The sequence below is a fragment of the Herbidospora mongoliensis genome (assembly GCF_001570545.1).
Classification (GTDB): Bacteria; Actinomycetota; Actinomycetes; order Streptosporangiales; family Streptosporangiaceae; genus Herbidospora; species Herbidospora mongoliensis.
This window is the reverse complement of record NZ_BBXD01000008.1, coordinates 504,290-559,452: the sequence shown is the minus strand read 5'-3', so window position 1 is coordinate 559,452 and position 55,163 is coordinate 504,290. Positions and strand designations below refer to the sequence as shown.

The window sequence follows — 55,163 nt, the reverse complement described above, 5'->3', positions numbered from 1 at the left end:
ATGCCGCGGATGTCGTGGCCGCCTTCGACGGAGGCCTCGACCGAGTTGAGCTTGATGCCGCGGTTCTGCGCGACCGAGGCGATGCCCGCGGTCAGGCAGGACGCCAGGCCGACGAGCAGGTATTCGATCGGGGTGATGCCGTTGTCTTCCGCGGCGAAGATGGCGGGGTGGTCGGCTTCGAAGACCGACTCGTGCTTGTGGGTCTGCTCCTGGCCGAGACCGAAGAACTTCTCGATCTTGGTGGTGCTGTGGACGCCGTGCTGCCACTTGGAGCTGGCCCGCCACGTGAACTGGGCCGCCTCGGGCGCACCCTTGAGAACCTCGCGGGCGTCGAGCAGCGCCTGGACGTTCACTCCGTTGGTCATGATCCCCTCATTTCCTACATGTTAACTTGACAATACAATAGATCCCATGGGCTCCATAGGTTTCGTTGAAACTCACTACCTCGACCTGCCTGGTCCGATACGCCTCGACAGCGGGCGGGAGCTGCGCGACGTCCGCGTGGCCTACGAGACCTACGGCACCCTCTCCCCCGAGAGGGACAACGTCATCCTCGTCTGCCACGCCCTGAGCGGCAACGCCCATGCGGCCGGTTCCGCGAAAACCGCTCCCGAGGCGAGCGCCCGCGACGGCTTCGGCGCCGAAGACCGCGACGGCGCGCAGGGGAAAGGGCTGGGTTGGTGGGACGGGATGATCGGGCCCGGAAAGGCTTTCGACACCGACCAATATTTCGTTGTCTGTACGAATCTACTTGGCGGCTGCAGCGGCACGACGGGCCCGTCCACCATTGATCCCGCCACCGGGCGCCCCTATGGCTCCGACTTCCCGGTCGTCACCGTGGCGGATATGGTCCGCACCGAACGCGCCTTCTTGGACGAGCTCGGCATCGAGCGTCTCGCGGTGATCGCGGGAGGTTCGCTGGGCGGGATGCAGGCCCTCGAATGGGCGGTCCAGTATCCCGGTCAGGTGGACGCCATAGTGGTCATCGCCTCCACCCACGCCCTCCACCCCCAGGGTCTGGCGTGGAACGCGATCGCCCGCGAGTCCATCATGCGCGACCCCGACTGGCAGGGCGGCCACTACTACGGCACCGGCCGCAAGCCCGACGCCGGCATGGGCGTGGCCCGCATGGTCGGCCACGTGACCTATCTGTCCGGCCCGGCCCTGACCGACAAGTTCGGCCGGCGGCTCCAGTTCGCCGACGACATCCGCCACACGATCGTCGAGCCGGAGTTCGAGGTCGAGAGCTACCTGCGCCACCAGGCCGACTCCTTCGTGAAGCGGTTCGACGCCAACACCTATCTCTACATCTCCCGCGCGCTGACCTACTTCGACCTGGCCAGGGAGCACGGCGGCGGTTCGCTGGAGAAGGCGCTGGAGAACATCCGGGCGCGGACGCTGCTCATCTCGTTCAGCTCCGACTGGCTCTATCCGCCGGAGGCGTCGGACGAGATCGCCGAGGCGCTGACTAACCTGGGCAAACCGGTGGAGAACCACCTCATCGACGCACCGTATGGTCATGACTGCTTCCTGCTGGAGGAAGCACGGCAGACCCCTCTCATCCGTGAGTTTCTGGCGAGGAAGATAGCTTCGTGAGCGACAGACCATTTCGTACCGAAGAATCCCGGGAGTTCGGGTTCGAGACCCGCCAGCTCCACGCGGGACAGCGGCCCGACCCGAACACCGGCGCCCGCGCGGTGCCCATCTTCCAGACCACCAGTTACGTCTTCGAAGACCCCGAGTCGGCGGCGGCCTACTTCAACCTCCAGGAGTACGGCAACACCTACTCCCGCATCATGAACCCGACCACGGCGGTGTTCGAGGAGCGGATGGCCAACCTCGAGGGCGGCAGCGGCGCGGTGGCCTTCGCCAGCGGCATCGCCGCCCAGGCCGCGGCGCTGTTCACGCTGCTGGAGCCCGGCGACCACGTGGTGTCCTCCTCGGCCCTCTACGGCGGCACGGTCAACCAGCTCAAGCACCTGTTCCGCAAGATGAACGTCGAGCTGAGCTGGGTCGACCCCGACGACCCCGAGGCCTGGCGCGCGGCGGTCCGGCCGAACACCAAGGCCTTCTACGGCGAGACGATCGGCAACCCCGGCGGCAACGTCCTGGACATCGAGACCGTCGCGGCCATCGCCCACGAGCACGGCCTGCCGCTGATCGTCGACAACACGTTCGCGACGCCCTATCTGTGCCGGCCGATCGAGTGGGGCGCCGACATCGTCGTGCACTCCGCGACCAAGTTCATCGGCGGCCACGGCACCAGCATCGGCGGCGTGGTCGTCGAGGCCGGCACGTTCGACTATTCCAACGGCCGCTTCCCGGTGATCGCCGACCCGTCTCCGGCCTACCACGGCCTGAAGTTCCACGAGACCTTCGGCGAATACGGCTACCTGATGAAGCTGCGCGCCGAGACCCTGCGCGACCTGGGCGCGGCGATGTCGCCGTTCAACGCGTTCCTGTTCCTCCAGGGCCTCGAGACGCTGTCGCTGCGCATGGACCGCCACGTCGACAACGCGCTCACGGTCGCGGAGTTCCTCCAGACCCACGAGCTGGCCTCGAAGGTGAGCTACTCGGGGCTGGCCGACAGCAAGTACAAGGCGCTGGTGGAGAAGTACCTGCCGCGCGGCGCGGGCGCGGTGTTCTCCTTCGAGTGCGCCGGCGGCCGCGAGGGCGGCCAGGCCTTCATCCGCGGTACGACGCTCTGGTCCCACCTGGCCAACGTCGGCGACGCCAAGAGCCTGATCATCCACCCGGCCAGCACCACCCACCGTCAGCTCGGCGACGCCGAACTGGCCGCCACCGGGGTCGGCGCCGGCACCATCCGCCTGTCGGTCGGCGTCGAGTCGGTGGCCGACCTGATCTGGGATCTCGAGCAGGGCTTCGCTCACGTGGAGAAGGCATGAAGTATCAAGAGCCGCAGGACATCCAGCGGGTGCTCAACACCGCCAAGACCGTCGCGGTCGTGGGCCTGTCGGGCAACGAGCTGCGGGCCAGCAACTTCGTCGGCTTCTACCTCAAGCGGCACGGCTACCGGATGATCCCGGTCAACCCGCGCGAGAAGGAGATCCTCGGCGAGACCTCCTACCCGAGCCTGTCCGACATCCCCGTCAAGATCGACGTGGTGAACGTCTTCCGCGCGCCCGACGCCGTCCCCGGCATCGCCCGTGAGGCGGTCGAGATCGGCGCCGGGGCGCTGTGGCTCCAGTTCGGCGTCATCAGTGAAGAGGGCGCCCGCATCGCCGAAGAGGGCGGCCTCACGGTGATCATGGACCGCTGCATGAAGATCGAGCACGCCCGTTACATGGGCCGCATGCACTGGCTGGGCTTCAACACCGGGCGGATCACCTCGGTCCGCACCGGCATCCACTAGCCCCTACCGGGTCCGGCCGACGCTGAGGTCGGCCAGCAGCCGCAGCTCCGGGGTGGCCCCCTGGCCGAGCGCCGCGAAAGCGAGCTCGACCTGACGGTCGGCCTCCCGGAGCGCCCATTCTCTGGCGCCCGTCTCCTCGACCAGCTCGGCCTGGACCTCGGGGTCGGCCTGGTCGTGGAGCGCTTCGGCCAGGCGGGCGGCGGCAGGCGTACGGGATTCGAGCGCGGCGACGACCGGCAGCGACTTACGGCGGCAGGCCAGGTCGGCGACCAGTCTCCGCAGGTCGTCGGTGAGCCGGAAGGCCAGCCCGAGGCGGGTGCCGAACTCCCGGAAGCGCTGGACGTCGCCCGTTCCCCCGGCCAGCGCGCCCAGCTCGCAGGCCGCCCCGAGCAGCGCGCCGGTCTTGTTCTCGGCCATCGTCATGCACTCGGCCAGGGTGACCTCGGGCCGGTCGACGAACGCCAGATCGCTGGCCTGGCCGTGGCACAGGTCGAGCAGCGCGTCGGCGAGGGTGCGCACCCCCGCGGGCCCGACCAGCGCCATCGCGACCGCCAGCAGGGCGTCGCCGGTGAGCAGGGCCTCGCTGAGCCCGAAGACCGCCCAGGCGGCCGGGCGCTCCCGCCGGATGTCGTCGCCGTCGATCACGTCGTCGTGCAGCAGCGAGAAGTCGTTGACCAGCTCGGTCGCGACCGCCATCGGCACCGCGTCGGAGGCGTGCCCCCCGGCCGCCCGCGCGCACCCCAGCGCCAGCGCGGGCCGGACGAACCGCCCCTGGCCGCCGATGAGCTCGCGGCCCTCTTCGTCCCACCAGCCGATGTGGTAGCCCGCGACGTGGCGCAGCTCCGGGGAGAGCCGGTCGATCGCGGCCCGGTGGGCGGGTTCGATCAGTTCGCGGGTCGCGTTGAGGACGTCGCGGACGGTCATCGAGTCGGTCACCCGGCTACCGATACACGACTGGCCTCACTCCGCCGCTTCGCCATCGGCCATTGTGGAGAATGCTTGACCCAGAGGATCACGCTCCTGGGCGGTGGCGTCGTCGCGGTCGGTGGAACGGCTCAGTTCCGTGTACGTGGCATCGCGCTCCGCCGTGGTGTGCGCGGCGTACTGGGCGCCGTTGAGCGCGTCGGAGCCGAGCAGCAGCCGGACCGGCGGATTGTCCATCTCGACGATCTGGACGATCACCTGCGCGACCCTCGCGGGGTCGCCGAGCGGCTTGTGGTCGCCCTGCCGCAGGATCCGCACCATCGCCCCGACGCTCTGCTGGTAGGGCTCGGAGATCGGCGGGATCGTCATCGACGAACCGCCCCAGTCGGTGGTCATGCCGCCCGGCTCGATCGTGGTCACCTTGATGCCCAGCGGGGTGAGTTCCTGCGCGATCACCTCGGTGAAGCCGTTCACGGCCCATTTGGAGGCCTGGTAGGCCGCCAGGCCCGGCGTGCCGAGACGGCCGCCGATGGAGGAGACCGAGATCAGCGAGCCGTGCCCCTGCCGCCGCAGGACCGGCACGACCGACTTGGTCACGTTGACGACGCCGAAGAAGTTGGTCTCGACCTGAGCCCGGAAGTTGTCGATCGGGGTGTCCTCGAACGCCGACATGTCGGCCCAGCCGGCGTTGTTGACCACGACGTCGATCGAGCCGAACGCCTCCACCGCCGTGGCCACGGCATCTTCGACCGCTTCCGCGTCGGTGACGTCGAGGGGCAGGGCGAGGATGCGGTCGCCGTACTTCTGGGACATGTCGTCGAGCTGGGCGGGTGTGCGGGCCGTGGCGGCGACGCTGTCGCCGCGTTCGAGCGCGGCCAGGACGATCTCGCGGCCGAGCCCCCGGGAGCTACCGGTGACGAACCAGATCATGGGAACCTCGCGTAATTTTTCGACTAACTGGTTAGTTGAAACAGTAGGTACGGCTTCTCCGAGTTGTCAACTAACCGGTTAGAAAATAGTCTTGGGGCATGCCTGGCAAAGCCGACGCCACCCGACAGCGCCTGCTCGACGCCGCCCTGGAGGAGTTCGCCGAATACGGCATCGCCGGGGCCCGGGTCGACCGCGTCGCGGCGGTGGCCGGCACCAACAAGGCGCAGATCTACCACTACTTCGGCAGCAAGGATCAGCTCTTCGACGCCGTCTTCAACGGGATCGTCGAGCGGATCGTGCGGGAGACCCCGATCGACGCCCACGACCTCCCGGGCTACGCCGCCGCGCTGGCCAGAGGCTATGAGGCCCACCCGCAGGTCGCCCGGCTGGCGACCTGGCAGCGTCTGGAGCGGGCCGGCGATCCGCCGGTGCCGCTGGCCGTGGAGAGCATGCGGCACAAGGTCGAGGTCATCGCCAAGGCCCAGGCCGAGGGGATCCTGACCACCGAGTTCCCGCCCGGCATCCTCATGAACCTGGTGCTCCATCTCTCCTTGGTGTGGACCGCCGTCAACCCCGAATCCGCCGCCGTGGTCGAGACCGTCACGCCCGACGAGCGGGCTCACTACGTCGCGACAGCCGTCCGACGTCTGCTTTCTGGTGGTCCAGGTGATGCGGAAGGCGGGGCATAGGCCACAATGGCTACGATCGCGAATGAAGTTGGGAGGCAGGCATGAGCACCGAAGAAGTCTTGAGCAGGGCCCCCCTCTTCTCCGCGCTCGACCGTGAGAGCGCCGCGGCCCTCCGCACAAGCATCACCGAAGTGACTCTGACCAAGGGTCAGACCCTGTTCAGTGAAAACGAGACCGGGGCCACCCTCTACGTGGTCCTCGAGGGCAAGATCAAGCTGGCCCGCACGGCGTCCGACGGGCGGGAGAACCTCCTGTCGGTCCTGGGGCCGTCCGAGATGTTCGGCGAGCTCTCGCTGTTCGATCCGCGCCCGCGCACGGCCTCGGCCATCGCGCTGACCGATGTGAAGCTGGCCGGTCTGTCCCACGACGACCTGCGGCCCTGGCTCACCGGGCGGCCCGAGGTGGCTCTCCACCTGCTGCGGGCCCTGGCTCAGCGGCTGCGGCGGACCAACGACGTGCTGGCCGACCTGGTGTTCACCGACGTGCCCGGACGGGTCGCGAAGGCGCTCCTCGACCTGGCCGAGCGGTTCGGGCAGAAGGTCGAAGACGGCATCCGGGTCCACCACGACCTGACGCAGGAAGAACTGGCCCAGCTCGTCGGGGCGTCCCGGGAGACCGTGAACAAGGCGCTGGCCGACTTCGCGGGCCGTGGCTGGCTGCGCATCGAGGCCAAGGCCGTTGTGATCATGGACATGGAGCGTCTCTACAACCGCTCGCGCTAGCCGATGAGGCGGAGGATGTCGCGCGCCAGCGTTTCGTCTCTGGTCGCGACGAATTTCCGCCGCGTGCTCATGGCCGCGCCGATGTCGGTGAGAAGGCCGTCGAGGCTGATCGGGGCTCCCGTCAGGTCATAGACGCCGCCCCCGGCGCAATTCAGGATGTACGCGCCGGGAGCCAGGTCCCAGATCGCGAAACCCTTGGCGAATTCGACCACGGCGTCGGTGAAGCCCGCCGCGACGTGGCACAGGCCGATGGAGCCGAAATCGAGGCCTATTCGTCCCCGGCCCTCACTGAGCGCCGCCAGCAGCCGTGTCTGCCGGGCCAGCGGGCCGAAACGGTCGGCCGGCTTCATCAGGAAATTCGTCACCAGCGAATCGCGGAGCGGCACGGACATTCCGTCCACGCGCAAAGGATGCCGGTCTCCGTCTTGGGTCAGGACATGCGCCTCGCCCTCGGCCGCCACATAGACCTGGAAATGGTGGAAGAGGTCGCCGACCGCCGCCGCGAGAGGGCGGCCCAGCGCTCGCGAATAGACCAGGATCTGCGTGTAGCCGTTCAGGCCGCGCACGGCCAGTTCACTCGTGTCGAGCGGGTCGACGAGAACGCAGAGGTCCGGATCCGGGTCGGGGCCGACCACTTCGGGGTCGCCTTCCTCCGACGCGTAGACGAAGGACGCGAAACGCTCGGCGAGGAGTTCCCGGTAGCGCCGGTGCAGCCAGAGATCGTGCGAGGACAGGAAGTTGTCCGCGTGGCGGAGGTTCCGGTGCTCGGAGCGATCACCGGACAGGGCCGCGGCGACCAGCTTCGGGCGGATCTCCCCGATCACCGTCCGCACCACGTCGATGAGGTGGTCTCGCAAGGTCAGCGGGTCTTCAGGTAGTTGAGCTGCGCGGCCACCGACATCCGCGCCGCCGGCCAGAGATCCTTCGGGACGTCCGCGTAGACCATTTCCACGATCTCCCCGGCGTCGCGGGCGCCGTCCCTGATCGCCTGGCGGATCTGGTCGAGGCGCTGCCTGCGGTGGGTCATGTACTCGTCGAGCTTGCCGACGGGGTCGGCCAGGATCGGGCCGTGGCCCGGGAGCAGGGCCTCGGCCTCGGCCAGTTCGGCCATGGCGCGGAGCTTGTCGAGGCTGCGCAGGTAGTCGGCCAGGTCGCCGTCGGGCGCGATGACCGTCGATCCCCGGCCCAGGATGGTGTCGCCGGTCAGCAGGGCGCTGTCGTCCGGGAGCCAGAAGCACAGGGAGTCGAACGAGTGGCCGGGGGTGCCGATCACCCGGATCTCCACGCCGCCGACCGTCAGGGCGTCGCCGTCCTCCAGGCCCTCTTCGCCCAGCACGTGGGTGCGGTCGAGGGCTCGTACCGGAGAATTCACCAGTTCGGCGAACCGCCGGGCTCCGCCGCTGTGATCTTCGTGGCCGTGGGTGAGGAGGATGACCTCCACGTTCCGGTCGCCCAGTCTGGAGACCACCGTCGAAAGGTGGGCCTCGTCGTCGGGACCGGGGTCGACCACCGCGACCGACTCGCCACGGCCGATCACCCAGGTGTTGGTCCCGTCGAGAGTCATCGGGGACGCGTTGGGGGCCAGCACGTTGGTCGCGGTCGGGGTTCCCGAACCGTCGATCGGCAGCGGGAGCCCGCTCATCAGATCTGTCCTTCGGTGGTCAGGACCATCTGGCCGTTCCTCTCGACCGGGGCGGGCATCACTGTGGTGATCTTGGGGTCGGCGGCGAACACGTCCGCGATCGTCTCGGAGGCCGTCAGCATGGTCAACGTGTGCAGCGTGGGCGGCATCAGGAAATATCCGGAGGCGAGGGCCTCGGCGGGGCTGTGCCAGACGACCGTGTCGGCCTCGCCGCCCACATCCCTGGTCCGCTGGCCCGAGGGCAGCGCCGCCACGAAGAAGCGGGTGTCGAACCGGCGGGTCTCGATCTCCGGCGTGATCCAGTGGGCCCACGGTTTCAGCAGGTCAGACCTGAGTACCAGGCCGTTCGTGGCCAGGAAATCGGCGAACGAGAGCTCCCTGCCGATCAGGGCCAGCCGCTCGGCCTCCCACATGGTCGTGTCGTCGACCGGATCTCCGGCCAGCAGGACACCGCTCTCCTCGAAGGTCTCGCGCACCGCCGCGCAGACGAGGCCCCGCGCCGTGTCCTCGTCGGCGTTCAGCGCGGCGGCCCATTCGGCGGGCGAAGGCCCGGCCCAGCCGATGTCGTGGCCGGCGTCCCGGGGATCGACGGAGCCCCCGGGAAAGACGTAGGCGCCGGCCGCGAAGGCCATGGTCGCCGCCCGCCGGAGCAGGTAGACCTCCAGAGGCGGCTCCCGCAGCAGGGCCACCGTGGCGGCGGCCCGGGGCGGGACCGGGACGAGCCGCCCGGCCAGCAGGTCACGCGCCCGTTCACCCAGCTCGCCCGGCAGCGGAATGTCCACGCCCCGAGTGTAGATCTAACGGATCTCGGCGATCAGTTCCACCTCGACCGGGGCATCTCTGGGCAACACGGCCACGCCGACCGCGCTGCGGGCGTGGGCACCCTGGAAGACCTCGCCGAGGAGCTCGCTGGCGCCGTTCACGACCTGCGGCTGGCCGGTGAAGTCAGGAGCCGAGGCGACGAAACCGACGACCTTCACGATCCCGACGACCTGGTCGAGGTCGACGACGGACCTGAGCGCCGCGATGGCGTTCAGGGCGCAGAGCTTCGCCAGCTCGTAGGCCTCCTCGGGGGTGACCTCCGCGCCGACCTTGCCGGTCTTGAGCAGCTCCCCGGCGGCGATGGGCAGCTGGCCCGAGGTGTACACGTGAGCGCCCGAGCGGACCGCCGGGACGTAGGCCGCCAGCGGGGCCACCACGTCGGGCAGCGACAGCCCCAGGGCCGCCAGGCGGTCTTCGGGGGAACTCACGCCTTGGCCCGCTTCATGTAGGCCACGAGCTGCTCGGGGTTCGGGCCGGGGATGACGGCCACGAGCTCCCAGCCGTCCTCACCCCAGTTGTCGAGGATCTGCTTGGTCGCGTGCGTCAGCAGCGGCACGGTCACGTACTCCCACTTCGTCATGGCGGAAGGTTATCGATACCCAGCAGGCCTCGGCGTATCGGGAAAAGCCCTTTGGGTAGCCTCACGGGTGTGAGATCTCGCGACACCGACTGGGACGGAGTGCGTCTCCATGTCGTGACCGGCAAGGGCGGTACCGGCAAGACCACTGTGGCCGCCGCACTCGCCCTGGCACTCGCGGCCGGCGGCCGCAAGGTGCTGCTCGTGGAGGTGGAGGGCCGCCAGGGCATCGCGCAGGTCTTCGACCTTCCACCGCTTCCCTACGAGGAGCGCCGCATCGCGGTGGCTCCGGGAGGCGGTGACGTCCACGCTCTGGCGATCGACCCCGAAGAGGCGATGCTCGAATACCTCGAGATGTTCTACGGGCTCAAGCGCATGGGCAAGGCGCTGACCAAGATGGGAGTGGTCGACTTCGCCACCACGATCGCCCCGGGCCTCCGTGACGTCCTGGTCACGGGCAAGACCAGCGAGGCGGTCCGGCGGCGCGACAGAACCGGCAAGAGGGTGTACGACACCGTCGTCATGGACGCCCCGCCGACCGGCCGGGTCAGCCGTTTCCTCAACGTCACCCAAGAGGTGGCCGGCCTGGCGAGAGTCGGCCCGGTACGCGCCCATGCCGACATGGTGCGGGGAGTGATGGCCTCGCCCGAGACGGCCGTCCACTTCGTCACCCTGCTGGAGGAGATGCCCGTCCAGGAGACCCTCGACGGCGTCACCGAGCTACACGCGGCCAAACTGCCCGTGGGCGGGATCTTCGTCAACATGGTCCGGACCGTCGACCCCGTCCTCGAAGGCCCTTTCGACCTGGCCGAACTGGCCATGGGCGTGAAGGCGGCCGGGCTGGGCGACGACGGCAACGCGGCGGTCATCGCCGAGGCCCTCGGCGGCGAGGTCGTCGAGCAGCAGCGGCGGGCCGAGCTCGAAAGAACCGAGCGCGACGCGCTGGAGACCGTCGGGGTGCCACGATATGAACTGCCCCTGCTGGCGGACGGCGCCGACCTCGCGGGCCTCTACGAACTCGCCGAAGCGATCCGCACGCAAGGAGCCGCATGACCACGCCCGAGCTTGATCTCGACGGCATCATCGACGACCCGGGCACCCGGATCGTGGTGTGCTGCGGGTCGGGCGGCGTCGGCAAGACGACCACGGCGGCGGCCCTGGGGCTGCGGGCGGCCGAACGCGGCCGCAACGTGGTGGTGCTCACGGTCGACCCGGCGAGGCGGCTGGCCCAGTCGATGGGGCTGACCTCGCTCGACAACACCCCGCGCAAGGTGGCGGGGGCCGACGGCGAGCTGTTCGCCATGATGCTCGACATGAAGCGGACCTTCGACGAGATCATCGAGGCCCACGCCGACCCCGAGCGGGCCCGCCAGATCCTGACGAACCCCTTCTACCAGTCGCTCTCGTCGAGTTTCTCCGGCACCCAGGAATACATGGCCATGGAGAAGCTCGGCCAGCTCCGGCGGTCGGGCGAGTGGGATCTGATCATCGTCGACACGCCGCCGTCACGGTCGGCGCTCGACTTCCTCGACGCGCCCGAACGCCTCGGGCGCTTCCTCGACGGAAAACTGATCCGGCTGCTGATGGCGCCCGCCAAGGCGGGCGGACGCAGCGCGTTCAAGATCCTCAACGCCGGGTTCGGCCTCGTGGCCGGAGTGCTGACGAAGGTGCTCGGCGCCCAGGTGCTGAAGGACATCCAGACGTTCGTCTCCGCGCTGGACGCCGTCTTCGGTGGATTCCGTCAGCGGGCGGAGCAGACCTACCAGCTGCTGCAGGCTCCCGGCACCGCGTTCGTCGTGGTGGCCACGCCGGAGCGTGACGCGATGCGGGAAGCCTCCTATTTCGTGGAGCGACTCGCCGAGGAGCGGATGCCGCTGGCCGGCCTGGTGGTCAACCGGGTGCACCGCTCACCGGCTCCCGGTCTGTCCGCGGCGCGGAGCACCGCCGCCGCGGAAGACCTGGAGTCACGTGGTGAACACGAGCTGACCGCCGCCGTGCTGAGACTGCACGCCGGACGGATGCAACTCGCCGCTCGCGAGCACCGGGAGCAGGAACGTTTCGCCTCGGCCCACCCCACTGTGCCGGCCACCCAGGTGCCCGCGATGTCACAGGATGTTCACGATCTCGACGGATTGCGTGAGATCGGGGAACTCCTGGCCAAGCGCTGAGGGTCAGCCGGCGATCAGCTCATTGGTGCGTTCGTATTCTTCCTTCGCCAGCTCCAGCAGGTCGCGCCAGGAGTCGACGTCGGGCCGACGGCGCAGGAGGGCGCGCCTTTCCCGTTCGGTCATTCCGCCCCAAACCCCGAACTCGATGCGATTGTCCAGCGCATCGGCGAGGCATTCGGTACGGACAGGGCATCCTCGACAGATCAACTTCGCCCGGTTTTGTGCGGCGCCCTGAACGAACAGAGCGTCAGGATCCGCACCTCGACAGGCGGCACGGGAGGTCCAATCCGTGATCCACATTTTTCGACCCCACTCCCCTTAGGTGGTCAGTCGTGACTTCTGGGGCCGACGGGCGCGGTCGCCGAGCCTCCTAAATTCAGTTGCCGCAGAGGAGAACGTATGAGACTCCGCATCCGAATGGACAGACCCGCAGGGACCAAATTTGGCGGGGGGCGGTGTCCGGAGATGACTAGTCATCTCAAGCGCGGGTAATGCGACGTGGTGCGTTTGGTACCGAATCTCCCCTTGCTCCGAAGTACGCTTAGCCTCGTGCAAGCTTCAGGCAAAGCCCGTTTCGGGAACGCGATCTTGACCCTCGTCAAGCTCATCGTGGCCGCTGCCATGGCCGGTGTGCTGGCCGCGGCGGTCGGACTGCCGGCCGTGGGCGGAGCCGGGTTCAGCGCCAAGTCAGGCGTCGAGTCGCTGCGCATCGAGGCGGAGGAGCTCAACGAGCCCCCGCTGCCCGAGAAGACCGTGCTGCTCGACTCGGCCGGCAAGCAGATCGCGCAGTTCTACTTCCAGAACCGCGAATCCGTGCCGCTGAGCAAAATCGCGCCGGTCATGCAGCAGGCGATCATCGCGATCGAGGACTTCCGGTTCTACGAGCACGGCGCCCTCGACATCGAGGGAACGGTCCGCGCGCTCACCAAGAACATCTTCGGCGGCGGCGTCGTGCAGGGTGGCTCCTCGATCACCCAGCAGTACGTGAAGCTGGTCATCTTCAACTCGGCCGAGACCGAGGAAGATCAGCTGAAGGCGATCGAGGCGACGTACACGCGGAAATTGAACGAGATCCGCTACGCCATGGCCATCGAGAAGAAGTACTCCAAGGCCGAGATCCTCAATCGTTACCTGAACATCTCCTACTTCGGTGACGGCGCCTACGGCATCGAGGCGGCGTCCAAGCGCTTCTTCGACAAGCACGCCTCCGAGCTCGACCTGCACGAGGCGGCGACGCTCGCCGGCGCGGTGCAGAACCCGAGCCAGACCGACCCGGGCCGGGGCAAGGAGTTCCGCGAGCGGCTGCTGGGCCGCCGCAACACCGTGCTCGACCGGATGGCCGAGCTGGGCAAGATCTCGCTCGCCCAGGCGGCCGAGGCCAAGAAGGAGAAGCTCGGCTACAAGGGCGAGAAGATGCCGGGCGGCTGTGAGGACAGCTCCTACCCCTACTTCTGCCTCTACGTGCAGAACGACATCCTGAACAACACCGACTTCGGCAAGACGCAGAAGGCCCGGCGCGACTTCCTGAACCGCGGTGGCCTGACGATCCGCACCACGCTCGACACGAAGATGCAGAAGGCCGCCGACGCGGCGATCAAGAAGCACGTCTACGCGAGCGACGATCAGGTCGCGGCCCAGGCGCTGGTCGAACCGGGCACGGGTTCGATCAAGGCGCTGGCCGCCAGCCGGAAGTTCGGCGACAACAAGAAGAAGAACGAGATGAGCTACAACCTGGCGGCCAACCGCTCCCACGGCGGCGGTTCCGGCTTCCAGGCGGGCTCCACGTTCAAGGTGATCACCCTGCTGACCGCCCTCGACGAGGGCATGAAGCTGAACGACGGGTTCGCCACCGGCAAGACCTACGACATCCCGACCAACTCGCTGTCGCCGTTCCGCGACTGCGAGGGCAACCGGACCGGCGAGACCCACCAGGTGTTCAACTCCAGTGAGGGCGCCGGCGGGTTCAACACCCTCCAGACCGGCACCTGGGGCTCGGTGAACACGTTCTTCATGAAGCTCGAAGAGCACGTCGGCCTCTGCAAGGTCGTCAAGATGGCCAAGAAGCTGGGCATCCACCGGGCCGACGGCGCCGACCTCCGCGAGGTCCCGACCTTCACCCTCGGCGTCAACGAGATGGACCCGGTGACGGTCGCCAACGCCTACGCCACCATCGGCGCCCGCGGCAAGTACTGCGCGCCGATCGTCATCACCGAGATCGTCGACCGCGAGGGCAAGGCCACCAACTACAAGCCCGACTGCGACCAGGTGCTCGACGAGGAGGTCGCCGACGCGGCCAGCTCGATCCTCAGCGGCGTCTTTACCAAGGGCACCATGACCGGGGTCGGCGGCATCGGCCGCGACGCGGCCGGCAAGACCGGCACCACCGACGGCTACACCGCCGCCTGGTTCGCCGGCTACACCCCCGACCTCGCCTCCGCCGTCAGCATCGGCGACCCGCGCGGCGCCTTCAAGTACGACCTGACCGGCGTCACCATCGGCGGCGACTCCTTCCCGTACGTCTACGGCGCCTCGATCTCGGGCCCGATCTGGAAGGACACGATGCTGAAGGCGCTGAAGGGCGTGCCGGCCACGTCGTTCACGCGGGTCGACATGTCCAAGTTCGGCGGCTGCTCGCCGGGCCTGTGCCAGCCCAAGCCCAAGCCGAAGCCCGACCGCGGCGACAACCGCGGCGGTGACGACCGCGGCGACGACCGGGGCGGCGACAACGACGGCGGCAACGACTTCGAGCCGCCGCCGCCGCCGGACAACGGCGGTGGCGTGATCATCCCGCCCGACAACGGCTGAGAACGGCTGAGGGCCCTTCCCCGAGCGGGGGAGGGCCCTCAGCCGTTCCGTACGGGCTGGATCAGCCCGCCAGCCGCGCCTTCACGGCTGCCGCGACCCGGCCGCCCTCGGCCCGGCCCGCCACCTTCGGGTTGACGACCTTCATGACCTGGCCCATGGCCTGCGGCCCGGCCGCCCCCGTCTCGGCGATCGCCTCGTCGACGAGCGCGGCCAGCTCGGCGTCGGAGAGCTGGGCCGGGAGGTAGGCCTCCAGCACCGACTGCTCCTCCAGCTCGGCCTTCGCCTGCTGCTCACGGCCCGCCCCGGCGAACGCCTCGGCCGCCTCGCGCCGCTTCTTGGCCTCCTTGGTGAGGACCTTGACGACCTCGTCGTCGCTCAGCTCGCGGACCGCCTTGCCCGCGACCTCCTCGACCTGGATGGCGGCCAGCGCCATGCGGATGGTGCGCAGCCGAATGTCGTCACGGGCCTTCAGAGAAGTCGTGAGGTCGGCCTTCAGCCTGTCTTTGAGAGCGCTCATGGCCCCTTATCTTGCCGTGTCCCGCAGTGGGATCTCTCCGGGTTATCCCGGGCTCACCCGGCGTTCGGGCATGATTGGGATGTGCGGAAAGTCGTTGCGGTACCTCTGGGAGTGGTCGGTCTCGGGCTCGCCGGCCTGGGCTACGCGTCGATCGTCGAGCGCAACTGGTTCAGGTTGCGCCGTTTCGACGTGCCCGTCCTCGAACCCGGGCGGCGGCCCGTGAAGATCCTGCAGATCTCCGACCTGCACCTGACCCCCGGCCGGACCCGCCTGATCAACTGGGTGCGGTCACTGGCCTCGCTGGAGCCCGACCTGGTGGTCAACACGGGCGACACGATCTCCCACCCCGACGCGATCCCCGCCTACCTGCGCGCCGTCGAGCCGTTCCTGGGCCTCCCGGGCCTCTTCGTGTACGGCTCCAACGACATGTACTCGCCGCATTTCAAGAACCCGGCCCGCTACCTGTGGCGGACGTCCAAGACCGAGAGCAAGAAGCGGAACATCCCCGACCTGCCGTGGCTGGAGCTCGGCACGGCGATGACGGCGGCCGGTTGGCTCGACATGAACAACACGACGTCCCGCCTCAAGGTCGGCGACCTCGACGTGGCCGTCGGCGGGATCAACGACTCCCACATCGACCTCGACCGCTACGACCGGATCGCGGGGGCGGCCCCGGCCGACGCCGATCTGCGCCTCGGGGTCATGCACTCCCCCGAGCCCAGGAACATGACGCGGTTCGCCTCGGACGGCTACCAGCTCCTCCTGGCGGGGCACACGCACGGGGGGCAGCTCTGCATCCCCTTCTACGGGGCCCTGGTGACCAACTGTGGGATCGATCGGGCCCGAGTGAAGGGTCTGAGCCACCACGAGGCCGCGTGGCTCCACGTGTCCGCTGGGCTCGGCACGTCGCCGTTCGCGCCCGCGCGGTTCGCCTGCCCGCCGGAGGCGACGCTGCTGACCTTGATCCCCCGCGTGGCGCGATGACGCAAGCGCGGCGAAAGTCCGCTAGACTTTGCGAGGCAGAAACCACCGGGGTGTAGCGCAGCTTGGTAGCGCGCTTCGTTCGGGACGAAGAGGCCGTGGGTTCGAATCCCGCCACCCCGACGGTGGAGTAGCAGGTAAAGGGCTTGATCCGCTTAGCGGGTCGGGCCCTTTTCTGTGTCTGAGGGTCTTCGGGAGCCAATCGGGGAGCCATCTCACTCAGACTCAACGCGACGGCTTACCACCAAAGATGATGTTCATCGTGTGAGCGCCTTTGGTGATCACCGGCTTGAGTTGGTGCCGGTAGACCTCTTCCGTGACGCTGGTACCCGCATGCCCGACGAGATCGGCGATGGTCTCGATGGGCACGCCCTGTTCACTCATGATGGAGACGAACGAGTGACGCAGCTCGCGGGGCGTCCAGTCAGTTCCGACCCCTGCGGCATTGGTGACCTTACGGAAGGCCCGCCGTACGCTTCCGGCGTCCAGCGGTGTCCCGTCAGACCGGCAGAACGCCAGATTGTGTTCCTGCCAGGCTCCGCCTGCCGTGAGCTTGTGAGCTGCCTGACGCGCGTGGTGTTGCTTGAGGCTCTGAGCGGCGAGCACTGGCAATTCCAGCGTGCGCCGCGATTTGCGGGTCTTGGTGTCACCTCCTACTCGATCGGCACGCCACACGTAGATGGCGAATCTCTTGTGCTTGAAACCCACCTCGGTAACCGGTCGCCACGTCTTGCTGGCCGGCAGCCAGGCGACGACGTGATCCCAGCGCAGCGCGCGAGCCTCTTCGGTCCGGACTCCGGTGGTGAGGCTGATCACCACGTAGGCATGTAGTTCGGACGACTCGGCGGCCTTGAGCACTGATTCCGCCTGTTTCCGGGTGAGCGCCTTGCTGGGTCGCCCGTCCTTTCCCGTGGGCGTGGTGACCAGCTCGGCGACGTTCCTGACCACCTTGTCCCGCACCTGAGCTTGCCGGATGGCCCGCTTCAAGACGCTGTGGACATCCCGTAGCGTCCGGGTGGCCAGTCCACTTGAGAGCTCGTCTAGCCACTCGTCCACGTGATCGGCGCGTAGGTCCTGAAGCGTGGTCTTGCCCAGCTTCGAGATCACGTGCGTCTCGGCAAGAATGCGCTGTTTGGTGATCGTGGCCTCGGATCGGCCTTTGAGACCCTTGCTGAGCCAGTCGTTGACGGCATCGCGCACGGTGTAGTTCTCCGATGCGGTCACCCCTGCCTCAAGGTCCTTGACGGCCTTGATGAGCTTGTCCTTGACCTGGGTCTTGGTCTTGCCCTTCCGCTTGAGTCGCCGGCGCTTGCCATCGGGGGCGAACCCGAGGGAGACAGCTCCGGTGAAGCCATCCCCCTCGGGATAGATGGTCGCTTCGTACTTGCCGATCAGGATCTTGGCCAAGGGATCATCCCTTCTCGTGACGGTTGAGGTACTCCTCGATCGCCTTCCTGATCACCCACGACACATCCCGCTCCTGCGACTCGGCGTACCTACGGAGCCGTGCTTTCAGCTCCGCATCCACCCGGACGGGTGGCAGGGTCGTTCGGTCGCTCGTCATTAGACGGCTTCCTTTCGGGTGTATGGAGTTATCAAGAGGCACTGTAGAACGTTGTATCACAGCGTTCTACGCCTCGTCGATGGTCTCCAGGGAAGAAACGAAGTCGGCAAGGTGCTGATCGGTGATCCGGCGTAACTTGCCGATCTTGATGCTCTTGAGCTGACCCGTACGGAGCAGGTAGTAGATCTTGTCCCGCCCGACGCTGAGGATCTCGGCTATCTGCTCGACTGTGTATGCCTTCATGCGCGCACCTCCCTCCGTTGCCTCGTCACTCGCTGTGAATGTCTCCGGGTTTGTCTTTGTCTCCGTCTCAGCGCCTATGTGCAGACGCGCGCGAGACGGAGACGTAGACAAACGCCTGAGCCGATTACGTTGAGTTAGTCAGCGGAGGGGATCGCCCGCCATCGACCTCGGGCGACTTGGATCACTCGACCGGCGTCGGCGTGCTCCCGGAGCCGCTTGTAGAGCCATGGCCGGCTCATGCCGGTTGCGTCGATCAGTTCGCCCAGGGTCGCGCCTTGCTCAGGTGCCTCGCGAAGCGCATCCCACAGGACGTCTTCCACGCCTTCATGGTTGCCGTTGCGGGCGTGCCTGCCCTGGGGTTCTGCGGTGGCTTGAGGTCCCTGTTCCAGGGCGACCAGGGATACCGGATCGAGGGACGGCCGCCGGTCGGCGTGGCGTTCGGCCGTGGCCTGAACGGTGGCGTCGTCGAGCAGGTAGGTACGGGCCCGGCGTGGGCTGTCGTGCTCGGGTGCGCTGATCAGGAACTTGCCGGGTGCGTCGAGTCGGTCGGCGTGCCAGCCGGCTTTGTGCATGCCCTGGCCCATGATCAGGTCGGCGTCACGACGTTCCCTCACCCGGAACGAGACGCGCACATCCATCTGTGAGCGCACGGCGCTGTTGCCCATGGCCTTCTGTGATGGGCGTTGAGTTGCTGCCACCAGGGTCACGGCCACGGCGCGTCCGCGTCGGGCGATCGAGTCGGCGCTCAGGATCGCTTCTGGTGCGTCGTCGGCGAGTTCGGCGTACTCGTCGACCACGATAACCAGCGCGGGAGCCTCTGGGGTGGGTTCCCAGACCCGTACACCGTTCATGGCGAGCATTTCGGCGCGGCCGTCGAGGATGGCGACGGCATCGGCCAGTAGCTTGTCTGCTTCCTGGGGGGTGGTGGCGATGCGGTCGAGGCAGGATGCCCATGGGAGTAGTTCCATGCCGCGTTTGAGGTCGACGCCCCACACGATCACGTCGGGGCAGGCCGTCAGGTTGCCCATGATGACGTTCACTCCGCCGCTCTTGCCGGCGCCTGCCACGCCGCCCACCAGGCCGTGACGGCGGTTCAGGGAGACGGTTACCGGGGTGCCGTCTTCGAAGACGCCCAGCTCGACGGGTTCGGTGATCGAGGTGATCGCCGGTCCCGGCCAGACGATGGCGTCGGCGTGCGGGTCGGTTTCGATGATCCGCAGTTCCAGCCGGTTGGCGCGTTCGGGGATCGGCTGGATACGCGCCGCGCCACGACGGGTGCCCAACGCCGATTCCAGCGCGGGGAGTTTGCCCATGGCGTCCTCGACGGTCTGGCCACGGGCCAAAGCGACGCGGGCACGGTAACCCCACAGATCGACCACGGCCGATTGGATGCGCGAGCCGGTCAGGCCGATCGATTGGGCGATCTCTGGCCATGCCGCCAGGGTGCGCTCTACCCGTACACGGGCACGTCGGCGACGATGCGCCCACCACGGCAGAGCCGTCAGAATCCCGCCGACGATCAGCAGGACGGGCAATGGTGCTGAGCTGGGACCCGACGCCGTTGCGGCCGAGAGCCACCCGCCGACCAGCAGCAGGCAGACCACGGCGTAGGCGCGTTCGACGCCCCGCCTCAGGCCGGCCAAGTGGCCGAACAGGGCGACCAGCCACGCCGTGACGGCCGTGGCGACCAGGATCGTTTCCCAGGAATCGGAGTCGCCGATGTGCAGCATCACGGCGGTGAGCTCCACCAGGACGGCCACGGCGATGGGCGCAAGTTCGGAGCGGTAGCGCCACAGCCACGAGCAGATGACCACAATCGCGGCCGATCCGAACGGCGCGTCACCGGTCATCAACATGACCGGCTCGACGCCCACGCGGCGCATGCGCCGTGCGTGACGGCGCATTTGATGGCGGCTGAGTCGTCTGTGCGCGTTCATTGGCGCTCCCCCGCATCTGACGTGTACGGGTGGCGGTAGCGACGTCGCCCGGTAGGCTCTTCGTGCTCAGGGTGGGGGCGTTCCGCGGAAAGCTCATCGCGGAGGTAGTACAGCGGGTCAGGCTCTCCGTCGGCGTGCGCCCCCAGGGTGGCGCGCACGGCGGCCGTCAGGTTCGCGTGGTCCAGTCGCACGCTGTCGACTCGGCGGGAAAGGCGTTCAACTTCGGCGCAGAGAACGGGGATGAGGTTCAGAACGCTCAAGACGGTGCGGCCGTCTTCGGTGAGCAGGAGCATGCCGCGCAGTCGAGGGCGGCGGGCGATCAGATCGAGGACTCGGCGGTGTCGGGCGCGGGTCTCCTGAAGGTCAACGAGTGAGCGGCTCGGCGTGCTGATCGTGAGAAACACCTCCTGTGGTCGTGGGCGTTTGGCCCGTGTAGCTGGTCGTGGGTGACGGGGTGATGCGCATGAGCGATTCCTTCTGTTCGGTGTGGTGCCGGCTGAGCCTGGCCAGGCTGTGAGCTGCGATTACGGGTGGTTCAGCGACGGTTGGCGCGTCGAGTGGCGTCAGGACACTCCGAAGACGGTCGCCATGACGATGGAGATAAAGCGGCGGACTTCGGGAGCGGCGGCCGTCTCGGAGAGGTAGAAGCCGAACAGGACGCACAGGAGCGCGTGGGTGAAGCGCAGGTAGGTGAAGCGCAGGGCGATGAACACCGCCAGGCCGAGCAGGACCACAAGAGAGATTGAGATCATCAAGGTGTAGTCACCTCCTTCCGTAGGTCACGGGGCGCTGGTCGATGTCGTCGATAACGTGCAGTCCCATGGCGCGCTGGGAGATCGCGGCCGTTGCGGTGCGGTGAGTGCGCGACCGGCTTGCGGCTCTGTCCTCTCGCTTCATGACGATCACTGCGTGCATGAAGGCGGTCAGGGTCAGGGCGAACCCGAATGCGGCGATCGAGATGATCACGAACATGGGACGTACTCCTCTCGGCGCTAATGGAGGGTCTGGCGGCGGAGCCAGCGGAAACGTCGGGTGCACTTGCGGCAGCACCCGCCGAACTGGTGGGTGAGAGCACCGCACGGGCACCGGTCCGCGTACGTGCCGCCAATCGGGATCCTCAAATCGATCACCTCCCTTCCACGTCGGTGGTCGGGTCTGGCGGGTGCGGAGATCGCTTCGTTCGGGGAATTCGCGAAATCTTCGATGCCGAAAGTGGAAGGATCGATACAGGACGGGACAGGTTGAGTGCGTCCCGTCTAGCCTTGGCAAGTCCCCGAAATTCCCCAGTTACGGGCAGGTCAGATGACGTGCAACCGGCACCAGGCAATTTCCGGAAGTTCCGCGATGCGCTTTGAGGGGGAGCTCGACGGCCGTTTGGTCGGTGTCTCTGTGTCATGTCATCAGCTTCGGAGTTGGAACCCCTGACCGGCAGATGACAGGAGTGGACACGAGAGGACACGACTGATGTCCGAGGTTCCCCTCTCCAGGGACCCAGGCAAGCGGTCAGAACCGAACCGCGTCTTAACCGCAGCACGTCAGAAGCTCGGTTGGAGCAGACGACGCGCGGCTCAGGAGTTGCACCGGTTGGGCGCGGCGCGCGGGTTACCAGAGCTCGATTCGATCGAGAAGACCATCTACCGCCACGAGTCCGGGAAGGCCGTCTGTCAGGACCCGCTCTATATCGAGCTGTATTGCGCGGTCTACCAGGCCACGACGCAAGAACTGTTCGGGGCGATCGAGCCGGCGCAGGTGTCGCCGAGACCTCTTTCCGGGGTTCGGTCGCACAAGTTCATTCCGGCCTATATCGGCCCGGCGCGGGTCTCAGAGCTGATCGAACGCCAGTCCGCAGTTTCCGCCGGCGCGATGTTCGGTCTCGAATGTCATCGTGTCGACGTCCCCAACGTGCACGGCAAGTGCGCTCTCTACATGTGGCCGTTCGGCGTGGCCATGTTCCATCTCGTCGAGGAACTGGAGCTTCCCAACCTCGCGAGTCTCGCGATATGGCGTCGACAGACCTACGCCCGGGATTTGGCGTGGGCATCGGGCCATCTTTCCGAGGCGCTGTCCGCTTCCCTTAACGCGTCGTACGTTCTCAGCGCTTATTGGGTTCATGCGCCATCGTGGCAGTCCCATGAGCTGGATACGGCCCTACGAATCATGTGCATTCCGAGGATCCTGCATGAGCGGGACTCGGAGATGTCGGGATCGTCCTTAGATCACGCCGAACTGGTCGAGCGGTCGCTATTGGCCGATGGATTTGAACACGGCGGAATAGCCGCGTTCGGCTTCAAAGGAATCTCGATCGGATACGCATCATGGTCGGGCGTTGTCTACTACCCGACCGCGCCTCGAAGAGCGCTTGCGGAACACGAGATTGTCAACGTCGAACTCGCCACGCAATCAATCTGGTCCTATTGCGAGTTCATCAATACCCAGATCGAGCAAGGGGAAGACCCACAAGTCGCCGATCAGTACGGGTGGCGTTTTCTGCGTGGGACACGATCCCGGTTGACCAATGCGCGCCCACAAGAGACCGAATATCACAAGACCATGCGCATGGCGATTTTGGACACGAGCGGCACACCGGACCGCCTGTCTGAGGCCATCGACATCATTCGCGAAACTCGGGAGAGGTAATTTCCATGTTCGACAAGACGTCGGTGCTGGTCGTCATTGACGCGCAGAACGGCTTCATCACCGAGCATTCCAGCCCCGTCATATCGGTGATCGCCCCTCTGGTGGAACAGTGGCAGGCCGCTGGCGGATCGGTAGTCTTCACCCGGTATCTTAACTATGACGGAAGCCCATTCGAGCGCTTGATTCGCTGGTCGAAAGTGAAGACGTCACCAGAGATCGACATCGTTCCGGAGTTGAGTCCGATGGCCAGCAAGGCAACAGCCATCGTCGAAAAGACCATCTACAGTTTCTTCAGCGAAGAGGGCGACCGACTCGCGCAGGAATACGGCTGGAGAGACTTCTACATCTGCGGCATCGACACGGAGAGCTGCGTTCTCAAGACAGTTGTCGACGCATTCGAGCGGGACCTCACACCGTGGCTCATCGCGGACGCATCGGCCAGTCACGCGGGGCAGGCCGCTCATGACGCGGGTCTCTTCGTGGCTTCACGGTTCGTGGGGAAGGGCCAGATCATCACAACCACGGATATTCCATGGCGTGAGCTGATGGCCGAATCGGAAGAAGTTTCCCTCTGACGGAAAATGGCTAGGTGCCCGCAGCGGTGCCTACGAATCGCCCGCTTCCCAGCTGAACCACGAGTAGTCCATCCCTCTCAAGGAGTGCAAGAGCCTGGCGGATTGTGTTGCGTGAGACGCCATAACGCTTGCGAAGCACAGCCTCACTCGGAACAGGATCTCCCATTCGCAACTTCTCATGTCGAATTCGGCTACGGATATCATCTGCGATGGTCGCGTACAGGTATGGCACAGGCATGGGGCTGCTCTTTACGCGTCGCCCCTTCGCGGGGATAGCGACAATTAGCCCTTCGCCTTCTAACAACCCCAGAGCTCGCCTGATGGTGGAGCGAGCCACACCAAACTCACCACAAAGAGTTGCCTCTGAGGGCAGTAGAGCGCCTTCCGGGTATTCGCACTCTCGGATCCTGCCTCTAACGATTACGGCGATTTGCTGATAAGTCATGGGACTCCCCTATCTGACGGGGCCGCGCGTTAGCTCGTCGCCACTTCGAGCAAGCCGCAAGATTCTCAACGCGGCTTGCTCACTGAGAGCGGATATCGAGTTCTCTCGACCCCGCCCCCAGGTGAACTTCCACTCGTTGTGTTGCAGAAACGCCATCACTCGCAGAGGGCCGACAGCCCTGGGGATCTCCAAGAATGGCTCTTGTCCTTGCTGTAACTTGACCGATAATCCTATCCCTTCCATCCGAAGGTCCCATGCTAAGCGCATGAGGTGAATGAACTGGTCTCGACTGTTGTGGGTCATTTGCGGATCACCGTTCTTGAGAGTTATTCGTAGGTAAGTCTTTCTCGGCTGGCTTTTGCGTTCCTGGCGGACGACCGTTGGAGTGCGTGAGTTTGTGTGCGATGGTTAGGCCATCCCATAGGGCTCGGGCTTCCCGGTAGAGCCCTCTTCCTGTTTCCTCATATCCGTTCTGTTTGGTGTAGCGGAGTATGAAATACAATCCGCCCTGGCAGGCCCATTCATAGACACCGCAGCAGGCCGTCTCGGATACCCGGAACCGATCACCTCGGGTGCTCTGGAAGGGCACCCACACAGGCGTAACCTCTGCGCGCCCCTGGCGGGACACGGGGTCAGGCTTGCTCTCGGGAGTCACCATGACGTCCACCGTAGTACACCATGCTATAGCACACCAGGCATGTCGTATCTCGCTAGGCATGGCGTCACGTACCTAGCGTGTTCGTGTGGCTGATCAAGGGCTGGAGTGGAAGCCGGGGATTCCCCGGTGGGTCCAGGTGTATGAGGACATCAAGGGGCAGATCGAGCGCGGGGAGCTCTCTGCCGGCGACCAGGTGCCGTCCGTCCTCGGGCTACAGGAGATCTACGGCATCGCCACAGCGACAGGCCAGAAGGTTCACCGCGCCCTGCGGCAGGACGGGCTCATACGAACGGAGCCCGGCATGGGTAGCTTCGTCATGGAATCACCGACGAACGAAACCACTTAAGAATGCGACGCGAAAAGGTAGCCCGGTTGCTGGGCTCAGCCCGACACTGCCGCCTCAACGGCCAGCCCGCTGAGTAGATTCGAGCCTACGAGCGCGGCAGTGCGGAACCAGCGGACTAGTCGCTCTTTGACGGCTGCGATCATCCCGCCTCCTGTGGTGTCCTCATCCTCATCAGAAGCAAAGAACCCGAGAGAAGCTCGCTGGCAGACCACTGCGATAATCAGTAGAGACACAAAGACTAGCTCGCCAAGTCCAGTCAAACTCAACCCAGCAACCTGAGTCGCAATCTTAGTATCAAAGGCCGCCTCGGCCGCAACACGGACGGTATTGCAATATCACATTACGTAAACGCTTGGCTACTGATCATCAAGTAGGCTCAGCGCATGGCAAACCGCCGGGTAAGCCCCCATGTGTCTGCGCTTTTCGACGCTGAGTCGCGACTCACCAAGCAGCTCTACTCCATGGCCGTCAAGCACGACGTCACCCGCCTCGCCCCGGCCCTGGAGAACCTGGCCAAGCAGCACTCCGCCATGCTCGCCAAGCACGACGTCACCCGCCTCGCCCCGGCCCTGGAGAACCTGGCCAAGCAGCACTCCGCCATGCTCGCCAAGCACGACGTCACCCGCCTCGCCCCGGCCCTGGAACGGCTTGCCCAGAGCTTCATCGAAGCTTCATCGCTCCAGAGTCCGGCATTGCTCAGCTATCGGCGCGAGAACTTCTCTAGTGCAACACAGGGTGGTATCGATAGGACTGATTCAGACAGAGCCGCTGCCGTATCGTCCGACAACGGTGGACTTGCCGATCACGAAGCTCTCGTGAATCTACTCCGCCAATGGTGGAGCTCTATGGCTCCGGAACTACAGGCTTTGGGCCTAGCTTCTGGAACGTTCGTCCTGGTCTTCTGTATTCTTTTCACCTGGTCAGTCGAATATGCAGAACTCGAAGAGTTTAGTCAATTTACAGACGCCAGTCCATGGAATGTCTCGCTTCTAGTCGCGAGTTTCGTTTGGTGGTGGATAGCAAGAAGCGGCGGCCACAAGGATTGAACTTGCCTCAACCATGACAAATTTCATTCGGGTGCACAAAAACGTCACACATTGCAAGTGCTCGTGATGCAACCCAGATAGTGAGCAGTCTGGACATATCCACCCAATTGCGACCCCAAAGCAGGGCGCGAATTGACTAGATGTTGCGTTCTACGGCAAAAACCGCCCGATGTAACGCAATCGCTATCGATACGGACCTTTGAAGCAACCAGCTAGTCATAGGCTTGAGGCATGTCGGCACACCCCCCTGTCGCTAGATACGCCGGCGCAAGTGTGCGCTGGTATCAATTTGGAAAGAAAACTCTAGAAAAAAGAAGATGGTTAAAGCATCTGCGCTGGCAGGCCGTGTCGCGTGCACTTAGCGAGGACGACACCATTGTCTCAGAGAAAGTCGGGCAGGCGGCCACCGCTTTCTGCGATGCACTTGATATCACCGAGTTGCCCATTGACCAAGACCGTTCTGGGCTACTCCGCCGGACGGGTCGCTGGGTCAGAGAAAAGATTACATGGGGGATTCGGTTCCCCGACTATCGGAGTCGACTCAGCCTCACCTTCGATGACCGGCTGCGAGCCTGGATCAAGGAAGCTGCCGAAAGCGCTCCAGGCCGGAAAGCGCTCGATTTCGCTCACTACCATCTCGATGAAGAAGATCGCGCAAAGCGATTCGCCGATGCGGTGCTCAACGAAGCACATGGCGTGCTTATCGAGGCGCGTGAAGGCGAAGCGCCCGGCGCAGCCCGCTGGGAAATGGCCGCTGAAATCCATCGATACGTTCCCGACAGCGAAATTCGTCGGCGGCATCAGCGATGGAGAAGCTCGGCAAGAGCTCTCAGTGCGGGTGGAACGGCCGCCGTAACCACTCAGGTCTTCACAGAAGATTTCAGTAAATCAATAACCCTCGGTGTTGCGCTCACAGCGTTGGCTGCAATTGTTGAGCTGACAATATCCTCGCGGACACTTACTGGCCCACAAATCGCGGTCCGCGAGCAGGTGAGAGCTTGGCTAGAGGAGGCATTAGTGGCACGCCTATGGGCCAACTTGCGATGGATGGGCGATTGGGGCAAACAAGCAGAGGAAACAGGGCGGCCACTCCCCATCAGCGACTTCATCATGGCCATGGCTAGAAATTTGGTAACTATCGAGCCATTGGACGAAGACGCTAAAGTTTTCCGCGATATAGACCGACTTAGAGAGCATGCCCTATCTGTCTCGGATCCCGAGCTACATGCTTTTCTGATCCACCTGGAGACAGCTCTACGGCACAAGCCGGATACCCTTCCGCATGCTTTCAGAGCACTGATCACCTCAGTGCGAGAGAGAAACATGATCACGGATGGAGATACTTCTCTCGCGCCTCGGTCTGTCGTCACGCGGGGTCAAGCGTCTGACTGACGGTGCCGATCCTGGGAGGAGACAGAACCCGGGCTACGGGAGCCACTTTTGGGAGCCACCGTGTTGTGGCAGCCTCAGACTCCCCCCGACCTCCCCAGGTTTCTCCCCCAAGTCAGAGCCACCCGATCGACTCCCGTCGACCTCCTCAGACAGCCTGATCTTCCTTCGGGACGAAGAGGCCGTGGGTTCGAATCCCGCCACCCCGACGGTGGAGTAACAGGTAAGGGCTTGATCCGCTGAGCGGGTCAGGCCCTTTTCTGTTTCTGAGGGTCTTCGGGAGCCAACTCGCTCAGACTCACGGCGACGGTTTGTCACCAAAGATGATGTTCATCGTGTGAGCGCCTTTGGCGATCACCGGCTTGAGCTGGTGCCGGTAGACCTCGATCTGTGCCTGTATGCGAGATATGCGCCGCGCCGTTCCAAAATCGGCCCCGCTGTGAGGCCCGGAGGGGTCATTTTGCGCCGTGGGCCTGGCCACTGTATGAGTCCCGCCCTGGTGGTCGCCGGGCTCTGCTACGCGGCGGGGGTCCTTGCATCGGTCAGGCAGGTGTCTCGAAGGCACGTTGCAAGTGGACCGGCTTTTACTGCGGACAGCGTCGTCCTCACCAAAGGAGATTCCGGTGAACCGCATCGTCCGTTCTCTCGGCCTCAGTGCCGCCGCGGGAGCCCTTTCTCTGGGTCTTTTCGCACCCGCTGCCGAGGCGTCCGCCCTGGCCGAGCGGACCGCGACCGTCAACATCACGTTCGACATGATGGATTACGAGAATTTCGGCAAGAACGAGCGCTGCCGCTCCACCCTCCCGCGTAGCAAGACGGGAGGCATCGGCGGGCCGGCCAGAAGCTTCAAGGCCTGGGCGAAGTGCGGTGGGGAGACCCGCACCGAGATCTACTACCGGCTCCGGTGGGCCGCCTCGGGCATTCTGACCGTCGACAACATCGTCGTCTGGTTCTTCGAGGGTGACAGCGCGGACACTCCCTGGCTGAAGGGCAAGGGGAGCATCGGCACGTTCCTGCTGTGGCCGGGGCAGAGCGCCACCAGGCAGATCCGGGTGCAGAACGATGTGGACGGGCAGCCTGACGACCGCACCATCCTGACGTTCACGGTGGGCAACTGACAGCGGGCTCCGTGGCCTTCGGTCCGGTGGCCGATGACCCGTGGCGGTGGGGGCCGGGAGCGGGTGGCCGGCGCCGGGTGCGGCGCGGACCGGGGGCGGTGGTCGGTGCCAGGGTGGGCGGAGCCGTAACAGAAAGTGGGTTTTTGCTTGTCAGGCGTCAGGAAGAGAAACGGCCGAGCCCGGTGATCCGGCTCGGCCGTTTTCGATGGTGCGGGGGTGGTCGGTCAGGAGGGTCTGGGCGGTGAGGCGGACCTGGCGTTCGCCCTCGGGGTCGGGAACCGGCCGAACTTCCACCTTCGCCGGTGCGTCTCAAGGACCGACGAAAGGAGTCCGCCGGATGCGCCCGCCCCTTCGCACTGTGCTGGTCGTCGCGCTGATCCTCGTGGTGGATCTGACGGTGGTCGGCGGCCTGCTGTGGCATCTCGACGCCGTGAAGCGCGACACGCTCTTCGGCGACGGCGACAGCGTCATCCGCGGGCTCGGTGACCCCACCTTCGAGCAGTACCTGGACGAGATGCGCAGGCGGATGCGCGCGGCCTACCCCGCCGTCGCCCTGGCGCTGGTCGTGCTGGCGAACCTGCTGCTCGTGGCCCGCCGCCGGGTGCGGCCGCTGGCGGTCGTGCAGTGGGCGCTCATCGGGTATGTGGCCGTGGTCGCGCTCTACTGGAACCCGACCTGGTACGACGACCATGACAGCTCGCTCACCCCGCCCGCGATCAGGGTGTTCTCCGATGGTTCGAGCAGCCGCGGCGACGTGTTGATCGCATCGAACACCTGACGCACCCCACGCGTGCGGATCAGGCAAGAAGCACACTGGACATTCGGTGCGTTATCCGCCGATCACATTGTGCGATCTTGGTGATTGGTTGATGATGGCCGCTATGCGCAGGCGTGTGCTGATATGGGGCGGGATCGCGGTCGCCATGGTCGCCGCGATCGGGTTGGGTGTCTACCTGTCGAGGGTGGAGCTGGCGGAGGCCGACCAGCTGGCCAGTGTGATCGGGGTGTTCGTCGCTCTGGCCGGGCTGGGGGTGGCGTTGTACGGATTGCTGGCCGGCAGAAGCGGCGGCGGGGTGGACGCCGCCGCGGAGGACAGCGGCGATGGGCAGACCAGGCCGAATGTCACGGCTTCGGGTGAGCGGTCGGTCGCCATCGGCGGTGACAACAGCGGGATCGTCTCCACCGGGGACAATGCGCGCAATGTGCAGATGAACGCGAAGGCGTCCGGGTCGGGGCGGGTGTATCAGGCCGGCGGCGACCAGACCATCAACGAGTGATGAACAGCCCCGCACCGGCCGGTCAGGACGAGCCGGACCAAGGTCCCGCCGGATCGACCCGGATGGAGGCCACCGCCTCCGGCCAGGGCCGGATCAATCAGGCCGGCCACAACCAGTTCATCTTCAACCTCCCGCCGCTGCCCGCGCCGGCTCGGCAGATCGTCGAGGGGGACATTCCCCAGCGGCCGCGCGCCTTCCAGCAGCGAGGTGATCTGCTGGCGCGGTTGCATGGGCAGGTGGACGGGCGGGGCGCGGCGGTGATCGATGCGGTCACCGGCACGCCGGGGGTGGGCAAGAGCCTGCTGGCCGCCTCTTACGCGTGGGCGTGCCAGCGGGCCGGGTGGCCGGTCATCGCCTGGATCACCGCTGAAACCGAAGACCAGATCGTCACCGGCCTGGCCGCTCTGGCGCGCCGCCTGGAGGTCGTCGTCGCGGGCGAGGACGCGTTCGCTTCCGCGGTCAGGGCGCGGGACTGGCTGGCGGCCAGCCGGCAGGCTTCGTTGTTGGTGTTCGACAACGCCGCACAAGTGGAGTCGGTGCGGCGGTGGTGCCCGGCCACCGGAGCCGCCCGAATTCTGATCACCACCCGCAACCGCGCCTTCCACACCTTGTACGAGGCGGTCGACGTCGGCGTCTTCACCCCCGGCCAAGCGGTGAACTTCCTGCACGAACGCACCCAGCGCACCACTCCGGGCGCCGACCAGGTCGCCGCCGAGCTGGGGTGTCTGCCGCTGGCGATCGGGCAGGCCGGCGCCTACATCCACCGGCGCCGCCTGACCTACCCCGCCTACCTCACCTTGCTCCGCGACTACCCACTGGACCGGTACTTGCCCGACGCCGGTGACGGCTACCCTGCCGGGACCGTGCAGGCCACCTTGCTGTCGATCGACCAGGCCGAACAGACCATCCCCAGGGCGCGGGCCCTGCTGGAGCTGCTGTCGGCCCTGTCGGAGGCCGGTGTCCCCCGGGCGATCCTGTACGGCACCACCGAACCCGACCCCGCCGACACCGAGGACATCGACCAACTGCTGGCCGATCTGGCCGACACCTCGCTCGTCAGCTTCAGCGACGACGGCACCACGGTCCTCATGCACCGCCTCACCAGCCGCGTGCTGCGCGAACGCGCCACCACCACCGCAGCCGGCGGCGGAAGCCGCCTGGCAGAGGTGCTCGACAACGCCATCGACCTGCTGGACGGATTCAACGCCCACATCCCTGACGGCGCCGCCACCTGGGCCGCCCGCTCCGCCGTCGACATGCTCGTCGAACAGACCACAAGCCTTCACATCCTGGCCGCCGACCTCGGAGAACCGCCCGGAAGCCTGCTCTCCTTACGCGCCTCGTGCGGGAGCCACCTCCGGCACTTGGCTGACCTGGGCCGCGCCATCCCGCTGTTCCAGCAGAATCTGGCCGACTTCGAGCAGGTGCTGGGCGGCGACCACCCCGACACCCTGGCCTCCCGCAACAAACTCGCCGACGCCTACCAAGCGGCGGGGAACCTGGGCCGGGCCATCCCGCTGTTCCAGCAGAACCTGACCGATGCCGAGCGGGTGCTGGGCGGCGACCACCCCGACACCCTGACCTCCCGCGGTAATCTCGCCAGCGCTTACCGGGAGGCGGGGGATCTGAGCCGGGCCATCCCGCTGTTCCAGCAGAACCTGGCCGACTTCGAGCAGGGGCTGGGCAGCGACCACGCCGATACCCAGATCTCCCGCAACAACCTCGCAGGCGCCTACCGGGCGGCGGGAGACCTGGGACCGGCCATCCGGCTGTTCCAGCAGAACCTGGCCGATCGGGAGCGGATGCTGGGCGGCGACCACCCCGACACCCTGGTCTCCCGCAACAACCTCGCCGACGCCTACCAAGCGGCGGGGGACCTGGGCCGGGCCATCCGGCTGTTCCAGCAGAACCTGGCCGATCGGGAACGGGTGCTGAGCGGCGACCACCCCGACACCCTGGCCTCCCGCAACAACCTCGCCATTGCCTACTACGCGGCAGGGGATCTGCATCAGGCCATCCGGCTGTTCCAGCAGAACCTGGCCGATCAAGAGCGGGTGCTGGGCGACGATCACCTCCACATTCTGCGATCTCGCAGCAACCTCGCCAGTGTCTACGGGATGGCGGGGGATCTGGGCCGGGCCATCTCGCTGTTCGAGCAGCTCCTGACCGACTGCGAACGCATCCTGGGAGCCGATCACCCGACATCAAGGAATGTGCGCACCAACTTGCTGGCCTTCCGTCAGCGGGCCGACCTGTACAGCGATTGAGCACTCCTCCGGCGGGCCCCTCAAGGTGGTCGGAACCGCAACAGATCGCCCGAGTTTCTACTACGTGGAATCGCAGCCCATTCCCGTGGGAGCGCCGACAGACGTACCGGAGACCTCCCTGCTGCTGATGAAGACCTTCATCCAGCGGCTGGACGGCACGGGGTTCCGGGAGTCACCGCTGACGGGGTACTCGTGGCTGGCCCACGGCGGCAGGCTGCTCACCGATGTACGCCACCGCTTCTTCGACCCCGGCCGGAATCGGCTGGTCACCCTCGACGACCTCGTCGAGGTGCCGGAGAGCGTGGGCAGGAACGACGATCTGGTCCACGGGAGGAGCGCCGACCCGGCGGTGTCGTGGCTGGTGAACCTCAAGGCGATCGGCTGACCCGAGGGCGTCCGGGCCACGGCTGATGGAGCGTGGTCTAGTTCTGGATCTCGAGCGGGCCCTCGTCGAAGACCGTGATGTCGGTGACGATGGGGAGGGGATGCGGCCAGTCCACGTTGACCACGAAGGTCACGCCCTGGTTGGAATCCCACGGAGGGCCGTGCGGTGCGATGTTGGAGACCGTCACGTTCGCGGAGCCGATGAATCGCTGGTGGTTGGCGTCGGCGAAGCCGCCGTGCGCGTCGGGGTCCGACTCCGGGATGTACTCGCTGGCGGCGACGTGCACGATCGAGTTGGCGTTGATCGCCCCCCAGTTGAAGTTGAGCGAGGTCCGCCCCTTGAGCGGTCCCCAGTACTTGCGGATGTGCTGTGGCATGGTCCGTCCCCTCCGCCGGTGCTGTGGCACCAAGACTCGCGGGAACGCGATCTCGTCGCATGAGTAGGGGCGTACTCAAAAAAGAGCGGCGCGGCCTGATGGCCGCGCCGCTCCTCATGCGGAATGGGTTACTTCTTCCAGCCCGGCGTGACGCCGCACTTGGCCTTCTGGTTGATGCAGACCTTCACGAGGGCGTTCAGGTTGGCCGGCGTCCACGCGTTCATGAAGTCGCCGTGGATCGACGACGCCATGCCCGACGACAGCGCGAGGCCGTCGCCGCCGAGCGAGTCGAAGCCGAGCATGAACGAGAGGTTCGGGACCGCGACCGGGTAGTCGCCGGTGCAGGTGCCGTTCTTCGCCGGGCCCATGTGCGACTTGTGGTCGGGCGAGTCGATGTTCTTGCCGTCCCAGCAGTCCTGGAAGGTCAGCTGGTAGATCAGGTTGCCGCCCGGGGCGCAGACGGGCCAGTTGCCGTCGGCGCTGCGGCCGGTCTCGGCGCTGCCGGCGCACCAGAACTGGCCGGAGGCACCCTTGGGGGTCGCGACCTGGCGCTTGGCGTCACCCTGGACGACGCGCAGGCCCGGCGGGAAGGGGCGGACCTCGGACGGGTCCTTCAGGCGGGAGCCGTAGTAAACGCGGAAGTTCTTGTACGGGACCGGCTTGCCGTTCTTCAGCAGAGTCGGGGCCCAGTAGGCGCTGGTGTCGCCGGGGGCGTCACAAGTGGTTTCGCTCTTGAACAGGTCCGCGGTGGTGGTCTTGGCCGTCACCTTGGGGCCGAAGAAGGTGTGCAGGTGGGAGGCGCCGACCAGGCCGGGCAGGACGATCGGGTCGTCCGCGGCCTCGTTGGCCACCGTGCAGTTGGCGTGGAACTCGGGGACGCGGACGATGTTCGCGGGGACCGTCTCGAACGGGACCTTGTTGTAGTCGGCCAGGACCTTCTGCCACGCGGCCTGGTCGACGGGGACCCAGCCGGCGGCCGGGGTGGTCGGGTTGGTGCCGCCGCCACCGCCGCTGGTCGGCGTCGGGCTCGGGGTGGTGGGCTTGGTGGGGGTCGGGGTGGGGGTGGGGTCGGTGGTGCCCCCGCCGCCGCCTGCGGTGCCGAAGACCTGGAACTCCCACAGGGAGACGCCGTACTGGCTGTTGCGCTTGGTCGCGTACAGACGCACGAAGCGGCCGGTGGCCGAGACGTTGATGGTCTGGACGCCGCCCTTGCCGGCGGTGGTGGTGTGCGCCGTCGTCCAGGGGCCGCCAGCGGCGGCGGAGGTCTGGATCTGGAAGGCCGTGGCGTAGGCCCGCTCCCAGTTGATGACGACCTGCTTGATGGCGGTGGACTTGCCGAGGTCGACCGCGAGCCACTGCGGGTCGCTGAACTTGCTGGACCAGCGGGTGGCGGTCTTGCCGTCGAAGGCGGCCGCGGGCGCCAGATCACCGCGCTCAGAAGAGGAGGCGGTGGCGGTACGGCCCTGCGAGAGGGGCACCTCGGCCGCGGAGGCGGCGCTCACCAGGGAGGTGCTCATGAGGCCGGCGAGGACACCGGCCAGCGCCAGGCGGCGGACCTGACGTCCGGCTCGGATGCCGCGCGAGGCGGTAGTGCTCATGGTGAATGGGGTCCTTGTCCTGTTGAGGAGGCGGCGCTCGCACGCGCCGACACATAGGAGACCCGCAGGTCACCGGTGGATAACGGAAACTTCGGAGAAACTCGGAAGTTTTGTTCAGCCCGTTGGAGGCCCCCGGAGACAGGTGGAGGTCAGATCTCGCCCATGGGGGCGTTGATCCTCGTCCGCACAGGCTTGAAAGGGCCCCCACCTGCACGGTTAGCGTCACTACAAAGGGGGACTCATGACCACGCTGATCGTCAACGGCATGGAATATCCGCTGGACCTGGCTGACCCCCGGGTCACTCTCCTCGACGCCCTCCGCGACAAACTCGGGCTCACCGGCACGAAGAAGGGCTGTGACCAGGGCGCCTGCGGGGCCTGCACGGTGATCGCCGACGGGCGGCGCATCCTGTCGTGCCTCACGCTGGCGGCGCAGTGCGACGACCGGGAGATCACCACGATCGAGGGGCTGGAGTCCCATCCGATGCAGGAGGCGTTCATGCGGCACGACGCCTTCCAGTGCGGCTACTGCACCTCGGGGCAGATCATGTCGGCCGTGGCCCTGCTGGGTGAGAACCGGGCCGGCAACGACGCCGACATCCGCGAGTTCATGAGCGGCAACCTGTGCCGCTGCGGCGCCTACTCCAACATCGTCTCGGCGGTCCGGGAGGTGGCCCGTCATGCGTGAGTTCCGGTACGAACGCCCTTCCACGGTCGCCGAGGCGATATCCGCGGTGGCCGGCGACCCGGACGCCGACTTCCTGGCCGGGGGGACGACCGAGGTCGACCTGATGAAGGACGGCGTGTTCCATCCCGATCTGCTCGTCGACATCACCCGGCTGCCGCTGCGGGGAGTGCGCAAGAACGGCACGATGCTCCAGGTGGGGGCGCTGACCACCATGGAGGAGCTGGCGGCCGACCGTACGCTCATCGAACGGGCGCCCTTCGTCAGGGAGGCCCTGCTGCTGGGCGCGTCGACGCAGCTGCGCAACATGGCGACCATCGGCGGCAACCTGCTCCAGCGCACCCGCTGCCGCTACTTCCGCGACCCGGCCGTGCCCGCGTGCAACAAGCGGGAGCCCGGGAGCGGCTGCGAGGCGGTCGCCAGCGTGGCCCGGATGCACGCGATCCTCGGGGCGAGCCGTGACTGCATCGCGCTGCACGCCTCCGACCTGGCCGTGGCGCTGGTCGCCCTCGACGCGGTGGTGCACCTGCAGAGCGAGGACGGGGAGCGGACCGTACCGCTGACGCAGTTCTACCTGATGCCCGGCGACACGCCGAACCGGGAGAACGTGCTCAGGCACGGCGAGCTCATCACCGCGATCGACCTGCCGTTGCCGCCTGAGGGGATCAGGTCGACCTATCTGAAGGTCCGGGATCGGGCCTCGTACGAGTTCGCGCTCACCTCCGCCGCCGTCGCGCTGACCATGGACGGGTCGGTCATCACCGAGGCCCGGATCGCCATGGGCGGCGTGGGGACCATCCCGTGGCGCGGGTTCGAGGCCGAAGAGGTGCTGCGGAACGCCCCCGCCACCCCCGACGCCTTCCGGAGCGCGGCCGAGGGCATGATCCACGACCCTTACGTCGTGCCCGGCACCGCGTTCAAGGTCGAACTCGCCAAACGAACCCTGGTCAGGGCGCTGACGGAGGTGACCTCGTGACGACGATTCAGCAGCCGCGCATACTCGGGCCCGGCGTCAACCGCGTGGACGGACCGCTGAAGGTCACCGGCCAGGCCAGATACCCCAACGACTTCAGCCTCCCCGGCATGGCCTTCGCGGCCGTGGTGCGGTCGACGATCCCGTCCGGGCGGATCACCCGCCTGGACACCACGGCGGCCGGGAAGTCGGCGGGCGTGCTCGAGGTGATCACTCATGAGAACGCCGACCACCTCGACGAGGCGCCGGCCACGTTCATCAAGAACCCGCAGGCGCCGCTGCAGAACGACGTGATCCGCTACTACGGGCAGTACATCGCCGTCGTGGTCGCCGACACGCAGCAGAACGCCACCGCCGCGGCCGACCTGATCGAGGTCGAGTACGAGCGCCGCGAGGCCCTGCTCGACCCGCACGACCCGAGGGCCGAACGCATCAAGGACCCGTGGGGGGAGGACACCGCCTGGGGCGACGTCAGGACGGCGCTCAAGCGCGCGCCGGTGATGATCGACCAGACGTACACGACCTCGGACAACACCAACAACCCGCTGGGCCTGTTCACCACCCTCGCGGCCTGGGACGGCGACACGCTGACCCTGCACGACTCCAACCAGTGGCCGAACATGGTCCAGCTGGTGGTGTCGTCGATGTTCGGCGTCCCCAAGGACGCCGTGCGGGTGCTGACGCCGTTCGTCGGCGGCGGGTTCGGCGCCGGGCTGCGCTGCTGGTCGCACATCCCGCTCGCGGTGATGGCCGCCCGGCACGTCGGCCGCCCGGTGAAGCTGGAGCTGACCCGGCCGGAGATGTTCACCGGCCTCGGCCACCGCACCAGCAGCGTCAACTGGCTCAAACTCGGCGCGACCCGCGACGGCCGGCTGACCGCGATCGAACACGAGAGTCTCACCACGCTCCCGATGGACGGCGACGAGTACGAACCCTGCTCGTCGGTCTCCACCTGGTCCTACGCCAGCCCCAACGTGACCACCCGCGACCAGCAGGTCCGCCTCAACATCCCGTGGACGAACTTCATGCGCGCCCCCGGCGACTCCCAGGGCAACTTCGCGCTGGAGTCGGCCATCGACGAGCTGGCCTGGGAGGTCGGGCTCGACCCGCTGGAGATCCGGCTGCTCAACTACGCCGAGGTCGATCCGAAGACCGGCCGCCCGTGGTCGAGCAACGCGCTGCGCCAGTGCCTGGAGGTCGGCGCGCGGCGGTTCGGCTGGTCGCAGCGGAACCCGGAGATCGGCTCGATGCGCGACGGCCACGAGCTGATCGGCTACGGCGTGGCCGGGGTCAGCTTCTTCTGGTACCAGCAGCCGTGCGCGGCCAGGGTGATCGTCCGGGGCGACGGCTCGGCCTATGTGCGCAGCGCGGTGACCGACATCGGGACCGGGACGTACACGATCATGGCCCAGCTCGCCGCCCAGTTGCTCGGGCTGGACGTCGAGCAGGTCGAGATGCAGCTCGGCGACACCGAGATGCCGGCCGGCACCGCGGCGGGCGGCTCCGGCCTGACGGCCGCGCTCGGCAGCGCCGTGCACGACGCGTGCGGGCGGCTGATCCAGAAGTTCGTCGAGCTGGCCAAGACCGATCCGTTCTCGCCCCTGGCCGACGTGCCGTACGAGCAGGTCGAGGTCTCCGAGGGCCGTCTCTACCGCCGCGGTGAGCCGACGCGCGGGGAGTCGCTGGCGCGGATCCTGGCCGTCCACGGCCTGGACGAGATGGCGGCCGACGGCGACTCGACACCCAATTCACCCGACGAACTCGGGATGACGCCGGCCGGAGCGCGGGGCGCCCGTTTCGTGGAGGTACGGATCGACGAGGACCTCGGGCGGATCAGGCTGGCCAGGATCGTGACGGTCAACGACGGCGGCCGGATCCTGAACGAGAAGCTGGCCCGCAGCCAGATCCTCGGGGGGACCGTCGGCGGCATCGGGATGGCGCTGTTCGAGGACACGGTGACCGACATGGACACCGGTCGCATCGCCAACGCGACCTTCGGCGACTACCTGATCCCGGTGAACGCCGACGTCCCGGACGTCCACATCGAGTTCGTCGGGGAACCCGACGCGTTCAACCCGATCGGGGTGAAGGGGATCGGCGAGATCGGCCTGGTCGGGGTGGCGCCCGCCATCGCGAACGCGATCTTCCACGCGACCGGGAAGCGGATCAGGTCGCTGCCGATCACGCTGGATGAGGTCATGGGTTAATTGCAAGGAGAGCGGCCGTAAAGCCGACTGCAAGCCGAATTGAGCACTATTGGTGTCATGAAGGCCGCTCTCCCCCTCGCCGTCGTCTTCCTCGCACTCACCACTGGCTGCGCCGCCCTCTCCGGCGAACAGCCCACCACTGGCACCGCACACGAGGTGACCAGCACCGCCGCCCCCGAAGCCTCCGACGAACCGGCCGCCCCCTCGGACCCGTCTTCGGATCCGGCTTCGGATCCGGCTTCGGATCCGGCTTCGGATCCTGCGGAGGCTCAGCCCGGCGTCATCGCCGACGGCGCCGAGATCTCGGCCGAGCTCACCCGCGCCGGGCAGCGGGACGCCTACCCGCTCGACCTGGGCGACGCCCGCGAGTTCTTCGTGACCGACATGTCCGGCGACGCCATCGAGTTCCAGGTCGTCTCCGAGGTCGACGGCGAACCGATCGGCCCGGCCGGGGTCGCCTTCTCGTGGGGTTCCACCGTCGTGAAGCTCACCAAAGCCGGGAAACACCGTCTCGAGGTGTACGGGGGCACGAACGTCATCGGCCCCTACAGCTTCCGCGTGGCGACGGTGAAGGTCCGCGACATCCCCACCACGATCGGCCTGAACATCAACGGCCAGCTCGACGTGCCCGGCCGCATCGACCGCTACGAGTTCGACTCCGACGGCGCGAAGGCCATTAAGATCATCGGCGGGAACGGCGCCTGCGAGGCCATCGAACTGGAGCTCGTGGACGCGGCCGAGAAGAGCATCTCGACCCCGCGCCAGCCGATCCCGCTGTGCGGGTACGAGGCGGACATCGCCCTCGCGAACGGCGACGGGTCCTACGCGCTGGTCGTCAGGTCGGGGGCCGCCAAGACCGGCGGCTACACGTTCCAGATCACCCGGGCATGACCTCTCAGGACCTGCCGAGGGTGCCCTGGTATCCGGTCGAGCCGCCGCCCTCCTGACCTTCGAAGCCCAGCGTGGCCGGTTTGATGAGCGTGAGGGTGATGTCGCCCCCGACGCACTGACCACGCTGGACGAGGGCCATCAGCAGGATCTCGCCGTTCTGGCGGGTCCCGCTGAGCTGGACGGCCTGCTCGCAGTCGTCGCGCTGCCAGGTGCCCCGCTGGGCGCCGCGTTCGAGCGTGAGCGTGACGGCGGTCGGATTGGAGCGATCGTCGTCGCGGAAGACCTCGCCGGTCCAGGTCCCGGCGAAGGATTCGGGGATGCCCTCGCCCTGGGCGGCCCGGCCGCCTCCTTGCCCGTCGGCGGTCGCGGCGGAGCTCTCCTGGCCGCCGGAATCGGTCGCGGGATCCTCCTGGCCACCCGATTCGGTGGCCGGGTCCTGCTCGACGGCCCGGGTGGCCGGGTCGGTCTGGGCGCCGGTTTCCGAGGGGCCGCCGACGGCGGTCCACACGATTCCGGCCGTCACCGCGATGGCGAAGCCGACGCCGGCGGCGGCCAGGCGCGCCCCCATGTGGCGCTTCCGCTCCCGCAGCACCGCCGTCTGCGGGCCCGTTCCGACGAGCAGGGTGAACAGGTCGTGGGCCGTGGGCCGGGACTCGGGGTCTTTGGCCAGGCAGCGGGTCAGGGTCTCCCGCAGGGGCGAGGGCACGCCGTCGAGCCGGGGCGGCGCGGTGAGGATGCGGCTGAAGACGGCCGCCACGGTGTCGTTGCCGAACGGCGGCTCGCCGGTCGCCGCGTAGACCATGGTCGCCGCCCACGAGAACACGTCGGCCGCGGCCGACCCGTGGACGCCGTTGAGCTGCTCGGGGGCCATGTAGGGCGGGGTGCCGGAAATGGATGTGGGCATCGTGCTCGCGTCGGCGAGCTGGGCGATGCCGAAGTCGACCACGCGCGGCCCGTCGGGGCCGAGCAGGATGTTGGCGGGCTTGAAGTCGCGGTGGACCACCCCGGCGGTGTGGATCGCCGCCAGCGCGGCGGCGGTGTTCACGGCCAGCCGCTCGAGGTCGCCTCCGCGCAGAGGCCCCAGATCACGCAGCCGGTCCTGCAGGGAGGGCCCGTCGATGAACTCGCTGACCACGAAGGGAGCGGGCCGGTCGAGCTCGGCGTGCAGGACCCGGGCGGTGCAGAAGGGCGCGACCCGCTGCGCGGACTCCAGCTCTCGCGCCAGCCGCCGCCGGATGCCGGGATCGGCCCCGCCGCGCAGCAGTTTGACGGCCACCCGCTCACCGGCCGGGGAGCGGGCTTCGTAGACGATCCCCTGACCGCCCTCGCCCAGCCGCCGAACCAGTTCGAAGGCTCCGAGTGCGGGCGGATCTCCCGGCTCCAGTGGGCCAGCGGGCATGGCATCACCTTAGCGCCCGGGGGAATCGTCGGACCCGGCGGGTAAAAATGGGGTCGTGTCGCTTTCCCAAGAACTGCACAGTCTCGGCCGTCCGCTCGTGGAGCGGCAGCTCGCCCATCCGACCGTCCGGGGGATCGCCGACGGCAGTCTGCCCGAGGCGACCTTCCGCGCCTGGCTGGAACAGGACTACCTGTTCCTGCTCGACTACGTCCGGGTCTTCTCCCGGCTCGCCTGGCAGGCGCCCGACGCGCATCTGGGCGACCTCGTCGACCTCGCCTACGCGACCTTCCACGACGAACTCTCGCTGCACCGGTCGATGTCGGCCCGCTACGGCGCCGACCTGAACACGGCCACCAAGGGCAAGGCGTGCGCGGACTACACCGAGTTCCTGCTCGACAGCGCCGCCCATTACGGCGAGGGGCTGGCGGCGCTCTATCCGTGCATGTGGGGTTATTCGACGCTCGGTCAGGCACTCGCCGAGAAGGCCGCGCCGCGTTATCGGGCGTGGGTCGACACCTACGCCGATCCGGGTTTCCAGGCGCTCACCGAACGCATCGCTTCAATGATCGACGAGGCCGACGTCCATCCAGGGCGGGCACGGGAACTGTTCCTGCGCGGGATGGAACATGAGATCGCGTTCTGGGATGTCGCCCATTAGCCATGACCCCGCCGACCAGGGCCATGGCACGGCATGATCGTACACTTTTCACGCCAGACCGACCGGGGTGCTCAGGGCTCGCTGTCGAACCTCACGGCCCGGCCGCTGACCCTGATCCGCTGGTCGTCGGGCAGCGGGGCGGCGGTCAGCAGGCTGGGGCGGCCCATGTCGGCGCCCTGGTGGATGGTGACGACGTCGTCCTCCTTGATCAGGGCGAGGTCGCGCAGGTAGCCGGTGAAGGCCGCGGCCGCCGCGCCGGTGGCGGGGTCTTCGACCACTCCGCCGGGCGGGAACGGGTTGCGGGCGTGGAAGATCAGCGGCGACTCGGCCCAGAAGAGGTTCACGGTGATCCAGTCGCGGGCGGCCATCAGGGCGCCGAGGGCCTCGAAGTCGTAGTCGAGGCCGGCCAGCAGCTCTCGTGAGGTCAGGCCGAGGATCAGGTGGTTCATGCCGGCGTTGGCGACGTGGACCGGGTAGGCGGGGTCGAGGTCGCCGGGGGCGTATCCCAGGGCGTTCAGCGCGGCCGTGACGTCGGCGGGGTCGGCCGCGCGGGTGCTCGCGGGCGGCGAGGTGAGCGTGGCGGTGACCGGGCCGTTCGGTTCGGCCACCACGTCGACGTCGACCGGGCCGGCCTTGGTGGTGAGGTGGAGGGTGCCGGAGCCGCTGACTTCGCCGAGCGCCACCGAGGTGGCGATGGTGGCGTGGCCGCAGAAGGCGACCTCGGCCAGCGGGCTGAAGTAGCGGATCGTGTAGCGGGAGCCGCCCTCGGGGAACAGGAACGCGGTCTCGGAGTAGCCCAGGTCGGCGGCGACGGCGAGCATCTCGGCGTCGGTGTGGCCGGTGGCGTCGAGCACGACCCCGGCCGGGTTGCCGCCGGACGGGTCGGTGGTGAAGGCCGCGTACCTGAGGATCATGACGCCCCCTAGACGATGATCAGTGCCGAGACGAAGAGCCAGGCGAGATGCCAGGTCTGGTCAAGAACATACGCCCCCGTCCCGATGGAGGGGTTGTCGTCATGGCCGGGACGCGGGATGCCGAGCGAGCTGAACTTGGCCCGGCCGGTCTTGGCGGCGAGCCACTGGATCGGCCAGCGGCGGTCGGCGATCCAGTGAGTGACGCCGGTGACGGCCAGGCCGATCACCACGTCGGCGGGGGCGAAGACGGCGCCGAGCTGCCAGACCAGCACCATCAGGCCGACGAAGGCGAGTGCGACGTGGGTCAGGACGTGCCACGTGTTGGCCAGCCGACCGGCCCAGCCGGGCTGGATCTTGGTGCAGGCCTGGTGATCGGTCTGGATCCAGTGATCCACGATCATGTGGGTCGTGTAGAGCGTGACATAGACGGCGGCGAACTCCGCCAGGCGGTCGCTCATGTCCACATCGTCCTTCCCGGAACCATTCCCGCAACATGATCGACAGTAGGGCGGACCACCGGGAAGTTCTGTGAACCAGTACTCACTACGACTGACGTGCGCGGCTCCGCAGTCCGTCCATGTCACATATAAGTACGCGCCGGCGGCCCGTCTCGATCAGACCTCGGTCACGGAATCCGCGAAGTGCCTTGTTGACGGCCTCGCGGGAGGACCCGACCCAGCTCGCCAGCTCGTCCTGGGAGAGCGGGAGCACCAGGCTGACGCCGCCCGGCACCTCCTCGCCGTAGCGGTCGGCCAGTTCCACGAGCCGGTTGGCGACCCGGACGGCGGTGTCGAGCCCGCCGTATTCGACCCGTTTGCGGTCGGCGTCGCGCAGGCGCTCGGTGACGGTCCGCATGAGCAGCACGGCGACCCGCCCGTTCTCCCGCAGGAACCCGGCGAAGTCGTGGATGGCCAGGCCCTCGACCGGCTCGACCGCGGTCACGGTCGCCGACCGGGGCTGGCCGTCGATGGAGGCCATCTCCCCGACGACGGCGCCGGGGCCGCGTACGGCCAAGACCACTTCGGTCCCCGACTCGGTCGCGGCCGAGATCTTCACCCGTCCCGACAGGACCAGGAGCACCCACGTCGACGGGTCACCCTCGGTGAAGACGATCTCCCCGCGAGCCCACATGCGCTGCCGGCCGCGGGTCCGTAAGTCGATCTGTTCCTCTGGGGTCAGGTTGCCGAAGAGTTCGGTCATTGCGCCCCTCTGAGTTCTGGCAGCACGTCCGCCGCCACCGCGTCGAGAACCGATTCGTCACCGGCATAGATGCCAGTCTCGCGCGGCCAGGGCGCCGCCATGTCGGTGAAACCGAGTTCGGCAGACCTTCCTACAAAATCGCGATAACACTCGACACTGGACAGTGAATAGACAGGTGCCGAATCGGTCTGCAGAAGTCGGCGCACATGCTCACGTGAACGGCCCAGATCGTCGAGCGCGTCGTCGAACCGGCGGTGCGCCTCGGCGACCGCGTCCCACCATGCGCCCATGGTCTCCATGCCGGGCGCGCCGGTGGTGACCCAGCCCTCGCCGAACCGGGCCGCCAGCGCCATCGCCTTCGGCCCGTTGGCCGCCACCAGGAACGGGACGCGGGGGCGCTGCACGCAGCCGGGCGTGTTCCGGGCCTCGACCGCCGTGTAGTAGTCGCCCGACCACGACGCCCGCTCGTTGCGCAGCAGCAGGTCGAGCACCTCGACGAACTCGGCGTAGCGGGCGTGCTGGCTGGCCGGCTTCCAGCCCAGGACGCGGGAGTCGTAGTCGCCCCGGCTGCCCGCGCCGACGCCGAGCGTGAACCGGCCCTCGGAGAGGTCGTCGAGGGTGGTCAGGTCGCGGGCGAACGGCACCGGGTGGCGGAAGTTCGGCGAGGCGACCAGCAGGCCGATCTCGATGTGCGAGGTCACCATCGCGGCGGCCGCCAGGGTCGGCACCGAGCCGAACCAGGGGCCGTCGACGAGGGACCGCCAGCCCAGGTGGTCGAAGGTCCACGCGCTGTGGAAGCCGTAGGTCTCGGCCGCGCGCCAGCGGCGTTCGAGTTCCGGGCGGCGGTGTTCAGGAAGGATCGTGATTCCGGCTCGCATGAATCCATCCTGACATGTGCCCGATTTCACATATTTCCGACCAGTATTAGATGACAACGACCTTGACACGTAATCTGGTCCGGCTCTGCGTGCCCATCCTCCCTTACGACGAGAGGACACCCCTGTTGGCGCACGACCTGACCAGGGCCCGATTAGGAACGACGCTGGCTTTCGTGCTGTGCGGGATCATGTCCGGCACGCTGACGGTCCGCGTCCCCGCCATGACGGACACGATCGGCCTGACCAAGTCGCAGCTCGGCATCGTCCTGCTCGCATGGGCGGTCGGCGGGCTGCTGGCCATGCAGGGCTCCCGGCCCCTGCTGCACCGGCTGGGCAGCGCCCGGTTGCTCGTCCTGTCGATGCCGCTGAGCGCGCTCACCCTCGTCGGGGTGGCGGTGGCGCCCGGTTATCTCGTACTGATCATCGCGGCGGCCGCGTTCGGCATGGCCGTCGGGCTGTTCGACATCTCCATGAACGCCCAGGGCGCCGTGGCCGAGAACGCCTCGGGCCGGTCGCTGATGAGCGGGTTCCACGCCGGGTGGTCGATCGGGGCCATCGCGGCCGGGGCCATCGGGATCGGCGCGATCCGGCTGGACCTGTCGTTCCGCGACCACCTGATCCTGGTGGCGCTGGCCAGCCTGCCGGTGGCGGCGGCGCTGTCGCGCACGTACCTGCCGGATCCCGGCAGCGACGACGGCGACGCGGCGGTACGCCGGCGACTGCCCCCGGTGGTCTACGTGCTCGGCGTGGTGGTCTTCGCGGCCTTCATGATCGAGGGCATGGTGGGCGACTGGAACGGCCTCTACCTGCGCGACGTGCTCGGCGCCCCCGAGTCGCTGGCCGCCCTCGGCTATCCGCTGTTCGCCGGTGGCATGCTGGCCGCCCGGCTGGCCGGTGACCGGCTGCGCAGACGCTACGGCGCCGCCGCGTGCCTGCGGTTCGGCGGCATCGTGGTGGCGCTGTCGTTCGCCGTGGTGATCACGGCCCCGGTGGTGGGGGTGGCCCTGGCCGGGCTGCTGGTCGCCGGAGTGGCGATGGCCACCGTGATCCCGTTCGCGCTGTCGCTGGCGGGCGGCGCCGACCCGGCGCAGTCGGGGCCGGCCATCGCGCAGACGGCCGCCATCGGCTACGCCGGGCTACTCCTCGGACCAGTCCTGATCGGGTTCCTCGCCGACGCGACGTCGCTTCGGCTGGCCCTTTCTGCAGGACTGGTCCTCGGAGCGGTGATCTGGCTCTCGACCCGCTATCTACCGGCCGACTCCTGAATGATCAGGAGTGGGCGAGGCAGGTGGACGAGACCGTGATCACCGTGGGCAGCAGCCCGGTGTTCACGAACTGCATCTGCCACTGCGTACCACTGGCGACGCTGCGGGTGGGCGCGATCGGAATGCCCTGCGCAAGCAGCGGGACAGTCCACGAGCCACCGATCAGCGTGCTGCCGATGGGGCAGCTGCCACCGCTGGCCTGGCCGTTCAGCAGCGGGAGCAGGGTGATCGGCGCACCGGCGACGTGCAGCACACCAGTGATCGTCGAACCCGCGGGACCCTGAGCGCCGGTGGCGCCGACCGGGCCCACAGGACCGACCGGGCCGGTGGCACCGGCGGGACCCTGAGCACCGGAGGTGCCGTTCGCACCCGCGGGGCCGGCAGGACCGGCGGGACCGACGGGGCCCTCAGGACCCTCGGGGCCGGGCGGGCCGGGAATGCCGCCACCGTGATGGTGGTGGTGGTGACGCTTCTTCTTCTTTTCGTGGCCCCAGACCTGGGCGTCCTCGACACCGGGCTCCTCGTCCTCGAGGACTTCGTCCTCAAGGCCCTCGTCACCCTCGGCGTCCTCGTCGCCCTCGGCGTCGGTCTCTTCGCCCTTGCAGTGCTCGGAAGCGACCGCAGCGAGACGCTGGCCCGACCCGAAGCCGGCGTCCATGACCTCGGCACCGTCGGCGACCTGCATGCCGTCGGCCCACTCCATGCCCTGCTCCATGCCCTGGTCCATGCGAGGAGCGGTCTCGGCGCCCTCAAGCGCCTCGAAACCGGTCGTCGTCGGCTCCAGCGGCTCAAGCGGGAGCACGTGGTGACCGTGGTGGCCGTGATGACCGTGGTGACCGTGGTGCTCGTGCTCGTGGTGCTTACGCGGCTTGTGGTGGATCACGTGGTGATCGTGATGCCGGATGCACTTCTCGTGGATCAAGTGCTTGTGGTGCTTGTGGTGGTGGTGGCGGTGGTGGAAGTCGCGCTTGTGGTGGTGGTGCTTGTGAAGCCAGTGGCGGGTGTGGTCAGTCAGGTGGCGGTGGTGAATGTGGTGCCACTCCACCCGCGGCCGCTTGTGACGCCACTTGACCCACTTGGCGCGCTTGACCTTCTTGATCTTCTTGTACTTCTTGTACTTCTTCTTAATCGGCTTGTCCCAGTGACCGGCAATACCGGTCTCCGAGATCGGGGCGGCCGCCTGCGCAGGAAGCGCGGCCCCCCAGAAGCCCAGCCCCATGATTAGGGCGATCACGTACGTCCCGAACCTCATGGATCGATCATGCAATAAGTGGTCGGAACTCCTTCGGCAGCACACACAAAACAACGGGAAAGCTCGTCCCGCGAATGTCCGCTAATTCGGGAAGTTCCACGGGGTTTACTTGGTTGTCAGTCTCGTGATCGATGTCGACGTTGTGGTGATCGGGGCGGGCCAGGCCGGGCTGTCGGCCTCATACTTCCTGCGCCGGTTCGGGTTGTCGCAGGTCATCCTCGATGCGGAGGAATCCCCTGGCGGGGCCTGGCGGCACCGGTCGCCCACGCTGACCATGGACCGGGTGCACGGGATCTTCGACCTGCCCGGGATGCCCCGGCCCGCCGTCGATCCGGGGCGGACGGCGGCGGAGGCCGTACCCGAATATTTCGCCCTTTATGAAAAGACAATGGGCTTGGACGTTGTGCGCCCCCACAAAGTGGGAACTGTCAGGCCGGGTTTCGTGGTGGATGACAAATGGCGCGCACGGGCGATCGTCAATACGTCCGGCACATGGACCCGCCCCCACTGGCCCTTCTATCCCGGGCGTTTCGACGGACGGCAGCTGCACTACGCCTCTTATAGAGGCCCCGGCGAGTTCACCGGCCTGAACGTCGTGGTGGTCGGCGGCGGCCATTCGGCGATGCAGGTGCTCTCCGAGGTCGGTGCGGTCGCGAGGTCGACCGTCTGGGTGACCCGCCGCGAACCCGACTTCCGCCCCGAGGGCTTCGACGGCCGCGCGGTGGTCGCTCTGGTCGACGAACGCGTCCGCGCGGGCCTGCCGCCGCAGAGCGTGGTCAGCGTGACGGGATTGACCTACACCCCAATCGTGAAAGAGGCCCTGGAAACAGGAGCCCTCACCAGGCACCCCATGTTCACCCACATGGTCCCGGAAGGCGTGGCCTGGAACGACGAGGTGGTCCCCGCCGACGTCATCATCTGGGCGACGGGCTTCCGCGCAGACCTCCGTCACCTGGCCCCGCTGAAGCTGCGCGAACCCGGCGGCGGCATCCGCATGGACGGCACCCGCGTCGTGGCCAACCCCCTGGTCCACCTGGTCGGCTACGGCCCCTCGGCCAGCACGGTCGGCGCGAACCGGGCGGGCAGGGAAGCGGCCCGCGATCTGGCCCGGCGACTGGGGGCGAAGACCGCCGCCTGAGCCTCCGGCGGCGTTCTTGCCCGCCGAGCTTGCTGATGGGCGCCACCCGCCTGCCGACAGCTATTTATGGCTTGAGCTGCGAAAGCGCTATATCCCGCACATTTCGCTGAGAGCGGGCTGAGGCGCTGCTGAGGGTCCGCTGAGGCTGACAGGCCGCTGTGCGGCGGATGACAGCGGCGGGCCTCACTCTTGAGACATGGAATACGCATTCGAGGCTCGCGGCCTCGTAAAACGCTATGGGAAGACGACCGCGCTGGCCGGGCTCGACCTTTCCGTCCGGCAGGGCTCCGTGCTCGGGGTGCTCGGGCCGAACGGGGCCGGCAAGACCACCGCCGTCCGGATCCTGGCCACCCTGCTGCGCCCCGACGAGGGCCGGGCCTTCGTGGGCGGGCTCGACGTCGTCAAGGACGCCGCCAAGGTCCGCCGCCAGATCGGGCTGACCGGCCAGTACGCCTCCGTCGACGAAGACCTGACCGGCATCCAGAACCTGGTGCTCATCGGCCAGCTGCTGGATCTGCGCAAGAGTGAGGCCCAGGCCAGGGCCACCGAGTTGCTCAGTGAGTTCGGGCTTGCCGAAGCGGGAGCACGGCAAGCCAAGACCTACTCGGGCGGCATGCGCCGCCGCCTCGACCTCGCCGCCAGCCTGGTCGGCCGGCCCGACGTCATCTTCCTCGACGAACCCACGACGGGCCTCGACCCGTCCAAGCGCGACGACGTCTGGAACATCGTGCGCGGGCTGGTCGCCGACGGGGTGACCGTGCTGCTGACCACGCAGTATCTGGAAGAGGCCGACGCGCTGGCCGACGAGATCACCGTCATCGACCACGGCCGGTCGATCGCCCACGGCACGCCCGCCGAGCTCAAGCGGATCGTCGGCGGTCAGACCGTCATCGCCCGCCCGGCCGACCCCGCCCGTCTCGCCGAGGCCGAGGCGATCCTGACCGGCGTCTCCGGCCGCCCGGCCGAATCACCCAGCCGTGGCGTGGTCAGCGTGCCCGTCGACGGCGACACCCAGTTCACCGAAGTGGTGGCGCGGCTGGCCCAGGCCGGCATCTCCGTCACCGAACTCTCCCTGCGCCTGCCCAGCCTGGACGAGGTGTTCTTCACCCTCACCGGCGAGCGCTCCACCGACGAATCCGCCGCGGCCTGAGAAGGATCCCCCCGATGACCACCACCGTCATTCCCCCCGTCCAGAAGACGAAGGCGACCCCCACCCGGCCGCAGCCACGCCCTTTCGCACTGGTCAGACATAGTCTCGCGCTGGCGCGACGGAGCCTGATAAAGACGATCAGGACCCCCGAACAGCTGCTCGACGTGACCCTCCAGCCGATCATCTTCGTGGTGCTGTTCGTGTTCCTGCTCGGCGGCGCGATCGCCGGGGACACCCACGAGTACCTGCAGTTCCTGCTCCCGGCGATCCTGGTGCAGACCGTCGTGTTCGCCTCGGTGGCGACCGGGGTCAGCCTCAACACCGACCTCAAGAAGGGCGTCTTCGACCGGTTCCGCAGCCTCCCGATCGGGCGCTCCGCGCCGCTGATCGGGTCGGTGCTCGGCGACCTGATCCGTTACGTCGTCGCCACGCTCTCTCTGACGATCTGCGGCCTGGTCCTGGGCTTCCAGCTGGTCACCGGCATCCTGCCCGCCCTCGCGGCCGTGGTCATGACCATCGGGTTCGCGTTCTGCCTGAGCTGGGCGTTCGTCCTGCTAGGCATGGTGCTGCGCGAGCCGGGCGCGGTGCAGGGCGTCGCGTTCCTGACGATGTTCCCGCTGACCTTCGGCACCGGCATGATGGCGCCGTCCGACACCCTGCCGGGCTGGCTCCAGGCCTGGGTGAAGGTCAACCCGGTCGCCCACGCGATGGAGGCCGCCCGCGGCCTCATGATCGGCGGCCCGGTGGCCACGCACCTCGTCTGGGTCGTCGCCTGGGGCCTCGGGCTGCTGGCGCTGTTCGCGCCGCTGGCGGTGCGGGCCTACCGGCGCAGGACCTGATCGATGGCGGCCGCCCGGTCCAGGGCGGCCCCCTCGCCGTAGGCACCGAAATAGGCCTCGTCGCCGAGGGTCTCCCGCAACTGGGCGGAGATCCGGAAGACATCGGGGTTGTACGCGTCGGGGGCGCCCCGCAGCTGCTCGCTCGCGCCGAGCAGCCGGGCCGCCCCTTCGGCGTTTCCGCGCGCGCCCTCCACTTCGGCGGCCAGCACGCCGACCCGGGCCAGCACCGGCCGGTCGCGCACCGAGTCGGCCAGCTGGGCGGCCTCGGCGGCGGCGGAGGCGGCGGTCTCCAGGTCACCCTCGGCGATCGACAAGTGGCCGAAACAGGTCAGTGTCAGCGCCCGGAACTGTGGCGACACGATGCCCGACCGGTCGATGGCGAGGGCGGCCTCTTCGTACTGGACCCTCGCCTCGGCGAGGTCGCCCACCTCGCGGGCCAGATCGCCGAGCCCGACCCGGGAGAACGCGGCGTCCCTGATCGACCATTCGTTCCGGCTCGCCTCGGCCATCAGCTGGAGCTCGTGGCGGGCGCCGTCGATGTCGCCCTGGCGGCTGCGCGCGGTGGCCAGATACATGCGCTGGTGCCCGGCGTCGTCGTCGGGGTTGAGCAGCCTGGTCAGCTCGATGGCCTCCTCCAGCGACTTCACCACGAGGTCGAAGTCGCCGAACAGCATGGCCGCGTCGGCGATGAACGTCAGCGCCTGGGCCAGCCCCCAGCGGTCGCCGACCTCGCGGAATCCGGCGGCGGCCTCGCTCAGATCGGCCAGCATGCCGCTGGGGTCGCCCTCGTTCTCCCGCATGAAGCCCCGGAACATCAGCAGCATCGCCCGGCTCCACGTGTCGGCCACCGCGAAGGCCCGTTCGATCGCGGCGAGGCCGCCTTCGACGTCGTCGATGAACAGGTGGTAGATCGGGGTGATGAGACACAGCAGGGGGTCGTCGTCGACGTCGGCCGTCTGGGAGATGTCGCCGAACCGGGCGATCAGCGCCTCGCTGCCCTCCACCGGCTGGCTCATCAGCGAGTTCAGCAGATACATCATCGTGGTGACGAGCCACGCGTCCCGATCGCTCTCATCGCCGAGGTCGAGCGCCGACTTGAGCCAGGGCACCGACTCCGCCCGGCGGCCGGTGATCATCCAGAACGTGCCGAGGGCGGCGGTCATCCTGGTCGCGGTGCGGGCGTCGCCCCGCTCGATGGCGTAGTGGAAGGCGGCCAGCAGGTTGTCGTGGTCGGTGCCGAGGACACGGATCCAGGTGAGCTGCCCGTGGCCGTGCATCTGGCTGCCGCCCTCCTCGGCCAGGCTGAGGAAGTAGCGCGTGTGCGCGGTGCGGACGTGGTCGACCTCGCCGCGCTCGGCCAGGCGCTCCAGGCCGTATTCGCGGATGGTCTCCAGCATCCGGTAGCGGGGCCCGTCGATGAGCTGGAGCAGCGACCGGTCGGCCAGGGCGGCGAGCAGGTCGAGCGAGCCCCCGACGGCCTCGGCCGCCTCGGCGGTGAACCCGCCGGGGAAGACCGCGAGCCGTTCGGCCAGGTCGCGCTCGTCGTCGCCGAGCAGGTCCCAGCTCCAGGCCACCACGGCGCGCAGCGTCTGGTGCCGCGCCATCGCGGTACGGCTCCCGCCCGTCAGCAGCCGGAACCGGTCGTCGAGCCGGGCCGCCACCTGATCGACGGTGAGCGAGCGCAACCGGGCCGCGGCCAGCTCGATGGCCAGCGGCAGCCCGTCGAGACGGTGACAGATCTCCAGCACGACCGGGGTGTTCTCGGGCGTGAGGGCGAACCCGGGCCGGACCGCCTCGGCCCGGTCGAGGAACAGCCGGACCGCCGGTTCGTCGGCCAGCGGCGGCACCGGCCAGAGCGACTCGCCGAAGATCCCGAGCGCCTCACGGCTGGTGGCCAGCACCGTCAGCTGGGGGCACAGCCCCAGCAGTTCGTCGGCCAGCCGCGCGGCGGCGTCGATGAGGTGCTCGCAGTTGTCCAGCAGCAGCACGCTCTCGCCGCCCGACAGCACCTCGACGATCCGGGCGACGGTGCCGTCCTGCGCCTTGGTCTGCCCCGCCCCGACCGCGGTCAGCACCGCCTGCGGCACGTCGTCGGGGTTGGTCACCGGGGCCAGCTCCACCAGCCAGACGGGCCGGTCGAGCCCGGCGGCCATCGTGCTGGCCAGCCGGGTCTTGCCGGCTCCCCCTGGCCCGACCAGGGTGACCAGGCGGCTGTCGGCCAGCCGCCGGGAGATCTCGGCCATGTCGTGGTCGCGGCCGACGAAGCTGGTCAGCGGCGCCCGCATCGCCGGACGCCCCCTTCGCGGCCCCGGCTCCTCGCGCAGCACGGCCAGATGGGCCTCGCGCAGCTCGGGGCCTGGATCGACGCCGAGGTCGTCGGCCAGGCCGTGCCGGACCTCCTCGAAGACGGTCAGCGCCTCGGCCCGGCGGCCGGACGCCGACAGCGCCCGCATCAGCAGCGCGTGGACGCGTTCCCGCAGCGGATGGCGGGCGGCCAGGTCACGCAGCTCCGACACCACCGTCTCCGCACCGCCCAGGGCGATCTCGGCGTCGAGACGGTCTTCGGTGGCGGCCAGCCACGACTCGTCGAGCAGGGCCACGGCGGCGTCGGCGAACGGCGCATCGGCCACGTCGGCCAGCGGACGGCCCCGCCAGAGCGCCGCCGCCTCGCCCAGGCACGCGGCGGCCTGCCGGTGATCGCCGGAGGCCAGCGCGGTGCGGCCCTTCACGGCCAGGCCCGCGAACCGGCGGGCGTCGACGTTCTCCTTCGGCAGCGCCAGCCGGTAGCCGCCGGGTTCGGAGCGCAGTGCCCCCGGGTCGGGCAGCACCCGGCGCAGCCGGGACACCAGGGACTGCAGGGCGTTGGCCCGGTCGGCCGGGGGCGCGGCGCCCCACAGGGCCTCCGCGAGTTCGTCGTGGGTGATCAGACGGCCGGGGTCGAGCGCCAGACGTACAAGAAGAGCACGCAATCGGGCCCCGCCGATCGCGACAGACCCGCCCCCGTCGGCCCGCACTTCGAGCGGCCCGAGAATCCCCACGTGCATATCACCCACTGTGCCACCTAATGCATAAGATCCGGCCATGACCGAGGTGTTGGTACGCGACGGCACATGGACCTTCAACGGCGACTTCATCCGGATCGTGCCCGCCAGAGAACGTGCCGTGAACAAGCTCCGCCAGGCCCTGGGCGAGCTGGTCGTGCCGCTGCCGGCGGTGGCCGGGATCGCCTACCAGCCCGGCCGCAAGGGCGGTCTGCTCAAGTTACGCATCCGCGAGGGCGCCGACCCGTTCACCCAGGCCACCGGCGGACGACTCCCCGAGGCCGCCGACCCCTACCGGCTCACGATCGACGCCGACCGGTCGGGCGCGGCCGAATACTTCGCCGACGAGGTCCGCGCCGCCCTGCTCACCGAAGGCGTGCCCGAGGGCCCCAGCGCCCGCTATCTGATGCCCGGGCCGCCGGTGCCGCTGACCGCCAACGCCTCCGACGGCATGGTCACCTTCGACGGCGACGTGGTCATGATCGAGCCCAACTGGGCGGCCGACGGCGCCAAGCAGAAGGCCGGGCCGCAGCGGATCCCGCTGGCCGACATCGCCGCCGTGGAGTGGATCCCCAACGGCGGCATGGAGAACGGCCGGCTCAGGTTCACCCGCAAGAGCGAGCCGCCGACCCGGTTGCCGATCAAGCACGACCCCTCCGCCGTCACGCTCTGGGGCCTGGCCAAGGAGACCCGCACCGTCGCCCTGCTCGTGACCGCCGTCGTGGCTCGGCTGCCGCACCCGCTGGCCGAGCCTCCGATGATCGAGGCACCCGAGGAAGACCACGACGTGGTGCTGCGGCGCCTGCGGGAACTCGGCGCGCTGCACCGCGACGGGGTGCTGACCGACGAGGAGTTCGCGGCCGCCAAGCAGGCCTTGCTGAAGCGGTTGTGACGTCCTTGAGTATCTTGCGACCATGAGAACCCGCATGATCGGAAGCCGTCAGGTCAGCGCCATCGGGCTCGGCGCGATGCCCATGTCCACCGCCGGGCACATGCCCGACGAGGCCCAGTCGATCCGCACCATCCACGCGGCCCTCGACGCCGGGATCCGTCTGATCGACACGGCCGACGCCTACACGCCGTCACACACCGACGTCGGCCACAACGAGCGCCTGGTGGCCAAGGCCCTGGCCAGTTGGGGCGGCGACGCCGATTCCGTCCTGGTCTCGACCAAGGGCGGCCATGTCCGCACGCCGAGCGGCGGCTGGGCCAGGGACAGCCGGCCCGAATACCTGTTCCAGGCCTGCGACCGCTCGCTGAAGGCCCTCGGGGTCGAGTCGATCGGCCTCTACTTCCACCACCGGCCCGACCCGGAGGTCCCCTACGAGGTGGCCGTCGGCGCCATCAAGGACCTCGTACAGGCCGGGAAGGTCCAGGCGGCCGGCATCTCCAACGCGAACCCGGAGCAGATGCGGGTGGCCCTGGAGATCCTCGGCGACGACCTGGTGGCCGTCCAGAACGAGTTCTCGCCCCGGTTCCGCACCAGCGAGCCCGAGATCGACGTCGCCGACGAGATCGACATCGCGTTCCTGTCGTGGTCGCCGCTGGGCGGCATGGGCTCGGCCTCCGACCTGGGCAGCGACCACGCCGCGTTCGGCGAGATCGCCGCCGCCCACGGGGTGTCGCCGCAGCAGGTCTGCCTGGCCTGGCAGCTGGCGCGCAGCCCGCGGATCGTCCCGATCCCGGGCGCCAGCCGCCCGGAGAGCATCCTCGACTCGGTTCAGGCCGTCGACCTGGAACTGACCGACGAGGAGCTCGGCCGCCTCAACTCAGGTAAGTGAGCTGACCCGACGCGCGCGCGGCGACGGAGGCGCGCAGCCGCTGGGCCTGCCATGGGGGCAGGACCTTGTCGGCCTCGTCCGGGGTGAAGAAGCCCCAGTCGTCGAGCTCCTCCTCCTGGAGGGTGATCCGCGCGCCGTCGGGCAGGGTGCCGCAGTCGAAGGTGAAATGGACGAGCGGGTAGGGCCGCTCGTCCAGCTCCGGCACCCAGTGGACGACCAGCAGCCGCCCGACTTCCAGCGTCAACCCGACCTCCTCCCTGAGTTCTCTCGCGCAGCCTTCCTCAGGGGTCTCGCCCTCGTCGACGTGGCCGCCCGGCCATCCCCAGAGCTCGCGGTAGTTGGGTTTCACCAGAAGCACCCGGCCCCCGGTGTCGGTGACGAACCCGGCCGAGGCCGGGATCACACGGTGGAGCTGGGCGTAGAAGACGTCTGCGGGCATCACAACCCTGAGGCTATCCAGGGTGTCCCCTAGCTCTCCGGGAGGACGGCGATCTCCCGTCTGCGCAGGAGGTTCGGGCCCCGATCGATTTCTACCTTCAGAAGCATGGCTGGGAATCGGAACATCGCCGCCCGGGTGGGCGGCTGGAGCGCGCGCAATCGTTGGTGGGCGCTGCTGATATGGGTGGGTTTCGTGGCTGCGGCCACGTTCGCCGGCAACGCGGTGGGCACGGCGGAGATGAAGCCGTACGAGAGCTCCAACGGAGACTCCCGCGCCGCAGGGCAGATTCTGGACGGCGCCGGGTTCGTCGATCCGGCGGGTGAGATCGTGCTGGTGCAGAGCGGTGCGCTGACCGTACAAGACCCGGCTTTCAAAAAGGCCATGGACGACGTCGTGCGCTCCATCACCGCGACCGGCCAGGTGGAGAACGTCAAGAGCCCGT

At 67.8% G+C, this 55,163-nt stretch carries 59 protein-coding genes and 1 tRNA gene (2 of these 60 running past the window's edge); 33 read left to right on the top strand and 27 right to left on the bottom strand.

The features are described from left to right. Positions 1-365, bottom strand: partial view of an OsmC family protein gene (locus AW272_RS44790; RefSeq protein WP_066360778.1) — the 5' portion only. It extends 175 nt beyond the left edge of the window; only the first 365 of its 540 coding nucleotides appear in the window; it begins with the start codon at positions 363-365; its stop codon lies off the left edge, out of view. 46 nt (positions 366-411) lie between these two features. Between AW272_RS44790 and metX the strand changes: the two genes are divergently transcribed. From metX to AW272_RS02805, 3 genes are read left to right on the top strand one after another with little or no spacing between them, the layout of a single operon-like run. Beyond that, positions 412-1,596 carry a homoserine O-acetyltransferase MetX gene (gene metX, locus AW272_RS02815; RefSeq protein WP_066360776.1) on the top strand — a complete coding sequence of 395 codons (1,185 nt, stop codon included), beginning with the start codon at positions 412-414 and terminating at the stop codon, positions 1,594-1,596. After that, a complete protein-coding gene (locus tag AW272_RS02810; RefSeq protein WP_066360774.1) occupies positions 1,593-2,906 on the top strand; it encodes an O-acetylhomoserine aminocarboxypropyltransferase/cysteine synthase family protein in 1,314 nt (437 codons plus the stop codon). Before metX ends, AW272_RS02810 begins: the two co-directional genes overlap by 4 nt. Then, a complete protein-coding gene (locus tag AW272_RS02805) occupies positions 2,903-3,373 on the top strand; it encodes a CoA-binding protein (RefSeq protein ID WP_066360772.1) in 471 nt (156 codons plus the stop codon). The genes AW272_RS02810 and AW272_RS02805 overlap by 4 nt, the downstream gene beginning before the upstream one ends. 3 nt (positions 3,374-3,376) lie before the next feature. Here the strand turns inward: AW272_RS02805 and AW272_RS02800 are convergent, their stop codons facing one another. Both AW272_RS02800 and AW272_RS02795 read right to left on the bottom strand, forming a co-directional pair. Beyond that, positions 3,377-4,309, bottom strand: coding sequence for a polyprenyl synthetase family protein (locus AW272_RS02800; RefSeq protein WP_245657166.1), 933 nt, complete (start codon positions 4,307-4,309; stop codon positions 3,377-3,379). A gap of 24 nt (positions 4,310-4,333) precedes the next feature. After that, positions 4,334-5,227, bottom strand: coding sequence for an SDR family NAD(P)-dependent oxidoreductase (locus tag AW272_RS02795; protein WP_066360768.1), 894 nt, complete (start codon positions 5,225-5,227; stop codon positions 4,334-4,336). Positions 5,228-5,325: 98 nt separating this feature from the next. Here AW272_RS02795 and AW272_RS02790 point away from each other — a divergent pair, with 98 nt between their 5' ends. Continuing rightward, entirely contained in the window at positions 5,326-5,916 is a 591-nt protein-coding gene (locus AW272_RS02790; protein WP_066360766.1) for a TetR/AcrR family transcriptional regulator, read from the top strand. Between the two features lie 41 nt (positions 5,917-5,957). Next, entirely contained in the window at positions 5,958-6,638 is a 681-nt protein-coding gene (locus AW272_RS02785; RefSeq protein ID WP_066360764.1) for a Crp/Fnr family transcriptional regulator, read from the top strand. Here the strand turns inward: AW272_RS02785 and AW272_RS02780 are convergent. Genes AW272_RS02780 through sp36 form a run of 5 tightly spaced genes read right to left on the bottom strand, consistent with a single transcriptional unit; the run spans position 6,635 to position 9,682 of the window. Next, positions 6,635-7,495: an inositol monophosphatase family protein gene (locus AW272_RS02780; protein ID WP_245657165.1), complete on the bottom strand. Its 861-nt coding sequence runs from the start codon at positions 7,493-7,495 to the stop codon at positions 6,635-6,637. The genes AW272_RS02785 and AW272_RS02780 overlap by 4 nt on opposite strands. A 2-nt stretch (positions 7,496-7,497) precedes the next feature. Then, a complete protein-coding gene (locus AW272_RS02775; RefSeq protein ID WP_066360762.1) occupies positions 7,498-8,280 on the bottom strand; it encodes an MBL fold metallo-hydrolase in 783 nt (260 codons plus the stop codon). Further along, positions 8,280-9,062: an NUDIX hydrolase gene (locus AW272_RS02770; protein ID WP_439649131.1), complete on the bottom strand. Its 783-nt coding sequence runs from the start codon at positions 9,060-9,062 to the stop codon at positions 8,280-8,282. The genes AW272_RS02775 and AW272_RS02770 overlap by 1 nt, the downstream gene beginning before the upstream one ends. Positions 9,063-9,077: 15 nt before the next feature. After that, positions 9,078-9,530: a RidA family protein gene (locus AW272_RS02765; protein WP_066360760.1), complete on the bottom strand. Its 453-nt coding sequence runs from the start codon at positions 9,528-9,530 to the stop codon at positions 9,078-9,080. After that, complete coding sequence (sp36, locus tag AW272_RS41710; RefSeq protein WP_155340753.1) at positions 9,527-9,682, bottom strand: Sp36 family protein; 156 nt, start codon at positions 9,680-9,682, stop codon at positions 9,527-9,529. The genes AW272_RS02765 and sp36 overlap by 4 nt, the downstream gene beginning before the upstream one ends. 69 nt (positions 9,683-9,751) lie before the next feature. Between sp36 and bagA the strand changes: the two genes are divergently transcribed. Then, positions 9,752-10,732, top strand: a complete 981-nt coding sequence (gene bagA / locus AW272_RS02760) for an ATPase BagA (RefSeq protein ID WP_169807477.1) — start codon at positions 9,752-9,754, stop codon at positions 10,730-10,732. Beyond that, a complete protein-coding gene (gene bagB, locus AW272_RS02755; RefSeq protein ID WP_066360758.1) occupies positions 10,729-11,847 on the top strand; it encodes an ATPase BagB in 1,119 nt (372 codons plus the stop codon). Before bagA ends, bagB begins: the two co-directional genes overlap by 4 nt. A 3-nt stretch (positions 11,848-11,850) precedes the next feature. On the opposite strand, the gene AW272_RS02750 is transcribed toward bagB, so the two are convergent. Continuing rightward, positions 11,851-12,147 (bottom strand): WhiB family transcriptional regulator, encoded by a 297-nt coding sequence (locus tag AW272_RS02750; protein WP_061296783.1) that lies wholly within the window; start codon positions 12,145-12,147, stop codon positions 11,851-11,853. 288 nt (positions 12,148-12,435) lie between these two features. Here AW272_RS02750 and AW272_RS02745 point away from each other — a divergent pair, with 288 nt between their 5' ends. Beyond that, positions 12,436-14,652 carry a transglycosylase domain-containing protein gene (locus AW272_RS02745; protein WP_066360757.1) on the top strand — a complete coding sequence of 739 codons (2,217 nt, stop codon included), beginning with the start codon at positions 12,436-12,438 and terminating at the stop codon, positions 14,650-14,652. 61 nt (positions 14,653-14,713) lie between these two features. Here AW272_RS02745 and AW272_RS02740 read toward each other — a convergent pair whose 3' ends face one another. Further along, complete coding sequence (locus AW272_RS02740; protein ID WP_066360756.1) at positions 14,714-15,169, bottom strand: GatB/YqeY domain-containing protein; 456 nt, start codon at positions 15,167-15,169, stop codon at positions 14,714-14,716. An 81-nt stretch (positions 15,170-15,250) separates the two neighbouring features. Here AW272_RS02740 and AW272_RS02735 point away from each other — a divergent pair, with 81 nt between their 5' ends. Continuing rightward, a complete protein-coding gene (locus AW272_RS02735) occupies positions 15,251-16,153 on the top strand; it encodes a metallophosphoesterase (protein ID WP_066360755.1) in 903 nt (300 codons plus the stop codon). A gap of 46 nt (positions 16,154-16,199) precedes the next feature. Beyond that, positions 16,200-16,273, top strand: a tRNA-Pro gene (locus AW272_RS02730). A 102-nt stretch (positions 16,274-16,375) separates the two neighbouring features. Here the strand turns inward: AW272_RS02730 and AW272_RS02725 are convergent. The 4 genes from AW272_RS02725 to AW272_RS02720 all read right to left on the bottom strand — a co-directional run bounded on the left by AW272_RS02725 (position 16,376) and on the right by AW272_RS02720 (position 19,840). Beyond that, positions 16,376-17,557 (bottom strand): tyrosine-type recombinase/integrase, encoded by a 1,182-nt coding sequence (locus AW272_RS02725; protein ID WP_066360749.1) that lies wholly within the window; start codon positions 17,555-17,557, stop codon positions 16,376-16,378. Positions 17,558-17,561: 4 nt separating this feature from the next. Then, positions 17,562-17,714: a CopG family ribbon-helix-helix protein gene (locus AW272_RS40275; protein WP_083957866.1), complete on the bottom strand. Its 153-nt coding sequence runs from the start codon at positions 17,712-17,714 to the stop codon at positions 17,562-17,564. 66 nt (positions 17,715-17,780) lie between these two features. Further along, positions 17,781-17,957, bottom strand: a complete 177-nt coding sequence (locus AW272_RS40270; protein WP_083957864.1) for a helix-turn-helix domain-containing protein — start codon at positions 17,955-17,957, stop codon at positions 17,781-17,783. 134 nt (positions 17,958-18,091) lie between these two features. Then, positions 18,092-19,840 (bottom strand): FtsK/SpoIIIE domain-containing protein, encoded by a 1,749-nt coding sequence (locus tag AW272_RS02720; RefSeq protein WP_245657164.1) that lies wholly within the window; start codon positions 19,838-19,840, stop codon positions 18,092-18,094. 83 nt (positions 19,841-19,923) lie between these two features. On the opposite strand from AW272_RS02720, the gene AW272_RS02715 reads away from it, so the two are divergent. Continuing rightward, on the top strand, positions 19,924-20,268 hold the full coding sequence (locus AW272_RS02715; protein WP_066360737.1) for a hypothetical protein: 345 nt from the start codon (positions 19,924-19,926) through the stop codon (positions 20,266-20,268). A 189-nt stretch (positions 20,269-20,457) separates the two neighbouring features. Here AW272_RS02715 and AW272_RS02710 read toward each other — a convergent pair whose 3' ends face one another. Both AW272_RS02710 and AW272_RS02705 read right to left on the bottom strand, forming a co-directional pair. Further along, on the bottom strand, positions 20,458-20,646 hold the full coding sequence (locus AW272_RS02710) for a hypothetical protein (RefSeq protein ID WP_245657163.1): 189 nt from the start codon (positions 20,644-20,646) through the stop codon (positions 20,458-20,460). Positions 20,647-20,656: 10 nt separating this feature from the next. Next, a complete protein-coding gene (locus AW272_RS02705; RefSeq protein ID WP_066360733.1) occupies positions 20,657-20,866 on the bottom strand; it encodes a hypothetical protein in 210 nt (69 codons plus the stop codon). 492 nt (positions 20,867-21,358) lie between these two features. On the opposite strand from AW272_RS02705, the gene AW272_RS02700 reads away from it, so the two are divergent. Further along, positions 21,359-22,531, top strand: coding sequence for a hypothetical protein (locus tag AW272_RS02700; RefSeq protein ID WP_066360731.1), 1,173 nt, complete (start codon positions 21,359-21,361; stop codon positions 22,529-22,531). Between the two features lie 5 nt (positions 22,532-22,536). Then, positions 22,537-23,106 carry a cysteine hydrolase family protein gene (locus AW272_RS02695; RefSeq protein ID WP_066360729.1) on the top strand — a complete coding sequence of 190 codons (570 nt, stop codon included), beginning with the start codon at positions 22,537-22,539 and terminating at the stop codon, positions 23,104-23,106. Positions 23,107-23,116: 10 nt separating this feature from the next. Here AW272_RS02695 and AW272_RS40265 read toward each other — a convergent pair whose 3' ends face one another. Continuing rightward, complete coding sequence (locus AW272_RS40265) at positions 23,117-23,551, bottom strand: GntR family transcriptional regulator (protein ID WP_083957860.1); 435 nt, start codon at positions 23,549-23,551, stop codon at positions 23,117-23,119. A gap of 743 nt (positions 23,552-24,294) precedes the next feature. Between AW272_RS40265 and AW272_RS02690 the strand changes: the two genes are divergently transcribed. The 8 genes from AW272_RS02690 (at position 24,295) to AW272_RS02655 (ending at position 32,037) form a co-directional block, all read left to right on the top strand. After that, positions 24,295-24,555: a GntR family transcriptional regulator gene (locus AW272_RS02690; RefSeq protein WP_174551785.1), complete on the top strand. Its 261-nt coding sequence runs from the start codon at positions 24,295-24,297 to the stop codon at positions 24,553-24,555. 383 nt (positions 24,556-24,938) lie between these two features. Next, positions 24,939-25,601, top strand: coding sequence for a hypothetical protein (locus AW272_RS41705; protein WP_157518222.1), 663 nt, complete (start codon positions 24,939-24,941; stop codon positions 25,599-25,601). 231 nt (positions 25,602-25,832) lie between these two features. Then, positions 25,833-26,993 (top strand): hypothetical protein, encoded by a 1,161-nt coding sequence (locus AW272_RS41700; RefSeq protein WP_157518219.1) that lies wholly within the window; start codon positions 25,833-25,835, stop codon positions 26,991-26,993. 620 nt (positions 26,994-27,613) lie between these two features. Continuing rightward, positions 27,614-28,108 (top strand): hypothetical protein, encoded by a 495-nt coding sequence (locus AW272_RS02675; RefSeq protein WP_066360723.1) that lies wholly within the window; start codon positions 27,614-27,616, stop codon positions 28,106-28,108. Between the two features lie 337 nt (positions 28,109-28,445). Further along, complete coding sequence (locus AW272_RS02670) at positions 28,446-28,886, top strand: hypothetical protein (protein ID WP_157518216.1); 441 nt, start codon at positions 28,446-28,448, stop codon at positions 28,884-28,886. A 103-nt stretch (positions 28,887-28,989) separates the two neighbouring features. After that, positions 28,990-29,385 (top strand): hypothetical protein, encoded by a 396-nt coding sequence (locus AW272_RS02665; protein WP_174551784.1) that lies wholly within the window; start codon positions 28,990-28,992, stop codon positions 29,383-29,385. Continuing rightward, the gene (locus tag AW272_RS02660) at positions 29,385-31,652 is read left to right on the top strand and encodes a tetratricopeptide repeat protein (protein ID WP_066360716.1); all 2,268 of its coding nucleotides are present in this window, start codon (positions 29,385-29,387) and stop codon (positions 31,650-31,652) included. The genes AW272_RS02665 and AW272_RS02660 overlap by 1 nt, the downstream gene beginning before the upstream one ends. A gap of 85 nt (positions 31,653-31,737) precedes the next feature. Next, entirely contained in the window at positions 31,738-32,037 is a 300-nt protein-coding gene (locus AW272_RS02655) for a hypothetical protein (protein WP_157518213.1), read from the top strand. 37 nt (positions 32,038-32,074) lie between these two features. Here the strand turns inward: AW272_RS02655 and AW272_RS02650 are convergent, their stop codons facing one another. Together AW272_RS02650 and AW272_RS02645 are read right to left on the bottom strand one after the other, a co-directional pair. Then, positions 32,075-32,413, bottom strand: a complete 339-nt coding sequence (locus AW272_RS02650; RefSeq protein ID WP_066360712.1) for a hypothetical protein — start codon at positions 32,411-32,413, stop codon at positions 32,075-32,077. A gap of 128 nt (positions 32,414-32,541) precedes the next feature. Further along, complete coding sequence (locus tag AW272_RS02645) at positions 32,542-34,011, bottom strand: DUF1996 domain-containing protein (RefSeq protein WP_066360711.1); 1,470 nt, start codon at positions 34,009-34,011, stop codon at positions 32,542-32,544. 241 nt (positions 34,012-34,252) lie between these two features. Here AW272_RS02645 and AW272_RS02640 point away from each other — a divergent pair, with 241 nt between their 5' ends. From AW272_RS02640 to AW272_RS02625, 4 genes are read left to right on the top strand one after another with little or no spacing between them, the layout of a single operon-like run. Then, positions 34,253-34,699, top strand: coding sequence for a (2Fe-2S)-binding protein (locus AW272_RS02640; RefSeq protein ID WP_066360709.1), 447 nt, complete (start codon positions 34,253-34,255; stop codon positions 34,697-34,699). Then, positions 34,692-35,672 (top strand): FAD binding domain-containing protein, encoded by a 981-nt coding sequence (locus AW272_RS02635; protein WP_066360706.1) that lies wholly within the window; start codon positions 34,692-34,694, stop codon positions 35,670-35,672. The genes AW272_RS02640 and AW272_RS02635 overlap by 8 nt, the downstream gene beginning before the upstream one ends. Further along, entirely contained in the window at positions 35,669-37,876 is a 2,208-nt protein-coding gene (locus AW272_RS02630) for a xanthine dehydrogenase family protein molybdopterin-binding subunit (RefSeq protein ID WP_066360704.1), read from the top strand. The genes AW272_RS02635 and AW272_RS02630 overlap by 4 nt, the downstream gene beginning before the upstream one ends. Before the next feature lie 57 nt (positions 37,877-37,933). Next, positions 37,934-38,767, top strand: coding sequence for a hypothetical protein (locus AW272_RS02625; RefSeq protein ID WP_066360702.1), 834 nt, complete (start codon positions 37,934-37,936; stop codon positions 38,765-38,767). Positions 38,768-38,771: 4 nt separating this feature from the next. Here the strand turns inward: AW272_RS02625 and AW272_RS02620 are convergent, their stop codons facing one another. Further along, positions 38,772-40,166: a serine/threonine-protein kinase gene (locus AW272_RS02620; protein WP_066360700.1), complete on the bottom strand. Its 1,395-nt coding sequence runs from the start codon at positions 40,164-40,166 to the stop codon at positions 38,772-38,774. 55 nt (positions 40,167-40,221) lie between these two features. Between AW272_RS02620 and AW272_RS02615 the strand changes: the two genes are divergently transcribed. Beyond that, complete coding sequence (locus AW272_RS02615) at positions 40,222-40,824, top strand: TenA family protein (protein ID WP_066360698.1); 603 nt, start codon at positions 40,222-40,224, stop codon at positions 40,822-40,824. A gap of 71 nt (positions 40,825-40,895) precedes the next feature. Here AW272_RS02615 and AW272_RS02610 read toward each other — a convergent pair whose 3' ends face one another. The 4 genes from AW272_RS02610 to AW272_RS02595 all read right to left on the bottom strand — a co-directional run bounded on the left by AW272_RS02610 (position 40,896) and on the right by AW272_RS02595 (position 43,816). Beyond that, complete coding sequence (locus AW272_RS02610) at positions 40,896-41,738, bottom strand: PhzF family phenazine biosynthesis protein (protein WP_066360696.1); 843 nt, start codon at positions 41,736-41,738, stop codon at positions 40,896-40,898. Between the two features lie 8 nt (positions 41,739-41,746). Next, complete coding sequence (locus AW272_RS02605) at positions 41,747-42,196, bottom strand: DUF3307 domain-containing protein (protein WP_066361196.1); 450 nt, start codon at positions 42,194-42,196, stop codon at positions 41,747-41,749. Positions 42,197-42,281: 85 nt separating this feature from the next. Beyond that, positions 42,282-42,938, bottom strand: a complete 657-nt coding sequence (locus AW272_RS02600; RefSeq protein WP_066360694.1) for a Crp/Fnr family transcriptional regulator — start codon at positions 42,936-42,938, stop codon at positions 42,282-42,284. After that, on the bottom strand, positions 42,935-43,816 hold the full coding sequence (locus AW272_RS02595; protein ID WP_066360692.1) for an LLM class flavin-dependent oxidoreductase: 882 nt from the start codon (positions 43,814-43,816) through the stop codon (positions 42,935-42,937). The genes AW272_RS02600 and AW272_RS02595 overlap by 4 nt, the downstream gene beginning before the upstream one ends. A gap of 62 nt (positions 43,817-43,878) precedes the next feature. Here AW272_RS02595 and AW272_RS02590 point away from each other — a divergent pair, with 62 nt between their 5' ends. Beyond that, complete coding sequence (locus tag AW272_RS02590) at positions 43,879-45,081, top strand: MFS transporter (protein WP_169807475.1); 1,203 nt, start codon at positions 43,879-43,881, stop codon at positions 45,079-45,081. A 4-nt stretch (positions 45,082-45,085) separates the two neighbouring features. On the opposite strand, the gene AW272_RS43975 is transcribed toward AW272_RS02590, so the two are convergent. Beyond that, the gene (locus AW272_RS43975; protein WP_066360690.1) at positions 45,086-46,333 is read right to left on the bottom strand and encodes a hypothetical protein; all 1,248 of its coding nucleotides are present in this window, start codon (positions 46,331-46,333) and stop codon (positions 45,086-45,088) included. Between the two features lie 124 nt (positions 46,334-46,457). Here AW272_RS43975 and AW272_RS02580 point away from each other — a divergent pair, with 124 nt between their 5' ends. The 3 genes from AW272_RS02580 (at position 46,458) to AW272_RS02570 (ending at position 49,460) form a co-directional block, all read left to right on the top strand. Beyond that, positions 46,458-47,471 (top strand): NAD(P)-binding domain-containing protein, encoded by a 1,014-nt coding sequence (locus tag AW272_RS02580; protein WP_066360688.1) that lies wholly within the window; start codon positions 46,458-46,460, stop codon positions 47,469-47,471. A gap of 196 nt (positions 47,472-47,667) precedes the next feature. Continuing rightward, the gene (locus tag AW272_RS02575) at positions 47,668-48,621 is read left to right on the top strand and encodes an ATP-binding cassette domain-containing protein (protein ID WP_066360687.1); all 954 of its coding nucleotides are present in this window, start codon (positions 47,668-47,670) and stop codon (positions 48,619-48,621) included. A 14-nt stretch (positions 48,622-48,635) separates the two neighbouring features. Then, positions 48,636-49,460: an ABC transporter permease gene (locus AW272_RS02570; RefSeq protein WP_066360686.1), complete on the top strand. Its 825-nt coding sequence runs from the start codon at positions 48,636-48,638 to the stop codon at positions 49,458-49,460. On the opposite strand, the gene AW272_RS02565 is transcribed toward AW272_RS02570, so the two are convergent. Next, the gene (locus tag AW272_RS02565) at positions 49,442-52,504 is read right to left on the bottom strand and encodes an AfsR/SARP family transcriptional regulator (protein WP_066360681.1); all 3,063 of its coding nucleotides are present in this window, start codon (positions 52,502-52,504) and stop codon (positions 49,442-49,444) included. The two genes, AW272_RS02570 and AW272_RS02565, sit on opposite strands and share 19 nt — an antisense overlap. A 37-nt stretch (positions 52,505-52,541) precedes the next feature. Between AW272_RS02565 and AW272_RS02560 the strand changes: the two genes are divergently transcribed. Continuing rightward, positions 52,542-53,393: a DUF4429 domain-containing protein gene (locus tag AW272_RS02560; protein ID WP_066360679.1), complete on the top strand. Its 852-nt coding sequence runs from the start codon at positions 52,542-52,544 to the stop codon at positions 53,391-53,393. Positions 53,394-53,415: 22 nt separating this feature from the next. Beyond that, on the top strand, positions 53,416-54,282 hold the full coding sequence (locus AW272_RS02555) for an aldo/keto reductase (protein WP_066360678.1): 867 nt from the start codon (positions 53,416-53,418) through the stop codon (positions 54,280-54,282). Here AW272_RS02555 and AW272_RS02550 read toward each other — a convergent pair. Next, a complete protein-coding gene (locus AW272_RS02550) occupies positions 54,266-54,721 on the bottom strand; it encodes an NUDIX domain-containing protein (protein WP_066360677.1) in 456 nt (151 codons plus the stop codon). The two genes, AW272_RS02555 and AW272_RS02550, sit on opposite strands and share 17 nt — an antisense overlap. Positions 54,722-54,826: 105 nt before the next feature. Here AW272_RS02550 and AW272_RS02545 point away from each other — a divergent pair, with 105 nt between their 5' ends. Beyond that, on the top strand, positions 54,827-55,163 hold the 5' end (the start) of the coding sequence (locus AW272_RS02545; protein WP_066360676.1) for an MMPL family transporter. It continues 1,868 nt past the right edge of the window; only the first 337 of its 2,205 coding nucleotides appear in the window; it begins with the start codon at positions 54,827-54,829; its stop codon lies off the right edge, out of view.

Coding starts and splice junctions, on each gene's coding strand:
- metX (WP_066360776.1), top strand. CDS start 412: ATGGGCTCCATAGGTTTCGTTGAAACTCACTACCTCGACCTGCCTGGT.
- AW272_RS02805 (WP_066360772.1), top strand. CDS start 2,903: ATGAAGTATCAAGAGCCGCAGGACATCCAGCGGGTGCTCAACACCGCC.
- AW272_RS02795 (WP_066360768.1), bottom strand. CDS start 5,227: ATGATCTGGTTCGTCACCGGTAGCTCCCGGGGGCTCGGCCGCGAGATC.
- AW272_RS02790 (WP_066360766.1), top strand. CDS start 5,326: ATGCCTGGCAAAGCCGACGCCACCCGACAGCGCCTGCTCGACGCCGCC.
- AW272_RS02785 (WP_066360764.1), top strand. CDS start 5,958: ATGAGCACCGAAGAAGTCTTGAGCAGGGCCCCCCTCTTCTCCGCGCTC.
- AW272_RS02775 (WP_066360762.1), bottom strand. CDS start 8,280: ATGAGCGGGCTCCCGCTGCCGATCGACGGTTCGGGAACCCCGACCGCG.
- sp36 (WP_155340753.1), bottom strand. CDS start 9,682: ATGACGAAGTGGGAGTACGTGACCGTGCCGCTGCTGACGCACGCGACC.
- bagB (WP_066360758.1), top strand. CDS start 10,729: ATGACCACGCCCGAGCTTGATCTCGACGGCATCATCGACGACCCGGGC.
- AW272_RS02750 (WP_061296783.1), bottom strand. CDS start 12,147: ATGTGGATCACGGATTGGACCTCCCGTGCCGCCTGTCGAGGTGCGGAT.
- AW272_RS02740 (WP_066360756.1), bottom strand. CDS start 15,169: ATGAGCGCTCTCAAAGACAGGCTGAAGGCCGACCTCACGACTTCTCTG.
- AW272_RS40275 (WP_083957866.1), bottom strand. CDS start 17,714: ATGACGAGCGACCGAACGACCCTGCCACCCGTCCGGGTGGATGCGGAG.
- AW272_RS40270 (WP_083957864.1), bottom strand. CDS start 17,957: ATGAAGGCATACACAGTCGAGCAGATAGCCGAGATCCTCAGCGTCGGG.
- AW272_RS02720 (WP_245657164.1), bottom strand. CDS start 19,840: ATGCGCCGCGTGGGCGTCGAGCCGGTCATGTTGATGACCGGTGACGCG.
- AW272_RS02710 (WP_245657163.1), bottom strand. CDS start 20,646: ATGATCTCAATCTCTCTTGTGGTCCTGCTCGGCCTGGCGGTGTTCATC.
- AW272_RS02705 (WP_066360733.1), bottom strand. CDS start 20,866: ATGTTCGTGATCATCTCGATCGCCGCATTCGGGTTCGCCCTGACCCTG.
- AW272_RS02700 (WP_066360731.1), top strand. CDS start 21,359: ATGTCCGAGGTTCCCCTCTCCAGGGACCCAGGCAAGCGGTCAGAACCG.
- AW272_RS02695 (WP_066360729.1), top strand. CDS start 22,537: ATGTTCGACAAGACGTCGGTGCTGGTCGTCATTGACGCGCAGAACGGC.
- AW272_RS40265 (WP_083957860.1), bottom strand. CDS start 23,551: ATGACTTATCAGCAAATCGCCGTAATCGTTAGAGGCAGGATCCGAGAG.
- AW272_RS41705 (WP_157518222.1), top strand. CDS start 24,939: ATGGCAAACCGCCGGGTAAGCCCCCATGTGTCTGCGCTTTTCGACGCT.
- AW272_RS41700 (WP_157518219.1), top strand. CDS start 25,833: ATGTCGGCACACCCCCCTGTCGCTAGATACGCCGGCGCAAGTGTGCGC.
- AW272_RS02670 (WP_157518216.1), top strand. CDS start 28,446: ATGCGCCCGCCCCTTCGCACTGTGCTGGTCGTCGCGCTGATCCTCGTG.
- AW272_RS02665 (WP_174551784.1), top strand. CDS start 28,990: ATGCGCAGGCGTGTGCTGATATGGGGCGGGATCGCGGTCGCCATGGTC.
- AW272_RS02660 (WP_066360716.1), top strand. CDS start 29,385: ATGAACAGCCCCGCACCGGCCGGTCAGGACGAGCCGGACCAAGGTCCC.
- AW272_RS02650 (WP_066360712.1), bottom strand. CDS start 32,413: ATGCCACAGCACATCCGCAAGTACTGGGGACCGCTCAAGGGGCGGACC.
- AW272_RS02645 (WP_066360711.1), bottom strand. CDS start 34,011: ATGAGCACTACCGCCTCGCGCGGCATCCGAGCCGGACGTCAGGTCCGC.
- AW272_RS02640 (WP_066360709.1), top strand. CDS start 34,253: ATGACCACGCTGATCGTCAACGGCATGGAATATCCGCTGGACCTGGCT.
- AW272_RS02635 (WP_066360706.1), top strand. CDS start 34,692: ATGCGTGAGTTCCGGTACGAACGCCCTTCCACGGTCGCCGAGGCGATA.
- AW272_RS02625 (WP_066360702.1), top strand. CDS start 37,934: ATGAAGGCCGCTCTCCCCCTCGCCGTCGTCTTCCTCGCACTCACCACT.
- AW272_RS02620 (WP_066360700.1), bottom strand. CDS start 40,166: ATGCCCGCTGGCCCACTGGAGCCGGGAGATCCGCCCGCACTCGGAGCC.
- AW272_RS02610 (WP_066360696.1), bottom strand. CDS start 41,738: ATGATCCTCAGGTACGCGGCCTTCACCACCGACCCGTCCGGCGGCAAC.
- AW272_RS02605 (WP_066361196.1), bottom strand. CDS start 42,196: ATGAGCGACCGCCTGGCGGAGTTCGCCGCCGTCTATGTCACGCTCTAC.
- AW272_RS02600 (WP_066360694.1), bottom strand. CDS start 42,938: ATGACCGAACTCTTCGGCAACCTGACCCCAGAGGAACAGATCGACTTA.
- AW272_RS02595 (WP_066360692.1), bottom strand. CDS start 43,816: ATGCGAGCCGGAATCACGATCCTTCCTGAACACCGCCGCCCGGAACTC.
- AW272_RS43975 (WP_066360690.1), bottom strand. CDS start 46,333: ATGAGGTTCGGGACGTACGTGATCGCCCTAATCATGGGGCTGGGCTTC.
- AW272_RS02575 (WP_066360687.1), top strand. CDS start 47,668: ATGGAATACGCATTCGAGGCTCGCGGCCTCGTAAAACGCTATGGGAAG.
- AW272_RS02570 (WP_066360686.1), top strand. CDS start 48,636: ATGACCACCACCGTCATTCCCCCCGTCCAGAAGACGAAGGCGACCCCC.
- AW272_RS02565 (WP_066360681.1), bottom strand. CDS start 52,504: ATGCACGTGGGGATTCTCGGGCCGCTCGAAGTGCGGGCCGACGGGGGC.
- AW272_RS02560 (WP_066360679.1), top strand. CDS start 52,542: ATGACCGAGGTGTTGGTACGCGACGGCACATGGACCTTCAACGGCGAC.
- AW272_RS02555 (WP_066360678.1), top strand. CDS start 53,416: ATGAGAACCCGCATGATCGGAAGCCGTCAGGTCAGCGCCATCGGGCTC.
- AW272_RS02550 (WP_066360677.1), bottom strand. CDS start 54,721: ATGCCCGCAGACGTCTTCTACGCCCAGCTCCACCGTGTGATCCCGGCC.